The 56,247-nt window shown below is 72.4% G+C and carries 54 protein-coding genes, 2 pseudogenes and 1 riboswitch (2 of these 57 running past the window's edge); of the genes and pseudogenes, 39 read left to right on the top strand and 17 right to left on the bottom strand.

What is annotated here, in order from left to right; all coding sequences use genetic code 11:
• Positions 1–1,494, top strand: partial view of a signal recognition particle protein gene (gene ffh / locus AB0953_RS26005; RefSeq protein ID WP_366861985.1) — the 3' portion only. 72 nt of this gene lie to the left of the window's left edge; 1,494 of the gene's 1,566 nt are visible here — the last part of the coding sequence; the start codon falls outside the window, past its left edge; it ends in the stop codon at positions 1,492–1,494.
• 106 nt (positions 1,495–1,600) lie between these two features.
• The gene (gene ftsH / locus AB0953_RS26000; protein ID WP_366861984.1) at positions 1,601–3,562 is read left to right on the top strand and encodes an ATP-dependent zinc metalloprotease FtsH; all 1,962 of its coding nucleotides are present in this window, start codon (positions 1,601–1,603) and stop codon (positions 3,560–3,562) included.
• Positions 3,563–3,601: 39 nt separating this feature from the next.
• Here ftsH and AB0953_RS25995 read toward each other — a convergent pair whose 3' ends face one another.
• On the bottom strand, positions 3,602–4,279 hold the full coding sequence (locus tag AB0953_RS25995; protein WP_366861983.1) for a methyltransferase type 11: 678 nt from the start codon (positions 4,277–4,279) through the stop codon (positions 3,602–3,604).
• A 131-nt stretch (positions 4,280–4,410) separates the two neighbouring features.
• On the opposite strand from AB0953_RS25995, the gene proS reads away from it, so the two are divergent.
• From proS to AB0953_RS25905, 18 genes and pseudogenes are all read left to right on the top strand, one after another.
• On the top strand, positions 4,411–5,823 hold the full coding sequence (proS, locus tag AB0953_RS25990; protein ID WP_361905641.1) for a proline--tRNA ligase: 1,413 nt from the start codon (positions 4,411–4,413) through the stop codon (positions 5,821–5,823).
• Between the two features lie 212 nt (positions 5,824–6,035).
• The gene (locus tag AB0953_RS25985) at positions 6,036–6,635 is read left to right on the top strand and encodes a hypothetical protein (protein ID WP_366861982.1); all 600 of its coding nucleotides are present in this window, start codon (positions 6,036–6,038) and stop codon (positions 6,633–6,635) included.
• Positions 6,636–6,820: 185 nt separating this feature from the next.
• Positions 6,821–7,261: a 30S ribosomal protein S16 gene (rpsP, locus tag AB0953_RS25980; protein WP_361905637.1), complete on the top strand. Its 441-nt coding sequence runs from the start codon at positions 6,821–6,823 to the stop codon at positions 7,259–7,261.
• Between the two features lie 2 nt (positions 7,262–7,263).
• Positions 7,264–7,503: an RNA-binding protein gene (locus tag AB0953_RS25975; protein ID WP_007266827.1), complete on the top strand. Its 240-nt coding sequence runs from the start codon at positions 7,264–7,266 to the stop codon at positions 7,501–7,503.
• A 79-nt stretch (positions 7,504–7,582) separates the two neighbouring features.
• The gene (gene rimM, locus AB0953_RS25970) at positions 7,583–8,134 is read left to right on the top strand and encodes a ribosome maturation factor RimM (RefSeq protein WP_366861981.1); all 552 of its coding nucleotides are present in this window, start codon (positions 7,583–7,585) and stop codon (positions 8,132–8,134) included.
• A complete protein-coding gene (trmD, locus tag AB0953_RS25965; RefSeq protein WP_366861980.1) occupies positions 8,134–8,955 on the top strand; it encodes a tRNA (guanosine(37)-N1)-methyltransferase TrmD in 822 nt (273 codons plus the stop codon). Before rimM ends, trmD begins: the two co-directional genes overlap by 1 nt.
• A 133-nt stretch (positions 8,956–9,088) precedes the next feature.
• The gene (gene rplS / locus AB0953_RS25960) at positions 9,089–9,439 is read left to right on the top strand and encodes a 50S ribosomal protein L19 (protein WP_361905632.1); all 351 of its coding nucleotides are present in this window, start codon (positions 9,089–9,091) and stop codon (positions 9,437–9,439) included.
• 44 nt (positions 9,440–9,483) lie between these two features.
• Positions 9,484–10,236 (top strand): signal peptidase I, encoded by a 753-nt coding sequence (gene lepB / locus AB0953_RS25955; RefSeq protein WP_366861979.1) that lies wholly within the window; start codon positions 9,484–9,486, stop codon positions 10,234–10,236.
• A 136-nt stretch (positions 10,237–10,372) separates the two neighbouring features.
• Positions 10,373–11,284 (top strand): annotated as a pseudogene (gene lepB / locus AB0953_RS25950) (signal peptidase I); the annotation flags it as partial.
• Positions 11,235–12,131, top strand: a complete 897-nt coding sequence (gene lepB / locus AB0953_RS25945; RefSeq protein WP_366861978.1) for a signal peptidase I — start codon at positions 11,235–11,237, stop codon at positions 12,129–12,131. The pseudogene lepB (AB0953_RS25950) and the gene lepB (AB0953_RS25945), both read left to right, overlap by 50 nt.
• A 42-nt stretch (positions 12,132–12,173) precedes the next feature.
• The gene (gene lepB, locus AB0953_RS25940) at positions 12,174–12,986 is read left to right on the top strand and encodes a signal peptidase I (protein WP_366861976.1); all 813 of its coding nucleotides are present in this window, start codon (positions 12,174–12,176) and stop codon (positions 12,984–12,986) included.
• Positions 12,976–13,482, top strand: a complete 507-nt coding sequence (locus tag AB0953_RS25935; RefSeq protein ID WP_366861975.1) for an NUDIX hydrolase — start codon at positions 12,976–12,978, stop codon at positions 13,480–13,482. The genes lepB (AB0953_RS25940) and AB0953_RS25935 overlap by 11 nt, the downstream gene beginning before the upstream one ends.
• A 55-nt stretch (positions 13,483–13,537) precedes the next feature.
• Positions 13,538–13,846, top strand: coding sequence for a DUF2469 domain-containing protein (locus tag AB0953_RS25930; protein ID WP_014675276.1), 309 nt, complete (start codon positions 13,538–13,540; stop codon positions 13,844–13,846).
• Positions 13,847–13,972: 126 nt separating this feature from the next.
• Positions 13,973–14,344, top strand: coding sequence for a YraN family protein (locus AB0953_RS25925; protein WP_366861974.1), 372 nt, complete (start codon positions 13,973–13,975; stop codon positions 14,342–14,344).
• Positions 14,344–15,978 (top strand): YifB family Mg chelatase-like AAA ATPase, encoded by a 1,635-nt coding sequence (locus tag AB0953_RS25920; protein ID WP_366861973.1) that lies wholly within the window; start codon positions 14,344–14,346, stop codon positions 15,976–15,978. Before AB0953_RS25925 ends, AB0953_RS25920 begins: the two co-directional genes overlap by 1 nt.
• 86 nt (positions 15,979–16,064) lie before the next feature.
• Positions 16,065–17,246, top strand: a complete 1,182-nt coding sequence (gene dprA / locus AB0953_RS25915) for a DNA-processing protein DprA (protein ID WP_366861972.1) — start codon at positions 16,065–16,067, stop codon at positions 17,244–17,246.
• 209 nt (positions 17,247–17,455) lie between these two features.
• Positions 17,456–18,292: an RNA polymerase sigma factor WhiG gene (gene whiG, locus AB0953_RS25910; RefSeq protein WP_366861971.1), complete on the top strand. Its 837-nt coding sequence runs from the start codon at positions 17,456–17,458 to the stop codon at positions 18,290–18,292.
• Positions 18,293–18,344: 52 nt separating this feature from the next.
• Positions 18,345–18,902: a helix-turn-helix domain-containing protein gene (locus AB0953_RS25905; RefSeq protein ID WP_366862022.1), complete on the top strand. Its 558-nt coding sequence runs from the start codon at positions 18,345–18,347 to the stop codon at positions 18,900–18,902.
• Between the two features lie 88 nt (positions 18,903–18,990).
• On the opposite strand, the pseudogene AB0953_RS25900 reads toward AB0953_RS25905, so the two are convergent.
• Positions 18,991–19,416 (bottom strand): annotated as a pseudogene (locus AB0953_RS25900) (M23 family metallopeptidase); the annotation flags it as partial.
• 250 nt (positions 19,417–19,666) lie between these two features.
• Here AB0953_RS25900 and rpsB point away from each other — a divergent pair.
• The 9 genes from rpsB (at position 19,667) to AB0953_RS25855 (ending at position 29,646) form a co-directional block, all read left to right on the top strand.
• Positions 19,667–20,503 carry a 30S ribosomal protein S2 gene (gene rpsB / locus AB0953_RS25895; RefSeq protein ID WP_366861970.1) on the top strand — a complete coding sequence of 279 codons (837 nt, stop codon included), beginning with the start codon at positions 19,667–19,669 and terminating at the stop codon, positions 20,501–20,503.
• A gap of 137 nt (positions 20,504–20,640) precedes the next feature.
• A complete protein-coding gene (gene tsf / locus AB0953_RS25890) occupies positions 20,641–21,477 on the top strand; it encodes a translation elongation factor Ts (protein WP_366861969.1) in 837 nt (278 codons plus the stop codon).
• A 162-nt stretch (positions 21,478–21,639) separates the two neighbouring features.
• Positions 21,640–22,419, top strand: a complete 780-nt coding sequence (gene pyrH, locus AB0953_RS25885; RefSeq protein ID WP_361905611.1) for a UMP kinase — start codon at positions 21,640–21,642, stop codon at positions 22,417–22,419.
• Positions 22,420–22,504: 85 nt separating this feature from the next.
• Positions 22,505–23,062: a ribosome recycling factor gene (frr, locus tag AB0953_RS25880; RefSeq protein WP_366861968.1), complete on the top strand. Its 558-nt coding sequence runs from the start codon at positions 22,505–22,507 to the stop codon at positions 23,060–23,062.
• Positions 23,062–24,138, top strand: coding sequence for a phosphatidate cytidylyltransferase (locus tag AB0953_RS25875; protein ID WP_366861966.1), 1,077 nt, complete (start codon positions 23,062–23,064; stop codon positions 24,136–24,138). Before frr ends, AB0953_RS25875 begins: the two co-directional genes overlap by 1 nt.
• A 179-nt stretch (positions 24,139–24,317) precedes the next feature.
• A complete protein-coding gene (rlmN, locus tag AB0953_RS25870) occupies positions 24,318–25,433 on the top strand; it encodes a 23S rRNA (adenine(2503)-C(2))-methyltransferase RlmN (protein ID WP_362175701.1) in 1,116 nt (371 codons plus the stop codon).
• 130 nt (positions 25,434–25,563) lie between these two features.
• A riboswitch (TPP riboswitch) is annotated at positions 25,564–25,673 on the top strand.
• Positions 25,674–25,757: 84 nt separating this feature from the next.
• Positions 25,758–26,858: a thiamine ABC transporter substrate-binding protein gene (locus AB0953_RS25865; protein WP_366861964.1), complete on the top strand. Its 1,101-nt coding sequence runs from the start codon at positions 25,758–25,760 to the stop codon at positions 26,856–26,858.
• Between the two features lie 122 nt (positions 26,859–26,980).
• Positions 26,981–28,597, top strand: coding sequence for an iron ABC transporter permease (locus tag AB0953_RS25860; protein ID WP_366861963.1), 1,617 nt, complete (start codon positions 26,981–26,983; stop codon positions 28,595–28,597).
• Complete coding sequence (locus tag AB0953_RS25855) at positions 28,597–29,646, top strand: ABC transporter ATP-binding protein (protein WP_366861962.1); 1,050 nt, start codon at positions 28,597–28,599, stop codon at positions 29,644–29,646. Before AB0953_RS25860 ends, AB0953_RS25855 begins: the two co-directional genes overlap by 1 nt.
• Here the strand turns inward: AB0953_RS25855 and AB0953_RS25850 are convergent.
• The 6 genes from AB0953_RS25850 to AB0953_RS25825 all read right to left on the bottom strand — a co-directional run bounded on the left by AB0953_RS25850 (position 29,600) and on the right by AB0953_RS25825 (position 35,610).
• Entirely contained in the window at positions 29,600–30,535 is a 936-nt protein-coding gene (locus tag AB0953_RS25850; RefSeq protein ID WP_366861961.1) for a DMT family transporter, read from the bottom strand. The genes AB0953_RS25855 and AB0953_RS25850 overlap by 47 nt on opposite strands.
• A gap of 66 nt (positions 30,536–30,601) precedes the next feature.
• Entirely contained in the window at positions 30,602–31,513 is a 912-nt protein-coding gene (locus tag AB0953_RS25845; protein WP_366861960.1) for a hypothetical protein, read from the bottom strand.
• 179 nt (positions 31,514–31,692) lie between these two features.
• Positions 31,693–32,772 (bottom strand): hypothetical protein, encoded by a 1,080-nt coding sequence (locus tag AB0953_RS25840; protein WP_366861959.1) that lies wholly within the window; start codon positions 32,770–32,772, stop codon positions 31,693–31,695.
• The gene (locus AB0953_RS25835) at positions 32,754–33,542 is read right to left on the bottom strand and encodes an ATP-binding cassette domain-containing protein (protein WP_366861958.1); all 789 of its coding nucleotides are present in this window, start codon (positions 33,540–33,542) and stop codon (positions 32,754–32,756) included. Before AB0953_RS25835 ends, AB0953_RS25840 begins: the two co-directional genes overlap by 19 nt.
• 199 nt (positions 33,543–33,741) lie before the next feature.
• Positions 33,742–35,103: an aspartate aminotransferase family protein gene (locus AB0953_RS25830; RefSeq protein WP_366861957.1), complete on the bottom strand. Its 1,362-nt coding sequence runs from the start codon at positions 35,101–35,103 to the stop codon at positions 33,742–33,744.
• A gap of 3 nt (positions 35,104–35,106) precedes the next feature.
• Positions 35,107–35,610: an Lrp/AsnC family transcriptional regulator gene (locus AB0953_RS25825; protein WP_366861956.1), complete on the bottom strand. Its 504-nt coding sequence runs from the start codon at positions 35,608–35,610 to the stop codon at positions 35,107–35,109.
• A gap of 169 nt (positions 35,611–35,779) precedes the next feature.
• Here AB0953_RS25825 and AB0953_RS25820 point away from each other — a divergent pair, with 169 nt between their 5' ends.
• On the top strand, positions 35,780–37,219 hold the full coding sequence (locus tag AB0953_RS25820) for a gamma-aminobutyraldehyde dehydrogenase (RefSeq protein WP_366861955.1): 1,440 nt from the start codon (positions 35,780–35,782) through the stop codon (positions 37,217–37,219).
• A 105-nt stretch (positions 37,220–37,324) separates the two neighbouring features.
• Positions 37,325–38,503, top strand: a complete 1,179-nt coding sequence (locus AB0953_RS25815) for a spermidine/putrescine ABC transporter substrate-binding protein (RefSeq protein WP_366861954.1) — start codon at positions 37,325–37,327, stop codon at positions 38,501–38,503.
• A 21-nt stretch (positions 38,504–38,524) separates the two neighbouring features.
• On the opposite strand, the gene AB0953_RS25810 is transcribed toward AB0953_RS25815, so the two are convergent.
• The 5 genes from AB0953_RS25810 to AB0953_RS25790 all read right to left on the bottom strand — a co-directional run bounded on the left by AB0953_RS25810 (position 38,525) and on the right by AB0953_RS25790 (position 43,641).
• Entirely contained in the window at positions 38,525–39,832 is a 1,308-nt protein-coding gene (locus AB0953_RS25810; protein WP_366861953.1) for a serine hydrolase domain-containing protein, read from the bottom strand.
• A gap of 148 nt (positions 39,833–39,980) precedes the next feature.
• Complete coding sequence (locus tag AB0953_RS25805; protein ID WP_366861952.1) at positions 39,981–40,709, bottom strand: response regulator transcription factor; 729 nt, start codon at positions 40,707–40,709, stop codon at positions 39,981–39,983.
• Positions 40,706–41,908, bottom strand: a complete 1,203-nt coding sequence (locus AB0953_RS25800) for a histidine kinase (RefSeq protein WP_366861951.1) — start codon at positions 41,906–41,908, stop codon at positions 40,706–40,708. The genes AB0953_RS25805 and AB0953_RS25800 overlap by 4 nt, the downstream gene beginning before the upstream one ends.
• A complete protein-coding gene (locus AB0953_RS25795; RefSeq protein WP_366861950.1) occupies positions 41,905–42,594 on the bottom strand; it encodes a glycerophosphodiester phosphodiesterase in 690 nt (229 codons plus the stop codon). Before AB0953_RS25795 ends, AB0953_RS25800 begins: the two co-directional genes overlap by 4 nt.
• Positions 42,595–42,615: 21 nt before the next feature.
• Positions 42,616–43,641, bottom strand: coding sequence for an adenosine deaminase (locus AB0953_RS25790; RefSeq protein WP_366861949.1), 1,026 nt, complete (start codon positions 43,639–43,641; stop codon positions 42,616–42,618).
• 111 nt (positions 43,642–43,752) lie between these two features.
• Between AB0953_RS25790 and AB0953_RS25785 the strand changes: the two genes are divergently transcribed.
• Positions 43,753–44,439 (top strand): DUF4190 domain-containing protein, encoded by a 687-nt coding sequence (locus AB0953_RS25785; RefSeq protein WP_366861948.1) that lies wholly within the window; start codon positions 43,753–43,755, stop codon positions 44,437–44,439.
• A 79-nt stretch (positions 44,440–44,518) separates the two neighbouring features.
• Here the strand turns inward: AB0953_RS25785 and AB0953_RS25780 are convergent, their stop codons facing one another.
• Together AB0953_RS25780 and AB0953_RS25775 are read right to left on the bottom strand one after the other, a co-directional pair.
• Entirely contained in the window at positions 44,519–46,135 is a 1,617-nt protein-coding gene (locus AB0953_RS25780) for a TROVE domain-containing protein (RefSeq protein WP_366861947.1), read from the bottom strand.
• Positions 46,136–46,610: 475 nt separating this feature from the next.
• Positions 46,611–47,159 (bottom strand): NADAR family protein, encoded by a 549-nt coding sequence (locus AB0953_RS25775; RefSeq protein ID WP_366861946.1) that lies wholly within the window; start codon positions 47,157–47,159, stop codon positions 46,611–46,613.
• A 181-nt stretch (positions 47,160–47,340) separates the two neighbouring features.
• Here AB0953_RS25775 and AB0953_RS25770 point away from each other — a divergent pair, with 181 nt between their 5' ends.
• The 7 genes from AB0953_RS25770 to AB0953_RS25740 all read left to right on the top strand — a co-directional run bounded on the left by AB0953_RS25770 (position 47,341) and on the right by AB0953_RS25740 (position 55,107).
• Positions 47,341–48,855: a gamma-aminobutyraldehyde dehydrogenase gene (locus AB0953_RS25770; RefSeq protein ID WP_366861945.1), complete on the top strand. Its 1,515-nt coding sequence runs from the start codon at positions 47,341–47,343 to the stop codon at positions 48,853–48,855.
• Positions 48,856–48,908: 53 nt separating this feature from the next.
• The gene (locus AB0953_RS25765) at positions 48,909–50,156 is read left to right on the top strand and encodes a spermidine/putrescine ABC transporter substrate-binding protein (protein WP_366861944.1); all 1,248 of its coding nucleotides are present in this window, start codon (positions 48,909–48,911) and stop codon (positions 50,154–50,156) included.
• A gap of 69 nt (positions 50,157–50,225) precedes the next feature.
• Entirely contained in the window at positions 50,226–51,377 is a 1,152-nt protein-coding gene (locus AB0953_RS25760) for an ABC transporter ATP-binding protein (protein ID WP_366861943.1), read from the top strand.
• Positions 51,374–52,303 (top strand): ABC transporter permease, encoded by a 930-nt coding sequence (locus AB0953_RS25755; protein WP_366861942.1) that lies wholly within the window; start codon positions 51,374–51,376, stop codon positions 52,301–52,303. Before AB0953_RS25760 ends, AB0953_RS25755 begins: the two co-directional genes overlap by 4 nt.
• A complete protein-coding gene (locus AB0953_RS25750) occupies positions 52,303–53,097 on the top strand; it encodes an ABC transporter permease (RefSeq protein WP_366861941.1) in 795 nt (264 codons plus the stop codon). Before AB0953_RS25755 ends, AB0953_RS25750 begins: the two co-directional genes overlap by 1 nt.
• Before the next feature lie 21 nt (positions 53,098–53,118).
• Positions 53,119–54,537, top strand: coding sequence for an FAD-dependent oxidoreductase (locus AB0953_RS25745; RefSeq protein ID WP_366861940.1), 1,419 nt, complete (start codon positions 53,119–53,121; stop codon positions 54,535–54,537).
• A 102-nt stretch (positions 54,538–54,639) separates the two neighbouring features.
• The gene (locus AB0953_RS25740) at positions 54,640–55,107 is read left to right on the top strand and encodes a hypothetical protein (protein ID WP_366861939.1); all 468 of its coding nucleotides are present in this window, start codon (positions 54,640–54,642) and stop codon (positions 55,105–55,107) included.
• A gap of 24 nt (positions 55,108–55,131) precedes the next feature.
• Here AB0953_RS25740 and AB0953_RS25735 read toward each other — a convergent pair whose 3' ends face one another.
• Both AB0953_RS25735 and gabT read right to left on the bottom strand, forming a co-directional pair.
• Positions 55,132–55,707: a phosphatase PAP2 family protein gene (locus AB0953_RS25735; RefSeq protein WP_366861938.1), complete on the bottom strand. Its 576-nt coding sequence runs from the start codon at positions 55,705–55,707 to the stop codon at positions 55,132–55,134.
• Between the two features lie 358 nt (positions 55,708–56,065).
• Positions 56,066–56,247: the 3' end of a 4-aminobutyrate--2-oxoglutarate transaminase gene (gene gabT, locus AB0953_RS25730; RefSeq protein ID WP_361905532.1), read on the bottom strand. The gene runs 1,153 nt beyond the window's last position; the window shows 182 of its 1,335 coding nt (coding positions 1,154–1,335); its start codon lies beyond the right edge, outside the window; the stop codon is at positions 56,066–56,068.

The raw sequence follows: 56,247 nt of genomic DNA, 5'->3' as shown, positions 1-56,247 counted from the left end.
GCCGACATCGACGCGGCGGCCCGGGAAATCCGTATCGCCCTCCTCGAGGCCGACGTCGCCCTCCCGGTCGTCCGCTCCTTCATCGCGAACGTCAAGGAACGCGCCCGCGGCGCCGAGGTCTCCAGGGCCCTCAACCCGGCCCAGCAGGTCCTGAAGATCGTCAACGAGGAGCTCGTCGGCATCCTCGGCGGCGAGACCCGCCGCCTGCGCTTCGCCAAGACCGCGCCGACCGTGATCATGCTGGCCGGTCTCCAGGGTGCCGGTAAGACCACCCTCGCCGGAAAGCTCGGCTTCTGGCTCAAGGGCCAGGGCCACACCCCCCTGCTCGTCGCCTGCGACCTCCAGCGCCCGAACGCCGTCAACCAGCTCGGCATCGTCGCCGAGCGCGCCGGCGTCGGCTTCTACGGCCCGCAGCCGGGCAACGGCGTCGGCGACCCGGTCCAGGTCGCCAAGGACTCCGTCGAGTACGCGCGCACCAAGCAGCACGACATCGTCATCGTCGACACCGCCGGCCGCCTCGGCATCGACCAGGAGCTGATGCAGCAGGCCGCGGACATCCGCGACGCCGTCAGCCCCGACGAGATCCTCTTCGTCGTCGACGCCATGATCGGCCAGGACGCGGTCAACACCGCCGAGGCCTTCCGCGACGGCGTCGGCTTCGACGGCGTGGTGCTGTCCAAGCTCGACGGCGACGCGCGCGGCGGTGCCGCGCTCTCCATCGCGCACGTCACCGGCAAGCAGATCATGTTCGCCTCGAACGGCGAGAAGCTCGACGACTTCGACGCGTTCCACCCCGACCGCATGGCGGGCCGGATCCTCGACATGGGCGACATGCTCACCCTGATCGAGCAGGCCGAGAAGACCTTCAGCCAGGCCGAGGCCGAGAAGATGGCGGCCAAGCTGGCGAAGGGGCCGAAGGAGTTCACCCTCGACGACTTCCTGTCGCAGATGGAGCAGGTCCGCAAGATGGGCTCCATCAGCAAGCTGCTCGGCATGCTGCCGGGCATGGGCCAGATCAAGGACCAGATCAACAACATCGACGAGCGCGACGTGGACCGCACCGCCGCGATCATCAAGTCGATGACCCCGGCCGAGCGCCAGGACCCCACGATCATCAACGGCTCGCGCCGCGCCCGTATCGCCAAGGGCTCCGGCGTCGAGGTCAGCGCCGTGAAGAGCCTGGTCGAGCGGTTCTTCGACGCCCGCAAGATGATGTCCCGCATGGCCCAGGGCGGCGGCATGCCGGGCATGCCGGGCATCCCGGGGATGGGCGGCGGCCCCGGCCGGCAGAAGAAGCAGGTCAAGCAGGCCAAGGGCAAGCGCAAGAGCGGCAACCCGATGAAGCGCAAGGCGGAGGAGGCGGCCGCCGCGGCCCGCCGCGAGCAGGGCCCGCAGGGCGAGCTGCCCGCCGGCAGCCCGTTCGGCCTGCCGGTCGGCGGCCAGGCCGGCCAGGACTTCGACCTGCCGGACGAGTTCAAGAAGTTCATGAAGTAGTCCGCGCCGTTCGTGCGGGGCCCCGGTCGCTCGATGCGGCCGGGGCCCCGTGCGTACGTCCCCGCGGGCGGCCCCCGTGCAGGAGCCGTGGTCCGGAATATCCCTTATGGTCGGCCAGGAGGACGGCAGTAAGGAGGCCACGGTGCCCAGCCCCACCCCCGCACCGCCCCGCGACCGGGCCGACACCCCCTGGCGCTCCGAGGGCGCACCGCCCACCCCTCCACCGAGGCGGAGGATGCCGGGCGGCTGGCGCGGGCTGATCCTCGCCGCCCTGATCGTCTTCCTGCTGACCAACGTGGTCCTGTCGTTCTTCAACGAGGGCGACGAGCCGACCATCTCGTACACCGAGTTCAGCAAGCAGGTCGGCTCCGGCAACGTCTCGAAGATCTACTCCAAGGGCGACCGGATCCAGGGCCAGCTGAAGGCCGGGCAGCCGCTGCCCGACGGCGACAAGGGCGACTACACCAAGTTCGTCACCCAGCGCCCCGCCTTCGCCGACGACAACCTGTGGGCCGAGCTCACCAAGCAGCACGTGACCGTGACGGCCTCCCCGGTCGTCGCGCAGCGCAGCTTCCTGGCCAACCTGCTGCTCTCCCTCGCCCCGATGCTGCTGCTCATCCTGCTGTGGGTGTTCATCGCCCGCCGGATGGGCTCGGCGCTGGGCGGCGGCCTCGGCGGCCTCGGCCGCAAGGCGCCGCCCAGGCCCGTGGAGCTGGAGGCGGGGGCGAAGCGCACCACCTTCGAGGACGTGGCGGGCATCGACGAGGTGGAGGCGGAGCTCAGCGAGGTCGTCGACTTCCTGAAGAACCCGCAGGAGTACCGCCGGATGGGCGCCCGGATGCCCGGCGGCGTCCTGCTCGCCGGCCTGCCCGGCACCGGCAAGACCCTGCTCGCACGCGCCGTCGCGGGCGAGGCGGGCGTGCCGTTCTTCTCGGCCTCGGCCTCGGAGTTCATCGAGATGATCGTCGGGGTCGGCGCCTCCCGGGTCCGCGAGCTGTTCGCCGAGGCGCGCAAGGTCGCCCCCGCGATCATCTTCATCGACGAGATCGACACCATCGGGCGGGCCCGGGGCGCCGGCGGCGGCCTCGGCGGCCACGACGAGCGCGAACAGACCCTGAACCAGATCCTGACCGAGATGGACGGCTTCTCCGGCTCGGAGGGGGTCGTCGTGATCGCCGCGACCAACCGCGCCGACGTCCTGGACCCTGCGCTGACCCGCCCCGGCCGCTTCGACCGCACGGTGACCGTCTCCCCGCCCGACAAGAGCGGCCGCGAGGCCATCCTGAGGATCCACACCCGCGAGATCCCCCTCGCCGCCGACGTGGACCTCGCGCACGTGGCCGCGACCACCCCCGGCATGACCGGCGCCGAACTCGCCAACCTGGCCAACGAGGCCGCCCTCCTCGCGGTCAAGCGCAAGCGGGACGCGGTCACCCGGGCCGACCTCTCCGAGGCCCTGGAGAAGGTCCAGCTCGGCGCGGAACGGCCGCTGGTCATGCCGCAGGAGGAGCGCCGCCGCACCGCGTACCACGAGAGCGGCCACGCGCTGCTGGGCATGCTCCAGCCGGGCGCCGACCCGGTCCGGAAGATCACCATCGTGCCGCGCGGCCGGGCGCTCGGCGTCACCCTGTCCACCCCGGAGGCGGACCGCTACGCGTACACGGAGCAGTACCTGCGCGGCCGGATCATCGGGGCGCTCGGCGGCATGGCGGCCGAGCACACGGTGTACGACGTGATCACCACGGGCTCCGAGAACGACCTGGAACAGGTCACCAACATCGTCCGCGGCATGGTCGGCCGCTGGGGCATGAGCGACCGGATCGGCCGGCTCACCGCGATCCCGTCGGACGCGCAGAGCCCGTACGGCCTCGTGGCGGCCCCCTCCACCCTCGACGCGGTGGACGTGGAGATGCGGCGGATCGTGGACGAGTGCTACGCCGAGGCGTGCCGGCTGCTGCGCGAACACCGGCCGAAACTCGACGCCCTGGCCGAGGCGCTGCTGGAGCACGAGACCCTCGACGAGGCCGCCGCCTACGCCGCGGCCGACATCCCCCGCACGGCCAAGTGACCGCGGCTGCCCCCGGGGCGGGCCGGCCGGCCCGCCGGGTCAGGGCACGCGGGCGATGACGTAGCGGAAGATGTTCGGCAGCCAGACGGAACCGTCGCTTCGCTCGTAGGGGTGAAGCGCCTCGGCAAGCTCCTTCTCCAGCTGCGCCGGATCCCCGGAGGCGTCGTACAGCCCCGTCGAGACCAGCCCGCGCACCGCGCTGTCCGCGTCCGCGTACCCGAAGGGGCAGAACACCCGTCCGGAGCCGTCGGGCAGCAGCCCGGCGCCCGCGACCAGCGCGTCCAGGTCGTGCGGCGCGGGCCCGCCGCCGTGCACCGCGGGCACCGTGCACCGCTCGGGCGGCCCCCAGTCGGCCAGCACCACCGCACCGCCCCGCCGCACGGCCGGCAGGGCCGCGTCCAGGGCCGCCGCGGACGACGCGAAGCCCAGCAGCACGTCGTAGGGGCGGGGGCCGCCCGGCGGGGCCGCCGCCACCTCCAGCAGCCGCTCGCGCGCCAGCGCACGCCGGGCGGGCTCCGCCTCGACCCCGGTGGCGGCGGCGCCCCGCCCGGCGGCCAGCAGCAGGGCCAGCCCGGCGCCGCAGTCCAGGCAGAGCAGCCGGTCGCCGGGACCGACCTCCAGCCGGTCGAAGACCGCTTCGTACAGCGGTACCAGCATCCGTTCCTGGATCTCCGCCCAGTCCCGGGCGACGAGCGTGGCCGTCGGCATCGGTGTCATCGAAAGAGCGCTCCTGATTCCGTGTCGCCCCCTTGCCCCCGTTGCCAGAGAACTCCCCATTCGCCCCGGCGTCCAGAGGACTGCGCCACCCGATTCACGCATCCAGCGCCCGGCGCCGTACCATTCGCGCCATGGCAAAGGCTCCCGTTCTCACCCCCCAGGCGGAGGATTTCCCCCGCTGGTACCAGGATCTGATCAACAAGGCCGAGCTGGCCGACAACGGCCCGGTGCGCGGCACCATGGTCATCCGGCCGTACGGCTACGGGCTGTGGGAGCGGATGCAGCAGGAGATGGACGCGCGCATCAAGGAAGCGGGCGCCCAGAACGCGTACTTCCCGATGTTCATCCCGCAGGCCTACCTCACCAAGGAGGCCGAGCACGTCGAGGGCTTCGCCCCCGAGCTGGCGGTCGTCACGCACGGCGGCGGCAAGCAGCTCGAGGAGCCGGTCGTGGTCCGGCCGACCTCCGAGACGATCATCAACGACTACTTCTCCAAGTGGGTCCAGAGCTACCGCGACCTGCCCCTGCTGATCAACCAGTGGGCCAACGTGGTCCGCTGGGAGATGCGTCCGCGCGTCTTCCTCCGTACGAGCGAGTTCCTGTGGCAGGAGGGGCACACCGCCCACGCCACCTACGAGGACGCCCGCGACTACGCCGCCCGGATCCACCGCGACGTCTACGGCGACTTCATGGTCAACGTGCTCGGCATCGACGTGGTGCTCGGCCGCAAGACCCCCAAGGAGCGCTTCGCGGGCGCCATCAACACCCTCACCCTCGAGGGCATGATGGGCGACGGCAAGGCCCTTCAGATGGGCACGAGCCACGAGCTCGGCCAGAACTTCGCCAAGGCGTTCAACACCCAGTACCTGTCCAAGGACAGCAAGCAGGAGTTCGTCTGGCAGACGTCCTGGGGCGTGTCGACCCGCATGGTCGGCGGTCTGATCATGTCCCACGGCGACGACAACGGCCTGCGGGTGCCGCCGCGGCTGGCGCACGTCCAGGTCGTCGTCATGGCGATCAAGGGCGACGAGGCCGTGGCCAAGGTCCGCGAGCTCGGCGACCGCCTGAAGGCCGCGGGCATCCGCGTCCACGTGGACGACCGGGTCGACATCCCGTTCGGCCGCCGGGCCGTGGACTGGGAGCTCAAGGGCGTACCGGTCCGCATCGAGATCGGCCCCCGCGACCTGGAGGCCGGCACGGCGATGCTCGCCCGCCGGATCCCGGGCGGCAAGGAGCCGGTGCAGATCGACGCGCTCGCCGACCTGCTGCCCAAGGTGCTCGACGAGGACCAGGCGCAGCTGCTGCGCGAGTCCCGCGAGCGCCGCGAGGCCCGTACCAGCGACGTCTCCACCCTGGAGGAGGCGGCCGAGGCCGCGATCGCCGGCGGCTGGGCCCGGATCCCGTGGGCCGACCTCGGCCCGGAGGGCGAGGCCAAGCTGGGCGAGCAGGCCGTCACCGTGCGCTGCCTGATCGCCGAGGACGGGTCGGTGCCGGAGTCGGACGACGCGCCCGGTACCCTCGCCATCGTCGCGCGCTCGTACTGACCGCCACCGCTTGACCCCACCTCAGCCCCGGCGCGCGGCCCGAGCCGCGCGCCGGGGCTGAGGTGTGCCGGTCGTCATTACGTACCGACTCCTCCTGGGATCGGCGCATGGGTCCTCGTCGGGATGCATCAGGCTGAACTGACGGGTACGTGCAAAAAATTTGGAATGGCCCGGAATCGGAACACCGGGGCACCCCGGCTCGTTGTCACGACGTGAGCACGACACCACCTGTTCTCGCCGCAGAGCTGGCGCAGGCGTGGGCCGACATTCAGCGGTACCACCCCGAGCTGCCCGATCTTGCCGCGCCCGAGTCCCTGATCGGAGAGTCCTCGTCCGCCTGCGGCGCCGAGCTCTCCTTCGAGCGACTGCTGCACGAGGCAGTCCACGGCATCGCCGCCGCCCGCGGAGTGCGCGACACCTCCCGGGCCGGCCGCTACCACAACCGCAGATTCCTCGCGATCGCCGAGGAGATGGGGCTGGACCACTCCGACGAGCCGCACGCCAGCAGCGGCTTCTCCCTGGTCACGCTCAACGCGGAGGCGAAGAAGCGCTACCGGCCCACCATGGAGCGGCTCCAGCGCGCGCTGAAGGCGCACACGGCCGCCACCCAGGCGGACACCAAGCGCACCTTCCGCGGGCCGGCGGCGCGCCACGGCTCCTCCGGCGGCGGTGTCCGCGTCAAGGCGGTCTGCGACTGCGGGCGCAACGTGCGGGTCGTGCCGTCCGTGCTGGCGCAGGCGCCGATCGTCTGCGGCGGCTGCATGAAGCCCTTCCGCATCCCCGAAGTGGCGGTGGCCGCGGCCGCCTCCTGAGCAGGGGCAGGACCGGCCCCCGCGCGGAGGGGCGCCGGGCATATGGCACAATGGCAAGCTGTACTCGACAGTCGCACAGGACCCCTCTCTCCTCCGGCTGACGCGTCCATCGGGCACCCGAGTACCGCAACCCCACGTGGCATCTCAAGTGCCCCACCACGTCAAGTTCAGGAGACACCACTCCAGTGGCAGTCAAGATCAAGCTCAAGCGCCTCGGCAAGATCCGCTCTCCGCACTACCGCATCGTCGTCGCCGACGCCCGCACCCGCCGGGACGGCCGCGCGATCGAGGAGATCGGCATCTACCAGCCGACGTACAACCCCTCGCGCATCGAGGTCAACGCCGAGCGTGCGCAGTACTGGCTCTCGGTCGGCGCCCAGCCCACCGACGCCGTTCTCGCCATCCTGAAGCTCACCGGCGACTGGCAGAAGCACAAGGGCCTGCCGGCCCCGGCGCCGCTGCTGCAGCCGGCCACGAAGGAAGACAAGCGTCGTTCCTTCGAGGAGTTCGCCAAGGCCCTCGAGGGCATCGGCGAGGGCAAGGGCGAGGCCATCACGCAGAAGGCGAAGAAGGCCGACAAGAAGGCGGACGAGGCTGAGGCCGCCGCCGAGTCGACCGAGGCCTGAGCATGCTCGAGGAGGCTCTTGAGCACCTCGTAAAGGGCATTGTGGACAACCCCGACGACGTGCAGGTCGCCTCGCGCAACCTGCGGCGCGGGCAGGTGCTCGAGGTCCGGGTCCACCCGGACGACCTCGGGAAGGTGATCGGCCGCAACGGCCGCACCGCACGTGCCCTGCGCACCGTCGTGGGCGCCATCGGCGGCCGCGGCATCCGCGTCGACCTCGTCGACGTGGACCAGGTCCGCTGAGCAGTTGAATCACCGGCACGGGCCGGGGAGGGCATACGTGCCCGCCCCGGCCCGTCGTCGTCTGAACAGGAGAGAAGCAGTGCAGCTGGTAGTCGCGCGGATCGGCCGCGCCCACGGGATCAAGGGTGAGGTCACCGTCGAGGTGCGGACGGACGAGCCGGAGCTGCGGCTCGCGCCCGGCTCCGTCCTGCAGACCGAACCGACCGCGGCGGGCCCCCTGACCATCGAGGCGGGCCGGGTGCACAGCGGCCGCCTCCTGCTCCGGTTCGAGGGCGTCAGGGACCGCAATGCCGCCGAGGCGCTGCGCAACACCCTCCTGATCGCCGAGGTGGACCCTGACGAGCTGCCGGAGGAGGAGGACGAGTTCTACGACCACCAGCTCATCGACCTGGACGTGGTGCTGGAGGACGGCACGGAGGTCGGCCGGATCACCGAGATCTCCCACCTGCCCTCGCAGGACCTGTTCATCGTCGAGCGGCCGGACGGCACCGAGGTGATGGTCCCCTTCGTCGAGGAGATCGTCGCCGAGATCGACCTGGAGGAGCAGCGCTGCGTCATCACGCCGCCGCCCGGGCTGATCGACGACCGCGCCGAGATCGCCTCCTCGCGCGACACCGGGGAAGAAGCCTGATGCGGCTCGACGTCGTCACGATCTTCCCCGAGTACCTGGAGCCCCTGAACGTCTCCCTCGTCGGCAAGGCGCGGGCCCGCGGACAGCTCGACGTCCACGTCCACGACCTGCGGGACTGGACCTACGACCGGCACAACACCGTCGACGACACCCCGTACGGCGGCGGCCCCGGCATGGTCATGAAGACCGAGCCGTGGGGCGAGGCCCTCGACCAGGCGCTCGCCGACGGGTACGAGTCCGGCGCGCACGGCCCGGTCATGGTCGTCCCCACGCCCAGCGGCCGCCCCTTCACCCAGGAGCTGGCCGTCGAGCTCTCCGAGCGGCCCTGGCTGATCTTCACGCCCGCCCGCTACGAGGGCATCGACCGCCGCGTGATGGACGAGTACGCCACGCGGATGCCGGTGTACGAGGTCTCCATCGGCGACTACGTCCTCGCGGGCGGCGAGGCCGCCGTCCTGGTGGTCACCGAGGCCGTCGCCCGGCTGCTGCCCGGCGTGCTCGGCAATGCCGAGTCGCACCGCGACGACTCCTTCGCGCCCGGCGAGATGGCGAACCTGCTCGAAGGGCCCGTCTACACCAAGCCCCCCACCTGGCGCGGCCGGGGCATCCCCGAGGTGCTGCTCAGCGGCCACCACGGGAAGATCGCCCGCTGGCGCCGGGACGAGGCCTTCCGCCGCACCGCGCAGAACCGGCCCGACCTGATCGAGCGCTGCGAGGCGTCCGCCTTCGACAAGAAGGACCGCGAGCTGCTGAGCATCCTGGGCTGGCGGCCGACCGCCGACGGTCGATTTTGGCGCAGGCCCGAGGCCGTGGAAGAATGAGCGGCTGCTGTGTGCTCGCGTACGCCCCTGCCACAGGGGGACCGTCGTCCGCCGAGTGACCCGGCTGAAGAATTCTCTACGAAAACCCGCAACGGCGACCTGTGGCGTCGTGCGAAGAAAGCAGACGAAGAACATGTCTCACCTGCTCGACAGCGTCAACGCCGCCACGCTGCGCTCCGACGTCCCGGACTTCCGCCCGGGTGACACGATCAACGTGCACGTCCGCGTCATCGAGGGCAACCGCTCCCGTATCCAGCAGTTCAAGGGCGTCGTCATCCGCCGCCAGGGCTCTGGTGTCTCCGAGACCTTCACCGTTCGCAAGGTCTCCTTCAGCGTCGGCGTGGAGCGCACCTTCCCGGTGAACTCCCCGATCTTCGAGAAGATCGAGCTCGTCACCCGCGGTGACGTCCGTCGCGCCAAGCTGTACTACCTCCGTGAGCTCCGCGGCAAGGCCGCGAAGATCAAGGAGAAGCGCGACCGCTGATCTCCTCTCCGGATCCCGGGGACGGCCGGATAGGCTCGCCCCCGATGGACACCGAAGCAGAGCTCACACAGCGCGGCCACTCCTCCCCCGACCCGGGGGAGGGGCGGCCGCGTTCTGCGTGGGGGCGCGGTTCCGGTCCGGGAGGCCTGCTCCGGGGCGGGCGGCTGTCGGGATGGCGGCGGGCCGGGGTGCTCGGCGCGCTCTGCACGGTCTTCCTGCTGCTGCTCAGCCATTTCGTGGTCCAGCCCTTCCTGATCCCCAGCCGGTCGATGCAGCCGACGCTCCAGGTCGGGGACCGGGTGCTGGTCAACAAACTGGCGTACCGTTTCGGCGCACAGCCGAAGCGAGGGGACGTGGTGGTCTTCGACGGCACCGGCTCCTTCGTGCGCGAGCAGGCCGGGGCCGGACCGCTCGCCGGCCTGGTGCGCGGCGCGGGCTCCGCGCTCGGGATCGGCGAGCCGTCCGAGACCGATTTCGTCAAGAGGGTCGTCGGCGTGGGCGGCGACGACGTCGTCTGCTGCGACGCCGACGGACGGATCAAGGTCAACGGAGTGCCCGTGGCGGAGCCGTACCTGTACCCCGGGGACACGCCCTCGCGCGTGCCGTTCCGGATCGTCGTGCCGCTCGGCACGCTGTGGGTGATGGGCGACCACCGCTCGCAGTCCCGCGACTCCCGGGACCACCTGGGCGAGCCCGGTGGAGGGATGGTGCCCGTGGACAAGGTGATCGGCCGGGCCGACTGGATCGGCTGGCCCCCCGCCCGCTGGGGCGCCGCGGATGCGGGCGGCCATGGGTAGCCGGGGGCGGCCGCGCCGCGAACGCGGCCCGGAGCCCGAGCCGGAGCCGCAGCGGCCCGCACCGTCGCAGGGGTCCGCCGAGCCGGGGCGGCCCGCCGCGCCGCCCGAGCCGGGCGGCCGGGCCGAGCGGCGCCGGCTGGCCCGCAAGGTCCGCAGGCGCAGGCGCACCCGCCGGGCCGGCGAGGTGCCGCTGCTGGTGGTGGCGGCCCTGTGCATCGCCCTGCTCCTGAAGACCTTCCTGGTGCAGGCGTTCTTCATCCCGTCCGGCTCCATGGAGCAGACCATCCGGATCGGCGACCGGGTGCTCGTGGACAAGCTGACCCCGTGGTTCGGCTCGAAGGTCGAGCGCGGCGACGTCGTCGTCTTCAAGGACCCCGGCGGCTGGCTCCGCGGCGAGGCCGCGCGCCCGCCGCAGGACCCGGTCGGCGTCAAGCAGGTCAAGCAGACGCTGACCTTCATCGGCCTGCTGCCCTCGGCCGACGAGCAGGACCTGATCAAGCGGGTTATCGGGGTCGGCGGCGACACCGTCGCGTGCTGCGACGCCACCGGCCGGGTCACCGTCAACGGCACGCCGCTCGACGAGCCGTACGTCAATCCCGGCAACTCCCCCTCCGACATCCGGTTCGAGGTGCGCGTGCCGCCCGGACGGCTGTTCGTCATGGGCGACCACCGCGCGAATTCGGCCGATTCCCGGTTCCACCTCGACGAGGCCTTCCAGGGCACGATCTCGGAGGAGGGCGTTGTGGGGCGGGCCGTGGTCATCGCCTGGCCGTTCGGCCACTGGCGCGAACTGGAGCAGCCCGCGACCTTCCGCTCGGTGCCCGATCAGCAGCGCAGCCGGCGACGCGGCCGCCGGGGGCGCCGCCCGGGCGTGCCCGTCGCATAGTGTGTCCTCGGTCTCCCGAGCCCTAGGGAACTCCCGCTCGTTAAGGGAGGGGAGGACCCGTGTCCGTGTCGGCGCGGGCGGCAATTCCGAGTGAGGAGTGGATGTGGGGGACGTGGCGGTAGGCGCGCGGTCCGGACGCGACGAAGGCGAGGAGCGGCCGGAGGGCGCCGAGCGCGATGCCGAGCGCGATGCCCGCGAGAGCGGCGACGGCGCGGAGGACGGCGCCGAGGCGCGTCCGCACCGGTCGTTCTGGAAGGAGCTCCCGCTCCTGGTCGGTATCGCCCTGCTGCTCGCCCTGCTGATCAAGACCTTCCTGGTCCAGGCTTTCTCGATCCCGTCCGACTCGATGCAGAACACCCTGCAGCGCGGTGACCGGGTGCTCGTGGACAAGCTGACCCCCTGGTTCGGCTCGGAGCCCGAGCGCGGCGAGGTCGTGGTCTTCCACGACCCGGCGAGCTGGCTGGCCGGCGAGCCCACCCCGGAGCCCAACTTCGCGCAGCAGATCCTCAGCAAGATCGGCCTGATGCCGTCCGCGGACGAGAAGGACCTGATCAAGCGGACCATCGCCATCGGCGGGGACACGGTCGAGTGCAAGAAGGGCGGCCCGGTCGTCGTCAACGGCAAGGAGCTCGACGAGCCGTACATCTTCCCCGGGAACACCCCCTGCGACGACGCCCCGTTCGGCCCGATCACCGTGCCCAAGGGCAAGATCTGGGTGATGGGCGACCACCGCCAGAACTCCCAGGACTCCCGCTACCACATGCAGGACTCCACCCAGGGCTTCGTGCCGGTCGACAAGGTCGTCGGACGGGCCGTGGTGGTGGCCTGGCCGGTCACCCGCTGGGCGACCCTGCCCGTCCCGGACACCTTCGACCAGCCCGGCATCGGCGACCAGGCCGCGGCGAAGGCCATCGGGGCCGGTCCGGCCGCGCTCGGGCTCGCCGGCGCGGTTCCGGTCCTCCTGTGGCGCCGCCGCAGGGGGCTGACCAGCGGGACTACCGGCAGGTAGGGTGCCGCCCAGGTCGTCGATCCCGGATGTGGGGGCGCTGCAATGGGCGGAACGCAGACAAGCGGGGCGCAAGCAACGCAGGCAATACGCGGTGGAAAGGACGGCCGCGGCGGTATCGGCAACGTGTTGTCGGGCATCGCCGTGGCCGTCGGCTTCGTGCTCTTCCTGGGCGGCTTCGTCTGGGGGGCGCTGGTCTACCAGCCGTACACGGTGCCGACGGACTCGATGATGCCGACCGTGCGGCCCGGCGACCGGGTGCTCGCCCAGCGGATCGACGGCGGCCAGGTGCGGCGCGGCGACGTCGTCGTCTTCACCGATGCCGCGTGGAGCGACTCCCCCATGGTCAAGCGGGTCGTCGGCATCGGCGGCGACACCGTGAAGTGCTGCGGCCCGGGCGGCCGGCTCACCGTGAACGGCCAGGAGCTCGACGAGCCCTACGTCGACCCCGACAAGGGCCGGCCCGACCCCGTCACGGGCATCGCGGCCCCCTCCGACACCCCGTTCGAGGTGACGGTGCCCGAGGGCAACCTCTTCCTGCTCGGCGACCGGCGCGCCGCCTCGCTGGACTCCCGGGCGCACCTCCAGGAGGCCGGCCAGGGCACCGTTCCCCGTTCGGCGGTCCGCGCCCGGGTGGACGCCGTCGCCTGGCCGTCCATGACCATGCCGGCGAGGCCGCGGACGTACGCCGCCCTGCCCGGCGGGATTTCCCAGCCGGGACCGCTGAAGCTCCAGCTGGCTGCCGTGGGCGCCGGGGCGGCGCTGGTGGTGCTGGGGGCCGCGTACGGGCCGCTCGCGCGCATGCTGGGCGGCGGCCGCAGGCGCGGGCGGGCGCAGGAGCGGGCCGGTGTCCGCTGAGCCCGCCGCCGGGGGCGGCCCGCGACAGGTGTCCCGGGTGATCCTGTTGGACCCCGAGGACCGGATCCTGCTGCTGCACGGCTTCGAACCGGACGACCCGGAGGTCGACTGGTGGTTCACCCCGGGCGGCGGCCTGGAGGGCGGCGAGAGCCGCGAGGAGGCCGCCCTGCGCGAGCTCGCCGAGGAGACCGGGATCACCGAGGTCGAGCTCGGGCCGGTGCTGTGGCAGCGGTACTGCTCCTTCCCGTTCGACGGACGGCGCTGGGAGCAGGACGAGTGGTACTACCTGGCCCGGACGGCCCGGACCCGCTTCGAGATGGGCGGCCTCACGGAGCTGGAGCGGCGCAGCGTCGCCGGGGCCCGGTGGTGGACCGTGGCGGAGCTCCTCGCCTCCCGGGAAACGGTGTATCCGAAGCGGCTCGCGGCGTTGCTGCGTACGCTGCTCGACGACGGTCCTCCGGGCGCGCCGGTGGTCCTGGCGCCGGAAATCGTCTAGGGGTGCCCCGGCCTGGCGCACAATAGGGGGACGCACGGCTGAAGGGGAACATGCCATGAGCGCCGAGGACCTCGAGAAGTACGAGACCGAGATGGAGCTGAAGCTCTATCGGGAGTACCGCGACGTCGTCGGGCTGTTCAAGTACGTGATCGAGACGGAACGCCGCTTCTACCTCACCAACGACTACGAGATGCAGGTGCACTCGGTCCAGGGGGAGGTGTTCTTCGAGGTCACCATGGCCGACGCCTGGGTCTGGGACATGTACCGGCCGGCCCGCTTCGTCAAGCAGGTGCGGGTGCTGACCTTCAAGGACGTGAACATCGAGGAGCTCAACAAGAGCGACCTCGAACTGCCGGGCGGCTGATCCCGCAGGCCGGAGCCCCGGTCTCACCCTTGGGGGTGAGCGCGTCGTCCACAACGGCCTGACTTTCCACCAAGATCCACTCGCCGGACCCGCCCCCGGGATCGTCGGGGGCGGAGGTGGTGCCCGATGGACGCGAAGGGCGTGGCACGGCAGGCACTGGGGCGGTACGGCGAGGAGCTCGCGGTACGGCGGCTGACCGAGGCGGGAATGACCGTCATCGCGCGGAACTGGCGGTGTCGCAGCGGGGAGATCGACATCGTCGCGCGGGACGGGGACGCCCTCGTCGTGTGCGAGGTCAAGACGCGGCGCGCGGGGGATTTCGAACATCCCATGGCCGCCGTGCGGGCGGGCAAGGCCGAGCGGCTGCGCCGGCTCGCCGGGCGCTGGCTCGCCGACCACGGCGGACCGCCGCCGGGCGGCGTCCGGATCGACCTCGTCGGGGTCCTGCTGCCGCGGCGCGGTGCGCCGGTCGTGGAGCACGTCCGGGGGGTGGCGTGATGGGCTTCGCACGGGCCTGCTCGGTCGCCCTGGTGGGCGTCGAGGGCGTGGTGGTGGAGGTCCAGGCCGACCTCGAACCGGGGGTGGCGGCCTTCACCCTCGTGGGGCTGCCCGACAAGACCCTGGTGGAGAGCCGGGACCGGGTCCGGGCCGCCGTGGTGAACTCGGGCGCCGCCTGGCCGCAGAAGAAGCTCACCGTCGGGCTCAGCCCGGCCTCCGTGCCCAAATCCGGCGCCGGCTTCGACCTGGCCGTGGCGGCCGCCGTGCTGGGCGCCGCCGAGGCGGTCGACCCCGCCGTCATCGCCGATCTGGTGCTCATCGGGGAACTGGGGCTGGACGGCCGGGTGCGGCCGGTGCCGGGCATCCTGCCGGCCGTCCTCGCCGCGGCGGAGGCGGGCCACCGCCACGTGGTGGTGCCCGAGCCCTGCGCCGCCGAGGCCGCCCTCGTCCCGGACGTCGCGGTGCTGGGGGTGCGGACCCTGCGGCAGCTGATCGCCGTCCTGACCGACGGGGAGGTCCCCGAGGAGGAGCCGCCGGAGCGGGCCGGACCGCCGGGCGCGGGCCCGGCCGGCCTGCTGGTCCCGGGCGCGGGGCTGGGCACCGGGATCGCGCGGGGCCGGGCGGGGGCGGGAGTCGAGGCGGACCTGCCCGACCTCGCCGACGTCGCCGGGCAGCATGCCGCCCGCCGGGCCCTGGAGGTCGCCGCCTCCGGGGGCCACCACCTCTTCCTCAGCGGACCCCCCGGCGCCGGCAAGACCATGCTGGCCGAGCGGATCCCCGGCATCCTGCCGCCGCTCAGCAGGCAGGAGTCCCTGGAGGTCACCGCCGTGCACTCGGTCGCGGGCATCCTGCCGCCCGGTGACCCGCTGGTGACGCGGGCCCCGTACTGCGCGCCCCACCACTCGGCGACCATGCAGTCCCTGGTCGGCGGCGGGGCGGGGGTGCCCCGGGCGGGTGCGGTCTCGCTCGCCCACCGCGGCGTGCTCTTCCTCGACGAGGCCGCCGAGTTCAGCGCCAAGGCGCTCGACGCCCTGCGCCAGCCCCTCGAATCGGGGCGGGTCGTCATCGCCCGGGCCGCCGGGGTGGTGCAACTGCCCGCCCGGTTCCTCATGGTCCTCGCGGCGAACCCCTGCCCCTGCGGGCGGCACACCGGGCACGACGCCGGCTGCGAATGCCCGCCCTCGGTGGTCCGGCGCTACCAGGCGCGGCTGTCCGGGCCGCTGCTGGACCGGGTCGACCTGCGGGTGGAGGTCGAGCCGGTCAGCCGCTCCGACCTGCTCGGGGGCCGCGGCCGCGGCGAGGCCACCGCGGCGGTCGCCGACCGGGTCCGCGAGGCCAGGGAGCGCGCCGCGGCCCGCCTGGAGGGGACCCCGTGGCGGGTCAACGCAGAGGTGCCCGGGCACGAGCTGCGCACCCGCTGGCCCGCCGCGCCGGGGGCGATGGCCCAGGCCGAGCGGGAGCTGGAGCGGGGCCTGCTCACGGCCCGCGGCCTGGACCGGGTGCTGCGGGTCGCCTGGACCGTGGCCGACCTGCGGGGCAACGACCGGCCCGACGCGCTGGACGCGGCCGTCGCCCTGGAACTGCGCACCGGCATCGCCCGCGGCGCTCTCCTCACCCCGGGATCCGGGTCATGAGCGCCCCGCCGTGGCCGCCTGCCGACGGGGAACCGGGATCCGGACCGCGGGCGGAACCGGGCCCGGGCCGGTCCGCCGGGGGAGCGGTGTCCGGGACGGAGGACCGCGAGGACGAGGTGCGGGCCCGGGTGGCGCTGGCCGGGGTGATCGAGCCCGGGGACGAGCACGGAGGCCGGTGGCTGCGCGAGCACGGCGCCGCCGGCCTGATGCGGCTGCTGACCGGCCCCGATCCCGAGCCGGCGGAGCTCACCGGCGTCGGCCCGCAGCGGCTCGCCGGGTACCGGGCGCGGGCCGCGCTCGCCGACCCGGGGCGCCGGCTGGCCGAGGCCGCCGCGGCGGGCTGCCGGTTCGTCTGCCCCGGCTCGCCCCAGTGGCCCACCCAGCTCGACGACCTGGGCGACGCCCGGCCCGTCGGCCTGTGGGTGCGGGGCCGGCCCGACCTGCGCACCTGGGCCCTGCGCTCGGTGGCCCTGGTCGGCGCCCGCGCCTGCACCCCCTACGGCGCGCACATGGCCCACACCCTGGCCGCGGGACTCGCCGAGCGCGGCTGGGTCGTGGTGTCGGGCGCCGCGTACGGGGTCGACGCGGCCGCCCACCGCGGGGCCCTCGGCGCCGGCGGTGCCACGGCCGCGGTACTGGCCTGCGGGGTGGACGTCGCCTATCCCCGCGGGCACGCCGGGCTGCTCGGGGCCATCGCCGCCCAGGGGCTGGTGCTGGGCGAGCTGCCGGTGGGCAGCCATCCCACCCCCAGCCGCTTCGTCCTGCGCAACCGCGTCATCGCCGCCCTCACCCGCGGGACCGTCGTGGTCGAGGCCGCCTACCGCAGCGGCTCCCTGGTCACGGCCCGGTGGGCCCGTCAGCTGGGCCGCTTCACCATGGGCGTGCCCGGGCCCGCCACCAGCGGCCTGTCGGCCGGGGTGCACGAGCTGCTGCGGGCCGAGGCGGTGCTCGTCACGGATGCCGACGAGGTGGTCGAGCTGGTCGGCGGCATGGGTGAGCTGGCTCCCGCGCGGCGCGGTCCGGTCGTCGCCCGGGACCTGCTGGACCCGGACACCGCCCGGGTGCTCGAAGCCCTCCCCGCCGGCCGCCCCGTACAGCCGGGGGAGGTGGCCCTCGCCGCGGGCACCGGCACCGATGAAGTCATCGGCAGACTGTACGAACTTCACTCTCTGGGGTTCGTCGAACGGCTGGGCGACGGCTGGCGGTTGGTCCCGCGAACACGTGAAGGAGGCACTCAAACCGGTGGCCCCCGGCGAGGCGGTCGTTGACCAGGGGCGTTCCGGTGAAAGAGTGAAGGCGATGAATGACGCGGTCTTCCCGCCGGCAGCCGCCGGGACCGAGCGCCAGGCGCCGGTCCCGGGTCGCCCGTGCGAGTCGGGGCGCCGCCGGGGCCTCATACGATCCCGTACTCTTCGCGCACCGCAACACTCTCGTCACGCTACGCTCCCAAGGAATCCGGCTCCGGCAAAGGCGAAGCATGCCCCAGCACACCTCAGGGTCCGACCGCGCTGCTGTGCCCCCCGCTGCCCGCGGCAGTGTGCGGTCCACCGCGCCCTCGTCCCTGGAGGCGCTGTGGCGCGCGTACAAGGAGACGGGGGACGAGCGGCTGCGGGAGCAGTTGATCCTGCACTACTCGCCGCTGGTGAAGTACGTGGCGGGCCGGGTCAGCGTGGGCCTGCCGCCCAACGTGGAGCAGGCCGACTTCGTCTCCTCCGGGGTCTTCGGCCTGATCGACGCCATCGAGAAGTTCGACCTCGACCGCTCCATCAAGTTCGAGACGTACGCCATCACCCGCATCCGCGGCGCGATGATCGACGAACTGCGGGCGCTGGACTGGATCCCGCGCTCCGTGCGCCAGAAGGCGCGCGCCGTGGAACGGGCCTACGCCACCTTGGAGGCGCAGCTGCGCCGCACCCCCACCGAGCACGAGGTGGCCGGTGAGATGGGGATCGCGGTGGAGGAACTGCACACGGTCTTCAGCCAGTTGTCCCTGGCGAACGTCGTCGCCCTGGAGGAGCTGCTGCACGTCGGCGGCGAGGGCGGCGACCGCCTCTCCCTGATGGACACCCTGGAGGACACCGCCGCGGACGACCCGGTGGAGGTGGCCGAGGACCGCGAACTGCGCCGCCTGCTGGCCCGGGCCATCAACACGCTGCCCGAACGCGAGAAGACCGTGGTGACGCTCTACTACTACGAGGGCCTCACGCTCGCCGAGATCGGCAACGTGCTGGGCGTCACCGAGAGCCGGGTCAGCCAGATCCACACCAAGTCCGTGCTCCAACTGCGGGCCAAGCTGGCGGATGTCGGCCGCTGAGCCGCCGGTCGCTCCGTACAGTGGGAGCGTGCCCAGGATTCGAGCGGCCTCCGTGGCCGAGCACCGGTCGATGCAGCGCGGCGCCCTGTTGGACGCCGCCCGCACCCTGCTGTCCGAAGGCGGGACGGAAGCCCTGACCTTCCCCGCCCTGGCGGAGCGGACCGGGCTCGCCCGGTCCTCCGTGTACGAGTACTTCCGCTCCCGCGCGGCCGTGGTCGAAGAGCTCTGCGCGGTGGACTTCCCCGTGTGGGCCGCCGAGATCGAGGCGGCCATGGAGCAGGCGCCGACGCCCGAGGCGAAGATCGAGGCCTACGTGCGCAGCCAGCTGGGCCTGGTCGGGGACCGGCGGCACCGGGCGGTGGTCGCGATCTCGGCCAGCGAGCTGGACGCCGGTGCGCGGGAGAAGATCCGCGCGGCGCACGGCGGACTGGTCGCCATGATCGTCGAGGCGCTCGGGGCCCTGGGCCAGGAGCAGCCGAAACTGGCCGCGATGCTGCTGCAGGGCGTGGTCGACGCGGCGGTGCGGCGCATCGAGCTCGGCGCGGCCGAGGATCCGGCCGTGGTGACCGAGACGGCCGTGGCGATGGCCCTGCGCGGCGTCCGGGGCTGATCCCCGCCTCCGCCCGCCCGGCGGGCCCCGCTGCGGACGGCAGCAGGCGGGGCGTGGGCCGGGGGAGCAGGGCGAGGGGGTTGCGGTAGGCCTCGCCGGCCAGCAGGCCCCAGTGCAGGCAGGGCTCACGGCAGTGCGTGCCCTCCGTCAGCACCGCCACCACCTGGCCCGCGGCGACCTCCTCGCCCTCCCCGACCAGCGGCCTGACCGGCTCGTAGGTGGTGCGCAGGCCGCCCGGCAGGGTGAGGGAGAGCACCCCGCGGCCGGCGACGGGCCCGGCGAAGTGCACCCGGCCGGGCCCTACCGCCCGCACCGGCGCCCCCACCGGCGCGGCCAGGTCCACTCCCCGGTGCCCGGCTGCGTACGGACCCGGCGGCGGGTCCCACCAGCGGGCCACCACCAGCGGCGGGGCCAGCGGCCGGCCGCCCGCGGCCGCCGCCGGGTCCGGGGCGGAAGGCGCGGCGGCCCGGGCCGGAACCACCGCCAGCAGCAGGATGAGCAGCAGCGTCGTCATGACCGCAGCGTCCCGCACCCCTCGCGCAGGGCGACCGCGCCTGTGGACGGCCGGCCCGCTGTGGACAACGGCGTCACCTGGCATACCGCCCGGTCCCGTACACTTCTTACGGCGATCCGGGTCACCGGGTCGACTTCGCACGCCCCAGCACCGGCCGATCCGGCCGCGCGGCAGCGTCTCTCGGTCCCCTTCCCGGGGGCAGGGCGCGATGGGACGTCAGGACCAAACCGAGAAAACCAAGGAGATGGCCATGGCCGTCGTAACGATGCGGGAGCTGCTGGAGAGCGGCGTCCACTTCGGTCACCAGACCCGTCGCTGGAACCCGAAGATGAAGCGCTTCATCTTCACCGAGCGCAACGGCATCTACATCATCGACCTGCTCCAGTCGCTGTCGTACATCGACCGCGCCTACGAGTTCGTCAAGGAGACCGTCGCGCACGGCGGCTCCATCATGTTCGTCGGTACGAAGAAGCAGGCCCAGGAGGCCATCGCCGAGCAGGCGACGCGCGTCGGCATGCCGTACGTCAACCAGCGCTGGCTGGGTGGCATGCTCACCAACTTCTCCACCGTCTACAAGCGCCTGCAGCGCCTGAAGGAGCTCGAGGCGATCGACTTCGAGGACGTCGCGTCCTCGGGTCTCACCAAGAAGGAGCTCCTGGTCCTCTCCCGCGAGAAGGCCAAGCTGGAGAAGACCCTCGGTGGTATCCGCGAGATGTCGAAGGTTCCCAGCGCCGTCTGGATCGTCGACACCAAGAAGGAGCACATCGCCGTCGGTGAGGCGCGCAAGCTGCACATCCCGGTCGTCGCGATCCTCGACACCAACTGCGACCCCGACGAGGTCGACTACAAGATCCCGGGCAACGACGACGCGATCCGCTCCGTCACCCTGCTCACCCGCGTGATCGCCGACGCCGTCGCCGAGGGCCTCATCGCCCGCTCCGGCGCTGCGACCGGCGACTCGAAGCCGGGCGACAAGGCCGCCGGCGAGCCGCTCGCCGAGTGGGAGCGCGACCTGCTCGAGGGTGAGAAGAAGGCCGACGAGCCGGCCGCCGCCGAGGCCCCGGCCGCGGACGCCGAGCAGGCCTGACCCACTGGGGGCGCCCGGCGTTCACGCGCCGGGCACTCGCAGCACGGACGATGACGGCGGGGGAGCCGCGCCCACGGGCGCGTTTCCTCCGCCGTTCACCCGTAGATCTACGACTTCGAGAGAGAAGCAAAAGACTCATGGCGAACTACACCGCCGCTGACGTCAAGAAGCTCCGCGAGCTCACCGGCGCCGGCATGCTGGACTGCAAGAACGCGCTCGTCGAGGCCGACGGCGATGTCGAGAAGGCCCAGGAGGCCCTCCGCATCAAGGGTCAGAAGGGTGTCGCCAAGCGCGAGGGCCGTTCTGCCGAGAACGGTGCCGTCGTCTCCCTCATCGCCGACGACAACACCTCCGGTGTCATCGTCGAGCTGAAGTGCGAGACGGACTTCGTCGCCAAGGGCGACAAGTTCCTGGCCGTCGCCAACCAGCTGGCCGCCCACGTCGCCGCCACCTCCCCGGCCGACATCGAGGCCCTGCTCGCCTCCGAGATCGAGCCCGGCAAGACCGTCACCGCCTTCGTCGACGAGGCCAACGCCAACCTCGGCGAGAAGATCGTCCTGGACCGCTTCGCGCAGTTCTCCGACGGCTACGTGACCGCGTACATGCACCGCACGATGCCCGACCTGCCGTTCCAGATCGGCGTCCTGGTCGAGCTCGACAAGGAGAACGCCGAGGTCGCCCGCGGCGTCGCGCAGCACATCGCCGCGTTCGCCCCGCAGTGGCTGTCCGCCGAGGACGTCCCGGCCGAGAAGGTCGAGTCCGAGCGCCGCATCGCCGAAGAGGTCACCCGCGCGGAGGGCAAGCCCGAGGCTGCCATCGCCAAGATCGTCGAGGGTCGCGTCAACGGCTTCTTCAAGGAGGCCACCCTCCTCGGCCAGCCGTACGCGCTGGACAACAAGAAGTCCGTCCAGAAGGTTCTGGACGAGGCCGGTGTCACCCTGAAGCGCTTCGCGCGCATCAAGGTCGGCATCTGAGTCCGTCGGTACACGACGGACACCGGACCCCGGTAGGGTCTGAAGCAGTCGTCCGCGTCCGCGCGGAGCGACCGCAGATCTGACGAGGAGGCCATTGCCGTAGAGGGAACCGCGAGGACCCACCGGCAATGGCCTTCTTCGTATGCGCACGAGGAGATCTCCATGAATCAGGGCGTGGACCCCCACACCGCTTCCGACGACAAGAGCGACCACGGGAAGAAGGGCCGCCGCTTCATGCTGAAGCTGTCGGGCGAAGCCTTCTCCGGTGGTGGAGGACTGGGCGTCGACCCCGACGTCGTGCATGCCATCGCGCGTGAAATCGGCGCCGTGGTCCGGGACGGCGCGGAGATCGCCGTCGTGATCGGCGGCGGCAACTTCTTCCGCGGCGCCGAGCTCCAGCAGCGCGGCATGGACCGCGCCCGTTCCGACTACATGGGCATGCTCGGCACCGTCATGAACTGCCTCGCCCTCCAGGACTTCCTGGAGAAGGAGGGCATCGACTCCCGTGTCCAGACGGCGATCACCATGGGCCAGGTCGCCGAGCCGTACATCCCGCTGCGCGCCGTACGGCACCTGGAGAAGGGCCGCGTCGTCATCTTCGGCGCCGGTATGGGCATGCCCTACTTCTCCACCGACACCACGGCGGCCCAGCGCGCCCTGGAGATCGACGCCGAGGCCCTCCTCATGGGCAAGAACGGCGTCGACGGGGTCTACGACTCCGACCCGAAGAAGAACCCCGACGCTGTGAAGTTCGACGCGCTGGAGTACGGCGAGGTGCTCTCCCGCGACCTCAAGGTCGCCGACGCCACCGCCATCACGCTGTGCCGCGACAACAAGCTGCCGATCCTGGTGTTCGAACTGCTCGCCGAGGGCAATATCGCCCGCGCCGTCAAGGGTGAGAAGATCGGCACGCTGGTGAGCGACCAGGGAACCCGGGCCTGAGCGGTCCGCAGCCGGACCGGGCCCTGCGGGGCCCGGCTCGCACCGCCCGCCTGAACCATCCATTCAAGACATGCAGGAGCACGTGGTGATCGAAGAAATCCTCCTCGAGGCCGAGGAGAAGATGGAGAAGGCCGTCGTCGTCGCCAAGGAAGACTTCGCCGCGATCCGCACGGGCCGTGCGCACCCGGCGATGTTCAACAAGATCATGGCGGACTACTACGGCGCCATCACCCCCATCAACCAGCTCGCGTCCTTCTCGGTGCCCGAGCCCCGCATGGCCGTGGTGACCCCGTTCGACAAGAGCGCCCTGCGCAACATCGAGCAGGCCATCCGCGACTCCGACCTGGGCGTCAACCCGAGCAACGACGGCAACATCATCCGTGTGGTGTTCCCCGAGCTGACCGAGGAGCGCCGCCGCGACTACATCAAGGTCGCGCGCGCCAAGGCCGAGGACTCCAAGGTCTCCATCCGCTCCGTCCGCCGCAAGGCCAAGGACGCCCTCGACAAGCTCGTCAAGGACAAGGAGACGGGCGAGGACGAGGTGCGCCGCGCCGAGAAGGAGCTCGACGACACCACCGCGAAGTACGTCGCGCAGGTGGACGAGCTGCTCAAGCACAAGGAAGCCGAGCTCCTCGAGGTCTGATGAACGACTCTCCCTGGGCCACGGAGCCGGTTCCGGCGGGTCCCGCATACGATGCGCTGGTGGGACCGCACACTCGGCCCATGCCCATCGTGCCCGATGCCGCCGGCCGTGACTTCGACGACCGGGAAGCACGCGATCGGGGGGCTGCCGCTGACGGCGGCCCCCCGTTCCGCGCCGAGATGCCGCCGCAGGAGCCCATGCCCAGCCCCCCGCCCCCGCCTTCGCAGGCACCGCAGGACGCCTCGCCCCCGCCGCAGAAGAAGCGGGCCGGGCGCGACCTGCGTGCCGCCATAGGGGTCGGCGTCGGCCTCGGTGCGGTGATCTTCGCCTCGCTTTTCATCGTCAAGGCGGTCTTCGTCGGCGTCATCGTCGTCGCGGTCGTCGTGGGCCTGTGGGAGCTCACCTCCCGGCTCCAGGAGAAGAAGGGCATCAGGGCGCCGCTCGTCCCGCTGGCGATCGGCGGCGCCGCCATGGTCATCGCCGGATACGTCCGCGGGGCCGAGGGCGCCTGGGTGGCCATGGCCCTGACCGCGCTGGCGGTCCTGGTCTGGCGGATGACCGAACCTCCCGAGGACTACCTCAAGGACGTGACGGCCGGCGTCTTCGCGGCGTTCTACGTGCCCTTCCTGGCCACCTTCGTCGCGATGCTGCTCACCGCGGACGACGGCCCCCAGCGCGTGGTCACCTTCCTGCTGCTGACCGTGGTCAGCGACACGGGGGCCTACGCGGTGGGCTGGCGCTTCGGCAAGCACAAGCTCGCCCCGCGCATCAGCCCCGGCAAGACCCGTGAGGGGCTCCTCGGCGCGGTCGCCTTCGCGATGGGCGCCGGCGCGCTGTGCATGGAGTTCCTGGTCGACGGCGGCGCCTGGTGGCAGGGCCTGCTGCTCGGCCTCGCGGTCGCCGTCAGCGCCACCCTCGGCGACCTCGGCGAGTCGATGATCAAGCGGGACCTGGGCATCAAGGACATGGGCACGCTGCTGCCCGGCCACGGCGGGATCATGGATCGGCTGGACTCCTTGCTGCCGACCGCCCCCGTGGTGTGGCTGCTGCTGGCGCTCTTCGTCGGCACCGGCTGAGGGCACCGGCTGGGCCGACCGGGTTATCCTGAAGGGCGCACCACCACCTGTGGTGCGCCCTTCACCCCGTGATTGCGGGGATGCATCTCGTGTGAGGTCTCCGGCGCGGACGCGCCACCGCCATCACCTCCGCCCGTTCGGAGGTCGTCGGACCTCGTCGCCCTGAGGAAGGACCGATCATGGCACCCCGCCCCGCTCCGGGAGAGCTCACCTTCGTCGCGCCCAAGGGGGCGAAGAAGCCGCCCCGGCACCTGGCCGACCTCACGCCCGCGGAGCGCCGCGAGGCGGTCGCCGCGATCGGCGAGAAGCCGTTCCGGGCCAAGCAGCTCTCGCAGCACTACTTCGCGCGCTACGCGCACGACCCGGCCGAGTGGACGGACATCCCGGCCGGCTCCCGCGAGAAGCTCCAGCAGGAGCTGCTGCCGGACCTGATGTCGGTCGTGCGGCACATCTCGTGCGACGACGACACCACCCGCAAGACCCTGTGGAAGCTGCACGACGGCACGCTCGTCGAGTCCGTGCTGATGCGCTACCCCGACCGGGTCACCATGTGCATCTCCTCGCAGGCCGGCTGCGGCATGAACTGCCCGTTCTGCGCCACCGGCCAGGCAGGCCTGGACCGCAACCTGTCCACCGCCGAGATCGTGCACCAGATCGTGGACGGCATGCGCGCCCTGCGCGACGGTGAGGTCCCCGGCGGCCCGGCCCGCCTGTCCAACATCGTCTTCATGGGCATGGGCGAGCCGCTGGCCAACTACAACCGCGTCGTCGGCGCCATCCGCCGGCTGACCGACCCCGAGCCCGACGGCCTCGGCCTGTCGCAGCGCGGGATCACGGTCTCCACCGTCGGCCTGGTCCCTGCCATCCACCGCTTCGCCGACGAGGGCTTCAAGTGCCGCCTCGCCGTCTCGCTGCACGCCCCGGACGACGAGCTGCGCGACACCCTGGTCCCGGTCAACACCCGCTGGAAGGTCCGCGAGGTCCTCGACGCGGCCTGGGAGTACGCCGAGAAGTCCGGCCGCCGGGTCTCCATCGAGTACGCCCTGATCCGCGACATCAACGACCAGGCCTGGCGGGGCGACCTCCTCGGCCGGCTCCTCAAGGGCAAGCGCGTCCACGTCAACCTGATCCCGCTGAACCCGACGCCGGGCTCGAAGTGGACCGCCTCGCGCCCCGAGGACGAGCGCGCCTTCGTCGAGGCCATCGCCCGCCACGGGGTGCCGGTGACGGTGCGCGACACCCGCGGCCAGGAGATCGACGGCGCCTGCGGCCAGCTCGCCGCCTCGGAGCGCTGACGCGCACGCCGCCCCGGCGCCCGCGCTCCGCAGGCCGACCGGTGCCGGCGCGCTGACCTGCGCAGTTGCCTGCGGTACCGTCGGGAGGCCGGGTGCGGCCACGGGGTACTCTGTGGCCGTACCCATTTGCATATTCCGACAGGGGAGCGCCACAGCGCTGAGAGTGCGGTCACCGTCCACCGCAGACCCTCTGAACCTCGCCCCGGTCATTCGGGGTAGGAAGTTCGGTCATCACTCAAGCTGTTGCGCCCTGCCCGGCGTCCGCTCCTGACAGCGCCGGGCAGGGCCGCGTCTTCTCCTGGTCATCCCAGGAGGAATCCACCAGTGAGCACCACCAGGAAGATCGCGGGCGCCGTGCTCGCGACCGCGTTCGGCGTGGCCACGCTCAGCGCCTGCGGCGGCGACGGCAAGGACAAGCCGGCCGCCGGCGGGAGCGAGTCGCCGAAGCAGAAGACGATCACGCTCGTCTCCCACGACTCCTTCAACGTGACCGACACGGTCCTGAAGGAGTTCGAGCAGCAGAGCGGCTACACCGTGAAGGTCCTCAAGTCCGGGGACGCGGGCGCCGCCCTCAACCAGGAGATCCTCACCAAGGGCTCGCCGCGCGGCGACGTGTTCTTCGGGGTGGACAACACCCTGCTCTCGCGCGCCCTCGACAACGGCATCTTCACGCCGTACGAGGCCAAGGGCCTGGACGGGGTCAAGCCCGAGTACGTCCTCGACAAGCAGCACCGGGTCACCCCGGTCGACTCCGGCGACATCTGCGTCAACTACGACAAGGCGTACTTCGCCGACAAGAAGCTGGCCCCGCCGCAGACCCTGGACGACCTGGTCAAGCCCGAGTACAAGGACCTGCTCGTCACCGAGAACGCGGCGACCTCCTCGCCGGGCCTCGGCTTCCTGCTGGCCAGCGTCGGCAAGTACGGCGAGGACGGGTGGAAGGACTACTGGAGCAAGCTGAAGGCCAACGGGGTCGAGGTCGTCGACGGCTGGGAGCAGGCCTACAACGAGCGCTTCTCCGGCTCCGCGGGCGGCAAGAAGGCCAAGGGAGACCGCCCGCTGGTCGTCTCCTACGCCTCCAGCCCGCCGGTCGAGGTGCTCTACGGCGAGCCGCAGCCGGCCGAGGCGCCCACGGGCGTGTCCACCGGCACCTGCTTCCGCCAGGTCGAGTTCGCCGGCCTGCTCAAGGGCGCGAAGAACGAGGAGGGCGGCAAGGCGCTGATCGACTTCCTGATCGGCAAGAAGTTCCAGGAGGACATGCCGCTCCAGATGTTCGTGAACCCGGTGGTCAAGGACGCGAAGCTGCCGGAGCTGTTCACGAAGCACGGCGTGGTCATCGACAAGCCCCAGAACGTGGCTCCCGAGACCATTGCCAAGAACCGTGAGCAGTGGGTCAAGACGTGGTCCTCGATCGTCGTGAAGTAGGCCACGAAGCCGCAGGGGCGGCCGCGGACGCAGCCGCACGCCGCCCCCGCGCAGGCCGCCTCCGCGCAGGCGCCGCCGCGCCGCGCGAGGGCGCACGCGGTACGGCCGTCAGGCTCGCCCTGATGGCCGTACCGCTGGCCTTCTTCGGGCTGTTCTTCGCCTATCCCGTCGCCGCGATCGTCGGCCGGGGCGTGCGGACCGACGCCGGCTGGCAGCTCGGCCGCATCGGCGAGGTGCTGTCCCGCCCGGACATCGCCGGCGTCCTGTGGTTCACCGCCTGGCAGGCGCTCGCGTCGACCGTGCTGACGCTGCTGGTCGCACTGCCCGGCGCGTACGTCTTCGCGCGGTTCGACTTCCCCGGCAAGCAGCTGCTGCGGGCCGTGGTCACCGTTCCGTTCGTGCTGCCGACCGTGGTCGTCGGGACCGCGTTCCTGGCGCTGGTCGGGCGGGGCGGGCTGCTCCAGGAGCTGTGGGGCGTCCGGCTGGACACCACCGTGTGGGCGATCCTGCTCGCGCACGTCTTCTTCAACTACGCCGTCGTCGTCCGCACCGTCGGCGGGCTGTGGGCCCAGCTCGACCCGCGGCAGGAGGAGGCCGCCCGGGTGCTGGGCGCCGGGCGCTTCGCCGCGTGGCGGCGGGTCACGCTGCCCGCTCTGGCTCCGGCGGTGGCGGCCGCCGCCCTGATGGTGTTCCTGTTCACCTTCACCTCCTTCGGCGTCGTGCAGATCCTCGGCGGGCCCTCGTACGCCACGCTCGAGGTCGAGGTCTACCGGCAGACCGCACAGCTGCTGGACCTGCCCACGGCCGCCGTCCTGACGATGGTGCAGTTCGCCGCCGTCCTGCTGATCCTCGCCGTCCACGCCCGGACCGTGCGCCGGCGCGAGACGGCCCTGCGGCTCGTGGACCCCGCCCGGACCGCGCACCGGCCGCGCGGCGCGGGGCAGTGGGCGCTGCTGGGCGGGGTGCTGCTCGGGGTGGCGCTGCTGATTGTGCTGCCCCTCGGCGTCCTGGTGGAGCGGTCCCTCGACGCGCCGGGCGGGTACGGGTTCGGCTTCTACCGGGCGCTGCAGAGCGCGGGCGCCGGCGGCGGAACGTTCCTCGTCCCGCCGCTGGAGGCGGTCTGGAACTCCCTGCAGTACGCGCTGGCCGCCACCGCCATCGCCGTGCTGGTCGGCGGCCTCGCCGCGGCCGCCCTGACCCGGCGCGGGGGCCGGTTCGTCCGCGGCTTCGACGCGCTGCTGATGCTTCCGCTCGGGGTCTCCGCCGTGACGGTCGGCTTCGGATTCCTGATCACCCTGGACGAGCCGCCGCTGGACCTGCGGACCTCGTGGATCCTGGTGCCGCTGGCGCAGGCGCTGGTCGGCGTGCCCTTCGTGGTGCGCACCATGCTGCCGGTGCTGCGGGCCGTGGACGCGCGGCTGCGGGAGGCCGCCGCCGTGCTCGGCGCGTCCCCGCTGCGGGCCTGGCGGGAGGTGGACCTGCCGCTGGTGCGGCGGGCCCTGCTGATCGCTGCCGGGTTCGCCTTCGCCGTCTCGCTCGGGGAGTTCGGCGCGACCGTCTTCATCGCACGGCCGGACCGGCCGACGCTGCCGGTGGCCGTGGCCCGGCTGCTCGGGCGGGCCGGCGGGCTGAACTACGGGCAGGCGATGGCCCTGAGCACGATTCTGATGCTGGTGTGCGCGGCGTCCCTGCTGGTGCTGGAGCGGCTGCGCCCCGACAAGACCTCGGGAGAGTTCTGATGACGTTGCTCGAACTGGCCGGCGTGTCGGTCCGCTTCGGAGAGCGCACCGTCGTCGACTCCGTGGACCTCCGGGTCGCCGAGCACGAGACCGTGTGCGTGCTCGGTCCGAGCGGCAGCGGCAAGTCCACGCTCCTGCGGGTCGTCGCCGGGCTCCAGGCGGTGTCGTCGGGGCGGGTCCTGCTGGGCGGGGCGGACCAGGCCAGGGTGCCCGTGCACCGGCGGGGGGTCGGCCTGATGTTCCAGGACCACCAGCTCTTCCCGCACCGGGACGTCGCCGGGAACGTCGCCTTCGGCCTGCGCATGCGCGGCTGGGCCGACGGGCGCGGCCGGGCGGCGCGCGCCGCCGCGTACACCGCACGCGTCGCGGAGCTGCTGGAGCTGGTCGGGCTGCCCGGCGCCCAGCGCCGCTCGGTGTCCTCCCTGTCGGGCGGCGAGCAGCAGCGGGTCGCCCTGGCCAGGGCGCTGGCCCCGTCACCGCGGCTGCTGATGCTGGACGAACCGCTGGGACAGCTGGACCGGGGCCTGCGCGAGCGACTCGTGGTGGAGCTGCGCGAGCTGTTCTCCCGGCTGGGCACCACCGTGCTGGCCGTCACCCACGACCAGGGCGAGGCGTTCGCCCTGGCCGACCGGGTGGTGGTGATGCGCGAGGGCCGCATCGCGCAGGCCGGGACGCCGCTGGAGGTCTGGCAGCGGCCCGCCTCGGAGTTCGTGGCGCGCTTCCTCGGCTTCGAGAACGTGGCCCCGGCCACCGTTGCGGGCGGCGCCGCGGAGACCGCCTGGGGCAGGGTCCCCGTGCCCGACGGCTCGCCCGAGGGCGAGCAGCAGGTCCTCATCCGCCCGGCGGGAGTCCGCCTCGGCACGGACGGCCTGCCCTGCGAGGTGCTCTCGCGGACCTTCCGCGGCACGCACGTCGCGCTGCTGCTGCGCCCGCCGCGGGGCCCCGCCCTGGAGGCCGAGTGCGACCTGGCCGCAGCCCCGTCCCCGGGGGACCGGGTCGGCGTCACCTTCGCCCCGTCCGAGGTGGTCGTCCTCCCGTCGCCGGCCTAGCGGGCCGGGGCCGGTCCCGCCCGCTGCCGCGTAGCGCCCCCAGGTACACCCCGGCCAGGACGAGCGGGGTGCCCAGCAGCAGCGAGGCGGTCAGCGGCTCGGCGTCCAGCCGGGCCGAGGCCACGATCGCCACCACCGGGACCACGACGAACGCGTACGCGGCCCGGGCCGCGCCCCAGTGCTGGATCACCAGCAGGTAGCAGACGAAGACGAGCACCGAGCCCGCGACGACCAGGTACAGCAGTGCCCACCAGGTGGCGGCGCGCCCGGGCAGCACCCAGCGTTCCCCCGCCGCGGCCGACGCGGCGAACAGGGCCGCGGCGCCGGCGCCCATCCCGACCGCGTTCATGGTCACCGGGTGCACCTTCGGGATCCGCTGCGCCAGCACGGCCCCCTCGGCGAACGACACCACGCTCCCGAGCAGCGCCGCGAAGGACGGCAGCGGCACCGACGCCTGCAGCGGTGCCCGGGAGATCACCGCGACCCCCGCCACGGCGCACAGGGTGCCCGCGGTGGCCGACGCCCGCAGGCGCTCCTGCCGCTGGAGCACGGCGAGAAGCAGGGTGACGAGCGGGACCAGCGCGAGCAGCGTCTGCCCCAGGCCCGCATGGATCTCCACGAGCGCGTAGTACGTCAGGGCGAAGGTGACGCCGAAGTTGAGCAGCCCGTACGCCACGGCGCCGGCGAGGGCCCGGCCGCGCGGCAGCGGCAGGCGCAGGGCGGCCGTGACGCCGGCCAGGAGCACCGCCGCCGCCCCGAACCGCAGGGCGGCGCCCCACAGCGGGTCGAGTTCGCGCAGGCAGAACCGGACCCCGACCGCATTGCCGCCCGCGAGCACGGCCCCCGCGGCGAAAGCCGCCGGCGCCACCCGGTCGGGACGCTGGTCCATCCCCTCACGGTAGGGCGCAGCCCGACGGCGCGCCGTCCGGCACCGGGCAGCGCCCGGTTGCCGTGGCTAGCGGGCTTCGGCCGGCTCCGGCTCCGTTGCCCCGGCAGGGGCTTCGGCACCGTCGTGGTTGCCGTACCAGGCGACGGCCACCGCGCCGGCCACCGCGAGGACGAAGCCGACGGCGGCCAGCCAGGCCAGCCCCGGCCGGGACGCATCGCCCAGCCAGAGCACGCCGATCGCGCCGGGCAGGACCGTCTCGCCGACCACCAGCGCGGCCGTGGCGCCGTTGACCGAGCCGATCTGGAGGGCGACGGTGTGCAGGTACATGCCGCCGACCCCGGCCAGCACGATGGCGTACAGGGCGGGGTCGCCGAGCAGGGAGGCGACGTCGAACGGGTCGATGCCGTTCAGGATCCGCACGCCGACGCCGAGCGCGCCGAAGGCCAGGCCCGAGAGCAGGCCTGCGAGGATCGCCGCCCGCGCGCCCAGCAGCCGTACCGCGACCGTGCCGCCGCCGATGATCAGCACGGTCACGCCGAACAGCCACCAGTGCGTGGACATCGGGGCGTGGTGGCCGCCCTCGTGCCCGGCGGCCGTCGCCAGCAGCACCAGCGCCGCGCACACCACGCCGATGGAGATCCACTCCTTGCGGGTCAGCCGGATGCCGAGCATCCGCACACTGAGGACCGCCGTGATCACCAGGTTGGCGCTGATGACCGTCTGGGACAGGAAGAGGGGCAGCAGCCGGGCGGCGAGCGCGCCCAAGCCGAAGCCCGCGAAGTCCAGGACGGTGCCGAGGATGAACTCCCAGGTCATCGCCGCCTTGGCGGTGGACGACAGGTTGGGTCCGCCGTGCGCCGTCACCCCGGCCTCGGCGGGGGTCGTACGGGCCGCCCGGCGCGAGCCGACGGCTTGCAGGACGGATCCCGTGCCGTAGCAGATGGACGCCGCTATCGCGGTCAGCAGGCCTATGAGCACCGAGCGCTCCGTTCACGTCTGGCAGGTTTTGCGGTACCTCTGCCAGACGTGAGAACGGGCCCGGAAGTTGCCTCGCGCCCCCAGCCCCTTGCGGCGAGCGCCGCCGGGCGCCGGCGGGGTGCTCGTCGAGGGAGCCGGAGACGGCGTCGTCGTGGAGGGGCCGCGGCAGCGGTGCCGCGTCAGCGGGTCAGCACCAGCGACGTCAGCTGCGCCACACCCCAGCTGACCGGTACGCACAGGGCGAGCAGCGCGCCGGCCCGCAGGCCGGCGGACGTGCGCAGGACGCCGTCGGGGGTGCCGAGGGCGAGCAGGGCCGTGCGGGTGCCGGAGCGGGTCTGGCGGACCTCCGCGGCGCGGACCAGCAGCGCGGCGGCGGCGCAGGCGCCGACCAGGGCGGCGGCCGGAGCGGTCAGCGGGCCCAGCGGGCCGCCGGAGCCGAGGGCGCTCCGGCCGGGCAGGGCCGCGAAGGTCAGGGCCGCCGCGCCGACCGCGCACAGCACGCCGAAGGGCCGGCCCAGCCGGGCCGCGTCCTCCTGCAGGGCCCGCCCGGCCAGCAGCCGCAGCGCGCCGGGGCGGACGGCCTGGACCACGGCCCCGCAGGCATGGGTGAGGCCGGGGCCGGCGAGGGCGAGTCCGGCGGTGGTCAGGGCCCAGCCGGCCGGGACCCCTGCGCCGCCGCGGCCGGCCCATGCCTGTACGGCGAGCCCGCAGGCGGTCAGGGCGATGCCCCAGGGCAGCCCCGTCTGCGGGGCGGGCGGGGTGTGCGGGCGCAGCGCGAGGGCCGTGGCGGCCGCGGCGCTCAGCGGGACCAGGGCCAGCAGGGTGAGGGCGGCGGCGACGGGCAGCGGCCGGTCGGCGTGCAGCAGCCGGGCCCCGGCGCCGTCGAAGGGAAGTCCGGCGAGGTCGCCGCGCAGGTGGAGGAAGGCGGCCAGGGCCAGGGCGCTGCCCAGGGCGCAGGGGATGGCGGTGGAGACGGCGGCGACGAGGGCGAGGCGTGCGGGTCCCAGTCCGACGGCGTCCATCCCGGCGCGGGGGCGGCACGCCGGGTCGGTCCGGGCGACGGCGACGGCGAACTGGACGGCGGCTGCGAGCGGGACCAGGGCCCACAGCAGCCGAGGGAACGATCCGGCAGGCCGGGCGGTGGCGTCGGCCAGGACGTGGAGCAGCAGGAAGGCGGCGCCGGAGCAGGCGGCGGCGACCAGCAGCCGGCGCAGCTGGACGAGCGGGCGGGAGCCGCGGGCTAGGCGGAGAGCGAGCACGCGGCCTGCTCCTCCGGGGTGTCGTCGGGACCGGCGGCCACGGTCGCGGCCGCTCCGGCGGGACGGCCGTCGAGGAGGTCGAAGCAGCGGTCGGCGACGGCGGCGGTGCCCTCCTCGTGGGTGGCCAGCACCACGGTGATCCCGTGCGAGCGGGCCGCGGTGGTGAGGGTGCGCAGCAGCAGGGAGCGCTCGGCGCGGTGCAGCGGTGCCGTGGGCTCGTCGGCGAAGATCACCGCCGGCTCGTTGACCAGGGCGCGGGCCAGGGCGACGCGCTGGGCCTCGGCGCGGGTGAGTGCGCGGGGGCGCCGGCGGGCGAGGCCGCCGATGTCGAGGCGGTCCAGCCACGCGCGGGCGGCGTGCTTGGCGGTGCGGTGCGAGGCGCCCGCAACGAGCAGGGGCAGGGCCGCGTTCTCCCACGCGGTGAGTTCCGGAACCAGCGCCGGCTCGGGGCCGATCCAGCCGAACCGGTCGCGGCGCAGCCGCCGGCGGTCGGGGGCTCCCATGGTGTGGACGGGGATGCTGTTGAACCAGATCTCGCCCTCGGTGGGGACGAGCCGGCCGGACAGGCAGTCCAGCAGGGTGGTCTTGCCGCTGCCGCGGGGTCCGGTCACGGCGAGGATCTCGCCCTGGCGGACGGCGATCGAGACGCCGACGAGGCCGGGTGAACCTCCGCCGGACTTCGCCCGGGGGGACTCCCCGTGGGAGTAGTGAACGGACCGGGCCCACAGGACGTCATTGTCCGGTGGGGCGTTGTCCGGTGGAGCCACCATGGCGTACACCTCCGTTCGGGGGAACGAAGCGGAGCCGGTTCGGTCACCGGCGCCCGCACTGAGATGTAAAGAGATGAAGGTCCCGGACCGTGACAGCACACGGCCCGGACCTCCCCGTTCTCACTCGAACGGGGGATCCGGGCCGTGTCATCGGGCCTATTTACAGCCTGGCCTGCCGGCCTGGCCCTGCGGCTTCGTCCTACAGCTTGGTCCACGCCTCGGTGAGCACCGAGCGCAGGATGCCTTCGATCTCGTCGAAGGTGCCCTGGTCGGCGGTCAGCGGCGGGGCCAGCTGGATGACCGGGTCGCCGCGGTCGTCGGCACGGCAGTACAGGCCGTTGTCGAAGAGCGCCTTGGACAGGAAGCCGTAGAGCACGCGCTCGGTCTCCTCGTCCGTGAAGGACTCCTTGGTGACCTTGTCCTTGACGAGCTCGATGCCGTAGAAGTAGCCGTTGCCGCGGACGTCGCCGACGATCGGCAGGTCGTGCAGCTTCTGCAGCGTCTTCAGGAAGGCGGACTCGTTGTCCAGCACGTGCTGGTTGAGGCCTTCCTTGTCGAAGATGTCGAGGTTGGCGATGGCCACCGCGGAGGACACGGGGTGGCCGCCGAAGGTGTAGCCGTGCAGGAAGGTGTTGGCGCCCTTGTAGAAGGGCTCGGCGATGCGGTCCGAGACGATGCAGGCACCGATCGGGGAGTAGCCCGAGGTCATGCCCTTGGCGCAGGTGATCATGTCCGGGACGTAGCCGAACTTGTCACAGGCGAACATCGTGCCGAGGCGGCCGAAGGCGCAGATGGTCTCGTCGGAGACGAGCAGCACGTCGTACTCGTCGCAGATCTCGCGGACCCGCTGGAAGTACCCGGGCGGCGGCGGGAAGCAGCCTCCGGCGTTCTGCACCGGCTCCAGGAAGACGGCGGCGACGGTGTCGGCGCCCTCGAAGAGGATCTGCTGCTCGATCTGGTCGGCGCACCAGCGGCCGAAGGCCTCCGGGTCGTCGCCGTGGATCGGGGCGCGGTAGATGTTGGTGTTGGGCACCTTGTGCGCGCCCGGGACCAGCGGCTCGAAGGGGGCCTTCAGGGCCGGCAGGCCGGTGATGGACAGGGCGCCCTGCGGGGTGCCGTGGTAGGCGACCGCGCGGGAGATGACCTTGTACTTCGTGGGCTTGCCCTGCAGCTTGTAGTACTGCTTGGCGAGCTTCCACGCGGTCTCGACGGCCTCGCCGCCACCCGTGGTGAAGAAGACCTTGTTCAGGTCGCCGGGCGCGTAGTCGGCGAGGCGCTCGGCGAGTTCCACGGCCTTGGGGTGCGCGTACGACCACACGGGGAAGAACGCGAGCTCCTGGGCCTGCTTGTAGGCGACCTCGGCGAGCTCCTTGCGGCCGTGACCGGCGTTGACCACGAACAGTCCGGCGAGACCGTCGAGGTAGCGCTTGCCCTTGTCGTCGAAGATGTACGTGCCCTCACCGCGGACGATGGTCGGCACGGGGGAGTTCTCGTACGACGACATGCGGGTGAAGTGCATCCACAGGTGGTCATACGCGGTTTTGGACAGGTCTTGGCTCACGGGCTATCGAGTTCCCCACATGTAGGTCTGCTTCTTCAGCTTCAGGTAAACGAAGCTTTCGGTTGATCGCACGCCGGGGAGCGCGCGGATCCTCTTGTTGATCGTCTCCAGCAAGTGGTCGTCGTCCTCGCAGACGATCTCGACGATCAGGTCGAACGAGCCCGCGGTCATCACCACGTACTCGCACTCGGCCATCTGGGTCAGTGCCTCGGCCACCGGATCGACGTCGCCCTCGACGTTGATGCCGACCATGGCCTGTCGCCGAAGACCGACGGTGAGGGGGTCGGTGACGGCGACGATCTGCATGACGCCCTGGTCGAGCAGCTTCTGCACGCGCTGGCGCACGGCCGCCTCCGACAGGCCCACGGCCTTGCCGATGGCGGCGTAAGGACGGCGTCCGTCCTCCTGCAGTTGCTCGATGATCGCCAGGGACACAGCATCGACCGAAGGGGACGGTTGTCTGTTCCGGGAATCTGCGCTTCGACTGACCACGGCATCACTGTGCACGAGGAGTCGTCTGTTCCGCAAGACGGAATCGATGAAATCCGTCGTTTGCTGACTCTGATCTTGCTGATTTCGTAGTTCGCGGCATGTGGCCCTGTCGAAAGCGTCCGCCCACGGGCTAGGCTTGGGTTTCGTCTCAATCGTTGGACCTGTGATCAGGAGTGTGGCTGTAGTGACCACCGAACTGCGTCGTCTGCGCAACTACATCGGCGGAGAGTTCAAGGACGCCGCCGACGGGCGCACCACCGAGGTGGTCAACCCCGCCACCGGCGAGGTGTACGCCACCGCCCCGCTCTCCGGCCAGGCCGATGTGGACGCCGCCATGGCCGCGGCCGCCGCCGCCTTCCCCGGCTGGCGCGACACCACGCCCTCCGAGCGCCAGAAGGCCCTGCTCAAGATCGCCGACGCCTTCGAGGCGCGCGCGGACGAGCTCGTGGCCGCCGAGTCGGAGAACACCGGCAAGCCGCTGGGCCTGACGGCCAGCGAGGAGCTGCCGCCGATGGTGGACCAGATCCGCTTCTTCGCGGGTGCGGCCCGCCTGCTCGAGGGCCGCTCGGCCGGCGAGTACATGGATGGGATGACCTCGATCATCCGCCGTGAGCCCGTGGGCGTATGTGCCCAGGTCGCGCCGTGGAACTACCCGATGATGATGGCCGTGTGGAAGTTCGCCCCGGCCATCGCCGCGGGCAACACCGTGGTGCTCAAGCCCTCGGACACCACCCCGGCCTCCACGGTCCTGATGGCCGAGATCATCGACTCCATCCTGCCCAAGGGCGTCTTCAACGTCGTCTGCGGCGACCGCGAGACCGGCAAGGCCATGGTCGAGCACTCCACCCCGGCGATGGCCTCCATCACCGGCTCGGTGCGCGCGGGCATGCAGGTCGCCGAGAGCGCCTCGAAGGACGTCAAGCGCGTCCACCTGGAGCTCGGCGGCAAGGCCCCGGTCGTCGTCTTCGAGGACGCCGACATCGCCAAGGCCGTCGAGGACATCGCCGTCGCCGGCTACTTCAACGCCGGCCAGGACTGTACCGCCGCGACCCGCGTGCTCGTGCACGAGTCCATCCACGACGAGTTCGTCTCCGCCCTCGCCAAGGCCGCCGCCGACACCAAGACGGGCCAGCCGGACGACGAGGACGTGCTCTACGGCCCGCTGAACAACCCCAACCAGCTGAAGCAGGTCGCCGGCTTCATCGAGCGCCTCCCCGCCCACGCCAAGGTCGAGGCGGGCGGCCACCGCGTCGGCGACAAGGGCTACTTCTACGCGCCGACCGTCGTCTCCGGCCTCAAGCAGGACGACGAGATCATCCAGAACGAGGTCTTCGGCCCGGTCATCACCGTCCAGTCCTTCGCCGACGAGGCCCAGGCCCTGGAGTACGCGAACGGCGTCGAGTACGCCCTCGCCTCCTCCGTGTGGACCAAGGACCACGCCCGCGCGATGCGCATGTCCAAGCACCTCGACTTCGGCTGCGTGTGGATCAACACCCACATCCCGCTCGTCGCCGAGATGCCCCACGGCGGTTTCAAGAAGTCCGGCTACGGCAAGGACCTCTCCGCCTACGGCTTCGAGGACTACACCCGCATCAAGCACGTGATGACCTCGCTCGACGGCTGACCTGCCGCCACGGCAGTCGGATCGATCACCGCAGGGCCCTGAGGGGGCGGGCAGTAGACAATGTGTCTATTGCCCGCCCTCTTCACGTTCCTTGAGGCTTTCCCCATGCCTGAACCCGCCTTCTCCCGCCGCGCGACGCTGCGCGGCCTCGGTGCCGCCGGCCTGCTCGCGGCCCTCACCGGCTGCGGCGTGCCCGCCGCCTACGTCCCCGAGGACCGGCGAGGAGGCCCGGACCGCTCCGACCGGGAACGGACCGTCAACTTCTCCAACTGGCCGCTCTACATCGACACCGACGACAAGGACGAGGAGCGCCGCCCGACCCTCGAGGCCTTCACCGAGCGGACCGGCGTCGAGGTCCGCTACAGCGAGGAGATCAACGACAACGACGAGTTCTTCGGCAAGGTCAGCCCGGCGCTGATGAACCACCAGGACACCGGCCACGACCTCGTGGTGGTCAGCGACTGGATGGCCGCCCGCTTCGTCCACCTGGGCTGGGCCCAGACGATGGACCGCTCCCGGCAGCCCAACGTGGCCGCGCACCTCGATCCGCAGCTGCGCGCCCCCGCCTTCGACCGGGGCCGGCTGCACACCGTCCCCTGGCAGTCGGGCATCACCGGCATCGCCTACAACCGCAGGGCCCTGGGCCGGGAGATCAAGTCCGTCCGGGACCTGTGGCACCCGGACCTGGCGGGCAAGGTCACCCTCTTCTCCGGCCTGGACGAGTCCTTCGCCCTGCTGATGCAGGGCGACGGCGTGGACGTCACCCGGTGGACCGAGTCCGACTTCCACCGCATGTGCGACCAGGTCGAGCGCATGGTGAAGAAGAAGCACATACGCCGCTTCACCGGCAACGACTACACCTCCGACCTCGGCAAGGGCGACGTCCTGGCCTGCCAGGCCTACTCCGGCGACGCCATCCAGCTCAAGGCCGACAACCCCGACATCGAGTTCGTCGTCCCCGAGGAGGGCGCCGAGCTGTGGGCGGAGAGCATGCTCGTGCCCAACCTGGCCCGGCACAAGGCCCACGCCGAGGCGCTGATCGACCACTACTACGCGCCGGAGGTGGCCGCCGAGCTCGCCGCCGCCGTCAACTACGTCTGCCCCGTTCCCGCCGCCCGCGAGGTGCTCGCCCGCTCGGACGACAAGGAGACCGCCGCGCTGGCCGAGAACCCCCTGATCTTCCCGGACGAGCAGATGCGTGCCCGCCTGGCCGTGGCCCGCGACATCTCCTCGGCCGAACGCCGCTCGCTCGCCGCCCGCTGGAACGCCATCGTCGGACTCTGACGGCGCCGGCCGGACGGCCGGCTACTTCGCGAAGGCCGCCGCCACGATGCCGTACGCCACCTTGTTCATCTCCTTGCCCTTGGCATCCGTGGAGTTGACCGAGTAGACGAGGGTCCGCGACAGGTCCCGGGTCGCGCCTATCGCGGTGGTGTACCCGTGCCGGGCACCGGTCTTGCCCCACACCTCCGTGCCGTCCGGGAGCACGATCCGGGACATCCCCGCGGTCAGCGCGGCGTCCTCGCCGGTGGTGAAGTCCTTCACCGGCGGGACCGTGAACATCTCCTCCAACTGGGCCTTCGGCACGACCTTCCCGCCGAACAGGGCCACCGTGAACCGCTCCAGGTCCGCCGTGGTCGAGATGATGTCCCCGGCCGCCCAGCGCCCGGAGCTGTTCCACTCCGACACGTCGCGCAGCTCCCGCGAGCCGTCCGGCCGCGGCACCGCCTGGTAGCCGTGGTTGTAGGGGCCCTGGATCCGGGTCCCGGCCGGCCCCGGGAAGGAGGTCTGGCGCAGCCCCAGCGGCCGCAGGATCCGCTGCGCCACCGCCTCCTCGTACGACGTGCCCGTCACCTTCTCCACCAGCACGCCCAGCAGCGTGTAGTCGATGTTCAGGTAGTGCTGGGCCGCGCCCGGCCGGAACTCCGGCCCCTTGGCCAGCGCGCCCGCGATCTGCACCCGCGGGTCGACCACGTCGAAACGGTGCTGCCACTCCGCCTCGAAGTCGTCGCCCGGCCCGTCCGGGGCCTGGATCCCGCTCGTGTAGTTCAGCAGCTGCCGCACCGCGATCGGCTCGAAGGCGTCGGGGAACAGGCCCGGCAGGTACTGCTGCACCGGCCGGTCCAGATCGATCCGGCCCTCGGCGGCCAGCTGGAGCACGACGGCCGAGGTGAACGTCTTCGTCACCGAGCCGGCCCGGAACCGGCCCTGCTCCAGGGCCGGCCGGCCGCTGCGGACGTCCGCGACACCGGAGCTGCCCCGCCAGCTGCCGCTCGTGCCGCCCACCCGGACCAGTGCGGCCGTGGCGTCCTTGTGATCGGGCCCCAGCCCCGCGATGGCCCGCTGCAGCGCCGCCGCATGCGGCGGGGTGGAGAAGACCGGGCCCGCGGCCCCGCCCGCATCCGGCCCCGCGACCGCCGCCGCGGCCGCCCCGCGGGCGGGCGCGGGAGCGGCGTGCGCCACCGCCGGACCGGCCGCGATCCCGAGCACGAGCGCCGTCGCGATCAGCGTCGTACGCCCCGATGCCTTTCCGCCCCTCGCGCCCCTCGCGGCCTTCGCAGCCTTCGCGGCCTGCGTGGTGCCCGTGGCCTGCGTGTTGTCCGTGGCCTTCATGGTGTTCCCCCTGTGGGTCCTCCGGGCCGCCCCCTGCGGCCCGGACGACTCCATGCTGCGGCTCCCCGGGCCCTGCGCGGATCACCCCGCAGAGGGGTCTTCAGCAGTACGACAACTCACCGGCGCGAGGGAGTGCCCCCGCCCCTCCTCACCCCCGCGAGGGAGGGACCGCAGAGCCACCCGCCTCCCCGGCCGCGATCAGACCCGTCTCGTACGCGCAGATCACCGCCTGGATCCGGTCGCGCAGCCCCAGCTTCGCCAGCACATGGCCCACATGGGTCTTCACCGTGTGCTCGCTCACCACCATGGCCAGGGCGATCTCCGCGTTCGACAGCCCCCGTCCCAGGTGCAGCAGGGTCTCCCGCTCCCGCGCGGTCAGCACCTCCAGCCGCTCCCCGCACACCGCCCCCGGCCCGCCGCCGGCCGCGCCCGCCCCGACCGCCGAACGGGCCGCCGTGACCGCCGTGTACTCCTCGATCAGCCGCCGCGCCACCGACGGCGCCAGCAGCGACTCGCCCGCCGCCACCACCCGTACCGCGTGCACCAGGTCGTCCCGCCGCACGTCCTTCAGCAGGAACCCGCTCGCCCCCGCGTGCAGCGCCTCGTACACGTACTCGTCCGAGTCGAACGTCGTCAGCATCACCGTCCGGCACGCGCTCTCCGCCGCGATCGACCGGCACGCCTCGATCCCGTCCAGCACCGGCATCCGGATGTCCAGCAGCGCCACGTCCGGCCGCAGTTCGCGCACCGCGGCCACCGCCGCGGCACCGTCCCCGACCTCCGCGACGACCTCGATGTCGTCCTGCACGTCCAGGATCAGGGCGAAGCCGCTGCGCACCAGCTCCTGGTCGTCGGCCACCACCACACGGATCGTCACACCCCCACCTCCAGCGGCGAGGTTACAAGCGTCACCGCAACGCGGAACCCGCTCCCGTCCGCCCGGGGTCCGCAGGCCGCCGTCCCGCCGTGCACCGCCGCCCGCTCCCGGATCCCGATGAGCCCGTGCCCGCCCGCCGTTCCGCCCGTCCCCGGCGCCGTCCCGCTGCCGCCCGCACCCGGCCCGCGCCCGTCGTCGTCCACCGTCACCGCGAGGGTCCGCTCCCCGTACTCCAGCCGCACCGACACCGACCGCGCCCCCGCGTGCCTGACCACGTTCGTCAGGGCCTCCTGCACCACGCGGTGCACGGTCGCCTCCAGCGCCTGCGGCAGCGCCCGCAGCGTGCCCGTCCGCTCGTAGGAGACCTCCAGCCCGCTGCCGCGGACCCGCTCCAGCAGCGCCGGCAGGTCGTCGATCCCGGGCTGCGGCGCGCGCGGCGCCGGCGCCTCCTGCGTGCGCAGCACCCCCAGCATGGTCCGCAGCTGCGCCATCGCGTCCCGCCCCGTCTCGGCGATGGCGTCGAAGGCCGCCTCCGCCCGCTCCGGGGCCCGGCGCACCGCCACCGGCCCGGCCTCCGCCTGCACGATCATGATGCTGACCGCGTGCGAGAGGACGTCGTGCATCTCCCGTGCGATGCGGGCCCGTTCGCGGGCCGCGGCCTGCTCCGCCTCGATCCGGTTGGCCCGTTCCAGTTCGGCGGCCCGGGCCTCCACGGCCCGCGTGTAGGCCTGGCGGGTGTACTGCAGGCGCCCCAGCGCGTACGCCGCCGCCGAGACGAAGAGCGTGAACAGCAGCTCCCGCGCCGTCCCCGTGTTCCACCCCACCGACAGCGCGACCGCCACGGCCACCAGCAGCCCCACGGCGAGCCGGACCCGGGCCGTGCACTGCACCGCCACCGTGTAGAAGGAGATGAGGCCGGCGTACGGCAGCGGCTGGCCGGGCCCGTCCACGGCCACGTGGTACACGCCCCCCGCGGCCAGGACCGCGATCAGCACCGCCACCGGCGCCTGCCGCCGCCACACCAGCGGCACCACCCCGAGCGCGGTCATCGCGTACGAGCCCCAGTCGGCCGGCGGCAGATCGGCCGCCCGGGGCACCACGAAGGGGATGGAGACGGCCAGTTGGACCAGCAGCGTCAGCCCGAGGTCCTGCCGGCGCGGATCGGCGCGCCGGATCCGCTCGCCGAGGGCGCGTATCACCGCCCGAGCCCGGCCCGTACGGCGGCCAGCGCGTCGAGCCGGTTGGTGGTGACGGCGTCCACCCCGGCCCGGATCACCCTGCGCATCGACCACCTCGTGTCGGCGGTCCAGGCGGACACCAGCAGCCCGTCGCGGTGCAGGGCGTCCACCAGCTCCGGACTCACCAGCCCGAAGCGGTAGTTGAGCCAGGTGGGCCGCACCGCGTCGATCAGGACCCGGCGCGGCGGCGACAGCGTCGTCCACGTCAGCGCGATCTCCGCGTCCGGGTCGGCGGCCCGCACCTCCAGCATGGTGTCGGGGCCCGCGCAGTAGGAGGTGCGCTCTCGGGCACCGCACTCGCGGACCTGCCCGACGACCTTCCGCACCGCCTCGTACGTCGCCCCCGGCAGGTCGATCATCACCCGGCCGTCCCCGGCCGCCGTCAGCGCCTCGCGCAGCGTGGGGATCCCGCCGTCCGTCAACTCCTTCAGCTGCGGGGCCGTGACGGCGTCCAGCCGCACGTCATGGCCCCACAGCCGGTCCAGCGTCTCGTCGTGCAGGAGCACCGGCTCCCCGTCGCGGGTCAGCCGTACGTCGATCTCGACCGCGTCCGCCCCGCGGGCGAAGGCGGAGCGGAGGGAGGGCAGCGTGTTCTCGCGGAAGCGGTAGGGATCGCCGCGGTGGCCGATGGCCGTCAGGGTGCGCATGGCACCCATTGTCGGGCGGTGTCAGCGCGCCAGCCACGCAGCCGTGTACGTGTCGATCTCCTCGGCGAGCCGCGCCTTGCCGGCCGGGTCCAGGAAGGAGGCCTCGACCGCGTTCTTCGCCAGCGCCGCGAGACCGCGCTCGTCGAGCTCGAGGAGCCGGGCCGCCACCGCGTACTCGTTGTTGAGGTCGGTGCCGAACATCGGCGGGTCGTCGCTGTTGATGGTGACGAGCACGCCGGCCTGCACCATCTCCTTGACCGGGTGCCGGTCGAGGTCGGTCACGGCACGGGTGGCGATGTTGGAGGTCGGGCAGACCTCCAGGGCGATGCGGTGCTCGGCCAGGTACGCCAGCAGCTCCGGGTCCCGGACGGAGCTGGTGCCGTGGCCGATGCGCTCGGCGCCGAGGTGGCGGATGGCGTCCCAGACGGTCTCCGGCCCGGTGGTCTCGCCGGCGTGCGGCACGCTGTGCAGGCCCGCGGCCCGGGCTGCGTCGAAGTACGGCTTGAACTGCGGGCGCGGCACGCCGATCTCGGGGCCGCCGAGGCCGAAGGAGACCAGGCCCTCCGGGCGCAGGTCGACGGCCAGGCGGGCGGTCTCGGCGGCGGACTCCAGGCCGGCCTCGCCGGGGATGTCGAAGCACCAGCGCAGGATGACGCCGAGTTCGGACTCGGCGGCCTTGCGGGCGTCCTCGATGGCCTCCATGAAGGCCTTCTCGTCGATGCCGCGGCGCGTGGAGGAGTACGGGGTGATGGTCAACTCGGCGTAGCGGATGTTCTGCCGGGCCATGTCGCGGGCGACTTCGAAGGTCAGGGTGCGTACGTCGTCGGGGGTGCGCACCAGGTCCACCACGGACAGGTAGACCTCGATGAAGTGCGCGAAGTCCGTGAAGGTGAAGTAGTCGGCGAGCGCCTCGGGGTCGGTGGGCACCTTCGAGTCCGGGTGGCGCGCGGCCAGTTCGGCCACGATGCGGGGGGAGGCCGAGCCGACGTGGTGGACGTGGAGTTCCGCCTTGGGCAGCCCCGCGATGAAGGAGGTCAGGTCGGTCATGAGGTGCCTTTCGGAAGAACACGGGTGCGGACGGGACGGTCCTCATCGTAGGCAGCCCCGGGGAGTGTCCGCGGAAGCACATAGCATGGCCGTACGAGAGGGGGGCGACGCATGACCGACCAGAGCCCCGAGCCGGGCAACCCGTGGGCGCCGCCGGAGCGGCCGGCGGGTGGTTTCGGGGGACCGCAGGGCGCGCGAGGGGTACCGGGCCCGCCGTCCGTGCACGACCAGCCCACGATCGCGGGGATGCCGGGGGCCGACATACCGGCGGCGGCCGTGCCGCAGCCGTCACCCGGGCCGCAGCCCGGGGCCGTCCCGCAGCAGCCGGCGCCCGCCTCCGCCCCCGCGCCGCTGCCTCCCGCCTACGGGTACCCGGCCCAGCCGGCCCCGGGCGCGTACGCCTACCCGGCGCCGGCCCCCGTGTCCGCCCCGCCCGCGTACGGTTACCCGGGCTACCCCGGCTACGGCGGCTACCCGTACGGGGCGCAGCCGCGCAACGGCTTCGGGGTCACCGCGCTCGTCCTCGGCATCATCGCCGTCGTGGGCTGCTTCACCAGCTTCCTCGCCGTCGCCCTCGGCATCGCGGCGGTCGTCTTCGGCGTGCTCGGCCGCGGCAAGGCCCGGCGCGGCGAGGCCACCAACGGCGGGATGGCGCTGGGCGGCATCATCCTGGGCGCGGTCGGCATCGTGCTGGGCGCCGCCCTCCTGGCGATCGGCATCATCGGCATCCTGGACCGGGACGGCGACGTCCGCCACGACAGCCCGCATTCGGACACCCGCATGCGCGAGCGCGTCTGACCGCAGGACCGCAGCAGGCGACGGCGCAGGGCCGGCCCCGGGCACGTACCGCCCGGAGCCGGCCCTGCGCCGTTTCCTTCTACGCGTCCGTACGGGGCGCAGCCGCCCACGGCCAGTCGGCGTTGCTGCCGCCCTCGATCAGCGTCACCATCCGGAAGGCCGCGTCGGTGAGCCCGCCGAAGGTATGCCGGTTGCCCGAACCGGACGGCGCGTGGCCCACCCGGTGGCCGGCCAGGTTCCAGGTGTAGACCGGCACCTCCTCGGGCACCAGGGCCGTCGGGTCGTACCCGTGGCGGTACGTGGCCTGCTCGTCGGTGACGATCAGGACGCGGTCGTGCTCCTCGTAGTGCTTGCGGACCGCCTCCGCGGTGTAGGTGCCGCCGAGATCCCCGAACCGCTCCAGCACCTTCAGGACGGACTCGCCCCTCGTGTAGGGGACCTGCTTGCTGTCCGTGCCGAACTGCACCAGGTCCGCCTGCTCTGCCCGCAGGGCCAGCGCCGCGCCGAAGACGGCCGCCGCGTCGGCCCGGTTGAGCTGCGAGCGGTCCGACAGCGGGGACCACATCGACCCGGAGCGGTCGACCAGGACCAGGGTGCGGCCCGGCAGCGCGGGCACGTTGCCCAGCGAGTGGCCGAGCGCCTGCTCCAGGGGGTACGCCCAGCGCAGCGAGGGCGCGTGCCGGTAGGCGGCCAGGTAGCGGAAGGGGAACTGCCGGGACCGGGCCACGGCGGCCGGGTCGCTGATCCGCTCGGCGACCCGGGCGGCCACGGCGTCCGAGACGCCCGCCTGGTCGAAGTTGCGCAGGTTGCGCAGCAGCGCCATCGGGCCCATGGACGGGATGACGGCCTCCCAGGCGGCCGCGTCCATCGGCCCCTGAAGCCACCCGGCCAGCGCCTCCCAGGTCATGCCGGCGGCGGCCAGCCGCTCGGCGCCGTCGGCCGCGGTGACCCGTGCCCGGCGCTCCTCGACCGGCAGGGCCATGAGCGCCTCGTGGGCGGCCAGGATGCGGTTGCCGGCCGGGACCTCCGCGGTCTCCGGGCGGTGCCGTCGGTCCAGGGCGTAGCGGAACAGCTCGCCCTGCCAGGGCTTGGCCGGGTCGGGGGAGGCGTGCACGAGGTTGAGGACGTCGCCGAAGCGGAAGCCCTTGGACGCCGTGTCGTACTTCAGCAGGGAGGCGCCCGAGTAGAGTCGGCGCACCGCGTCGGCCACGCCCCGCTTGACCGGCTTGGGGATGTTCCGCCCGTGCACGGCCGTCCAGTAGGCCAGCAGCTCGCCCGGCTCGTCCGCGCGCTGCAGGACGGAGTCGACGACCTGCCGGTTCGAGGGGCCCGCGGTGGCTCCGGCGTCGAGCCGGGCCTTGACGTACTCGGCGGCGCCGACCAGGGAGGCGGTCCGCATGCTGCCCTCGCCGCGCAGCCAGCCGAGCAGGCCGGCGGTCCACTCGGGGTCCTCGACGGCGAGCCGGCGCACCAGCGCGGCGAAGCGGTCGTCCCGGGCGCCGGGGGCCTCGTACGCAGTGCGCTGGCCGACGAAGTTCGCCACGGCCAGCAGGAACAGCTCCGAGCGGGCGTCGCGGACGAAGCCCGGGCTGCCGTGGTGGTTCCGGGCCCGCCGACCCGTGGAGCGCACGGGCGAGGCGGGCGCGGCGGCCGCGGACCGCGCGGCCGCGGAGCGCCGGAGGTTGAAGCGGACCATGATGGAATCCCCCCGAATCCATGGAAAACGGTATGGTCAAGAACAAAAGGGGGAGGTGTGGCGTGGGGGATGCCCGAGATCGGAGTCGGAGACGGCGCGCATAGCCAGACGAGCTTCCGAGCTGCTCCACCAGCCGTGGCCGGGCGGGATTCGAACCCGCGACCTTCTGGTCCGGAAGGAGCCGTCGCCCGCGCACCGGGCATCCCGCACGCGGGCCTCCCGAGATCAAGGTGGCGGCGGCCTGGGATTCTTTGGGAAAGAAGGAGCCGCAGCCTGCGCACCGGGAGGTGCGACGGCGGTGTCCAGAGTTCGAGGCGGCGAAACCACGTGGTGCTCTACCGACTGAGCTACACCGGCCCGAAGCCGGTGACGGGACTCGAACCCGCGGCCTCCCCATGAAGAGTGGAAGTAGGTCTCGCCTGCGCACCTGGACGGGTCCCACCGTAGGCGGGGCCGCCCGGCCCCCGCCACGCATTTACCCGGTCCGCAGCCGCTCGCGGGCCTCCATCAGGGCGAACCCGAGCAGGTTCAGGCCCCGCCAGCGGCCCGGGTCCAGCACCCGGTCGTCGTCGGCGGCGAGGCCGATGCCCCAGATGCGGTCCAAGGGGCTCGCCTCCACCAGGACCCGCTCCCCGGTGCCCAGCAGGTACCCGCGCAGCTCGGGCGTCGAGCCGAACTTGTGCACGCTGCCCTCCACGACCAGGCCGAACCGCTCCCGCTCCCAGACGGCCTGGTCGAACCCGCGCACCAGCCGCCCGGCCTTCTTGGCCTCGGCCGGCGTCGCGGCCGCGAGGACCGTCCGCTCGGCCTCGGGGTCCTCGAAGAGCCGGGCCTTGCCCGCCATCATCCAGTGTTCGGCGGTGTCGTACCGGACCTCACCCACGGTGAAGGGAGACGGCCACCACTGGCTCAAGCAGCTCGGCCCGAGGGTCCCGTCCGTACGCGGCCGGTGTCCCCAGAAGGGCAGGAACTTCACCCGGTCACCACGGCTGACCTGCTCGATCAACTTGTCGATCTTCTCCATGCACGGGAGTCTGGCAGTCTCCACGGACACTTCGTACGGGATTTGGGGCGCGTCTCGACACATGGTCGACCGATTCCGTCGCGTAATCAAAAGGCAACAACGGAATCACTTGGCGGTGGAGGGGACCTCTGCCAGGATCGGCACTCAATTCGAGCTGAAGCCACGAGAGCGTGAGAGCGTGATGGGTATTCGCTTCCAGGTCAGGGAACGCTTCGCCGACGGCGCGCAGTACATCGACGGCCGGCTCAGGCCCGGTACCTCCGGACGGTCGCACACCATCGTCGACCCCGCCACCGGGAAGGAGGTGCTCACCTACGAGCTCGCCTCCACCGCCGACGTGGACGACGCCGTCGCCGCCGCCGCCCGCGCCTTCCCCGCCTGGGCCGCGGCCACCCCCGGCGAGCGCTCCGACGCGCTGCACCGGCTGGCGTCCGTACTGGCCGCGCAGGCGGAGGACTTCGCGTACGCCGAGTCGCTCCAGTGCGGCAAGCCGATCAGGCTGACCACCGAGTTCGACGTGCCGGGGACGATCGACAACACCGCCTTCTTCGCGGGCGCCGCCCGCCACCTCCAGGGCCAGGCCGCCGCCGAGTACTCCGCGGACCACACCTCCTACGTGCGCCGCGAACCCCTCGGCGTCATCGGCTCCATCGCCCCCTGGAACTACCCGCTGCAGATGGCCGCCTGGAAGATCCTCCCGGCCGTCGCCGCCGGCAACACCATCGTCCTCAAGCCCGCCGAGCTCACCCCGCTGACCTCCCTCATGTTCGCCCAGGCGGCCAAGGAGGCGGGCATCCCCGACGGCGTGATCAACATCGTCACCGGCGCCGGCCGCGACGCCGGCGAGCACCTCGTCGGCCACCCGGAGGTGGTGATGACCTCCTTCACCGGGTCCACCGCCGTCGGCCGGCGCGTCGCCGAGATCGCCACCGCCACCGTCAAGCGGCTCCACCTGGAACTCGGCGGCAAGGCGCCCTTCCTCGTCTTCGACGACGCCGATCCGGAGGCCGCCGCGCAGGGCGCCGTCGCCGCCGCCCTGATCAACACCGGCCAGGACTGCACCGCCGCCACCCGCGCCTACGTCCAGCGCCCCCTGTACGAGGCCTTCACCGCCCGCGTCGCCGAGCTGATGGCCGGCGTCCGCCTGGGCGACCCCTTCGAGCCGACCACCGACCTCGGACCGCTGGTCTCCCACGCCCAGCGCGACCGCGTCGCCGGCTTCGTCGAGCGCGCCCGCGCCCACGCCACCGTCGTCACCGGCGGCGAGGTCCCCGGCGGCGCGCTGGCCGCGGGCGCCTACTACCGGCCCACCCTCATCGCGGACGCGGCCCAGGACAGCGAGGTCGTGCAGGCCGAGATCTTCGGGCCGGTCCTCGTGGTCCTGCCCTTCGACACCGACGACGAGGGCATCGCCCTCGCCAACGACACCCCGTACGGGCTCGCCGCCTCCGCCTGGAGCCGCGACGTCTACCGGGCGAACCGCGCCACCCGCGAGCTCAAGGCGGGCTGCGTCTGGGTCAACGACCACATTCCGATCATCAGCGAGATGCCCCACGGCGGCTACAAGGCGAGCGGCTTCGGAAAGGACATGAGCGCCTACTCCTTCGAGGAGTACACGCAGGTCAAGCACGTCATGTATGACAACACGGCGGTGGCCGCCAAGGACTGGCACCGCACGATCTTCGGGGACCGATAGCAGCAGCAGGGCCGTTCGACCAGCGGCCCGCCCATCCCGAAAGGGCACAGCCCATGGAGCAGTTCGAGCCCGAACGCCTCTCGGCGGCGCAGGCCGCCGCGATGCGCCGCAGCCTCATCGAAGGGCGCGGCGCCCTCACCCGCCGCTCCCTGCTGCGCGCCTCCGGCGTCGGCGCGCTCACCCTCGGCGGCCTCGCCGCCCTGTCCGGTTGCGGCATCCCGCCCGCCAAGCGGGAGGGCACGGCGGCGGCCTCCGAGGACCACTCGGCACAGGAGAAGGAGATCAACTTCTCCAACTGGACCGAGTACATGGACACCAGCGACGACGAGAAGACCCACCCGACGCTGGAGGAGTTCACCCAACGGACCGGCATCAAGGTCAAGTACACCGAGGACATCAACGACAACGTCGAGTTCTTCGGCAAGATCCGCCCGCAGCTCGCGGCCGGCCAGGACACCGGCCGCGACCTCATCGTCGTCACCGACTGGCTCGCCGCCCGCATCATCCGCCTGGGCTGGGCGCAGAAGCTGGACCCCTCCCACCTGCCCCACGCCTACGCCAACCTGATCCCGCAGTACCGCAGCCCCGACTGGGACCCCGGGCGCGCCTACAGCTACCCCTGGACGGGCATCGACACGGTCATCGCGTACAACGCCAAGGCCACCGGCGGCAAGAAGGTCGACTCCGTCACCCAGCTGCTCGACGACCCCTCCCTCAAGGGCCGCGTCGGCTTCCTCACCGAGATGCGCGACACCGTCGGGATGACCCTGCTCGACCAGGGCAAGGACCCGGCCACCTTCACCACCGCGGACTTCGACGCGGCCATCGGGCGCCTCCAGAAGGGCGTGGACACCAAGCAGATCCGCCGCTTCACGGGCAACGACTACACCTCGGACCTCGACAAGGGCGACATCGCGGCCTGCCTCGCCTGGGCGGGCGACATCATCCAGCTCCAGGCCGGCAACCCGGACATCAAGTACGCGATCCCGGCGCCGGGCTACATCACCTCCAGCGACAACCTGATCGTCCCGGCGCACGCCCGGCACAAGGCGAACGCCGAGAAGCTCATCGACTTCTACTACGAGCCGCCCGTCGCGGCGCAGCTGGCGGCCTTCATCAGCTACGTGTGCCCCGTCGCGGGCGTCAAGAAGGACCTTGAGAAAATCGATCCTGCGCTCGCGGACAACCCCTTGATCATCCCGGACGAGGAGATGGCCGCCAAGGCCCACGCCTTCCGCTTGCTCACCAGCGAGGAAGAGACCGCGTACGAGGAGAGGTTCGCCAAGCTCATCGGAGCCTGACGGACCGCCGTAGCGGCACCCGCACCCCGCACCCCTCCCCGACGACACCACCACCGAAGGCCCAGGCCCATGACTGACAAGACCGCGGGCGGCGACGTCCGCCTCGCCGGTATCAGCAAGCACTACGGCACGTTCACCGCCGTGCACCCGTTGGACCTCACCATCCCCCAGGGCTCCTTCTTCGCCCTGCTCGGCGCCTCGGGCTGCGGCAAGACCACCACCCTGCGCATGATCGCGGGCCTGGAGGAGCCCTCCACCGGCACGGTCCACCTCGGCGAGCGCGACGTCACCCAGCTGCCGCCGTACAAGCGCCCCGTGAACACGGTCTTCCAGAGCTACGCCCTCTTCCCGCACCTGAGCATCTACGAGAACGTGGCCTTCGGCCTGCGCCGCCGCGGCATCAAGTCCGTCAAGAAGCAGGTCGAGGAGATGCTCGAACTCGTCGAGCTCGGCCAGTTCTCCCAGCGCAAGCCGCACCAGCTCTCCGGCGGCCAGCAGCAGCGCGTCGCCGTCGCCCGCGCGCTCATCAACCACCCCCAGGTGCTCCTGCTCGACGAGCCGCTCGGCGCCCTCGACCTCAAGCTGCGCCGCCAGATGCAGCTGGAGCTCAAGCGGATCCAGACGGAGGTCGGCATCACCTTCGTGCACGTCACGCACGACCAGGAGGAGGCCATGACCATGGCCGACACCGTCGCCGTGATGAACGGCGGCCGCGTCGAGCAGATGGGCGCGCCCGCCGAGCTGTACGAGAACCCCCGCACCACCTTCGTCGCCAACTTCCTCGGCACCTCGAACCTCATCGAGGCCGAGGTCCTGGAGGCCGGCGGCAGCGAGGTCACCGTCAGCTCGGCCGGCACCCGGCTCCGGCTGCCCGCGGCCCGATGTTCCACCACCCCCAAGGCGGGCGGAAAGCTGCTGGTCGGGGTGCGCCCGGAGAAGATCTCCCTGGTGCCCGCCGCCGAGCGGGACACCGTCGCGGCCGGCCGCAACACCGTCACCGGCAAGATCGCCGACTCCTCCTTCATCGGCGTCTCCACCCAGTTCGTCATCGACAGCCCCGTCTGCCCCGAGCTCGAGGTGTACGTCCAGAACATCGAGCGCGACCACCGCCTGACCCCCGGCGCCGAGGTCGTCCTGCACTGGAACCCGGAGCACACCTTCGGCCTGGACGCCGCCCAGGCCATCGACGCCGGCATCGAGACGGTCGAGGAGGGCGCATGACCGCGACCGCGGCCCCGCCCGAGGCCCCCGCGCCCGCCGAACCCCCGGTCCACCGGCCCGCGCTGCGCAAGCGGCTGATCCCGTACTGGCTCCTGCTGCCCGGCATCCTGTGGCTGCTGGTCTTCTTCGTGCTGCCGATGCTCTACCAGGCCTCAACCTCGGTGCAGACCGGCTCCCTCGAAAAGGGCTTCGAGGTCACCTGGCACTTCGCGACCTACTGGGACGCCTTCACCGAGTACCTCCCGCAGTTCCTGCGCTCCCTGGCGTACGCCGGCACCGCGACCGTGCTGTGCCTGCTGCTCGGGTACCCGCTGGCCTACCTGATCGCCTTCCGGGCGGGCCGCTGGCGCAACCTGCTGCTGGTGCTGGTCATCGCCCCGTTCTTCACCAGCTTCCTGATCCGCACCCTGGCCTGGAAGACGATCCTGGCCGACGGCGGCCCCGTCGTCGCCGTCCTCAACAAGATCGGCTTCCTGGACGTGACGGCCTGGCTCGGCGTCACCCAGGGAGACCGGGTCCTGGCCACGCCGCTCGCGGTGGTCTGCGGCCTGACGTACAACTTCCTCCCCTTCATGATCCTTCCGCTCTACACCTCGCTGGAGCGCATCGACACCCGCCTGCACGAGGCGGCCGGGGACCTGTACGCCCGCCCCGCCACCACCTTCCGCAAGGTCACCTTCCCGCTGTCCATGCCGGGCGTGGTCTCCGGGACCCTGCTCACCTTCATCCCGGCGAGCGGCGACTACGTCAACGCCGAGCTGCTCGGCTCGACGGACACCCGGATGATCGGCAACGTCATCCAGTCGCAGTACCTGCGGATCCTCGACTACCCGACGGCCGCCGCGCTGTCGTTCATCCTCATGGCCGTCGTCCTGGTCATGGTCACGATCTACATCCGCCGCGCGGGAACGGAGGACCTGGTCTGATGAAGTGGCTCCGCCGCAACCTCGTCGTCGTCCTCGGCCTGCTGACGCTCGCGTACATGATCCTGCCGAACGTCATCGTGACCGTCTTCTCCTTCAACAACCCCTCCGGGCGCTTCAACTACGCCTGGCAGGAGTTCTCGCTCGACGCCTGGAAGGACCCCTGCGGGGTGGCCGACCTGTGCGGCTCCCTGTCCCTGTCGCTGCAGATCGCCCTGTGGGCCACCCTCTGCGCCACCGCGCTGGGCACGGCCATCGCCTTCGCCCTGGTCCGCTACCGGTTCCGGGCGCGCGGCGCGGTCAACTCGCTGATCTTCCTGCCGATGGCCATGCCGGAGATCGTGATGGCGGCCTCGCTGCTCGCCCTGTTCCTCAACATGGGCGTCGAGCTGGGCTTCTGGACGATCCTCATCGCCCACATCATGTTCTGCCTCAGCTTCGTCGTCGCCGCCGTCAAGGCGCGCGTGCTCTCGATGGACCCGCGGCTGGAGGAGGCCGCCCGCGACCTCTACGCGGGCCCCGCGCAGACCTTCCTGCGGGTCACCCTGCCGATCGCGGCGCCGGGCATCGCGGCGGGCGCGCTGCTGTCCTTCGCGCTCTCCTTCGACGACTTCATCATCACCAACTTCAACTCGGGCAACACCGTCACCTTCCCCATGTTCGTGTGGGGATCGGCCCAGCGCGGTACGCCCGTGCAGATCAACGTCATCGGCACGGCGATGTTCGTCATCGCGGTGCTGGTGGTCCTCGCCGGCCAGATCGTCGGCAACCGCCGCAAGAACGCACAGCCCAAGTAACTCTGTAGGGAGTTGGAAGACATGGCCCCAGTCGCCATGCGAAGCGTTGCGAAATCCCTTTCCGAAGCACTGCCGGTCTCGTACTGGCTGGACGACCCCGGCCGCCCCGACCCGCAGCCGGCCCTGACCTCCGACGAGGCCTGCGACCTGCTGGTCATCGGCGGAGGCTACAGCGGGCTGTGGACCGCGCTCATCGCCAAGGAGCGCGACCCCGCCCGGGACGTCGTCCTCATCGAGTCGAAGGAGGCGGGCTGGGCCGCCTCCGGCCGCAACGGCGGCTTCTGCGCCGCCTCCCTCACCCACGGCTTCGCCAACGGCCTGGCCCGCTGGCCCGGCGAGCTCGCCAAGCTGGAGGAGCTCGGCGCCCGCAACCTCGACGCGATCGAGGCGGCCGTCGCCCGCTACGGCATCGACTGCGACTTCGAGCGCACCGGCGAGATCGACGTGGCCACCGAACCGCACCAGGTCGAGGAGCTGCGCGAACTGCACGAGGAGGCCGAGAAGCTGGGCCTCGCCGGGGGGATGCGCTGGCTGGACCGCGACGAGCTGCGCGCCGAGGTCGACTCGCCCACGTTCCTCGCCGGCCTGTGGGACACCGACGGCGTGGCCATGCTCAACCCGGCCAAGCTGGCCTGGGGCCTGAAGCGGGCCTGCCTCGGCCTCGGGGTGCGGATCTACGAGAACACCCGGGGCCTGTCGCTGGCCTCCTCGGGCGCGGGGATGGCCGTACGCACCCCCTACGGGCGGATCTTCGCCCGACGGGTCGCCCTCGGAACCAACATCTTCCCGTCCCTGGTCAAGCGGATCCGCCCCTTCACCGTCCCCGTCTACGACTACGCGCTGATGACGGAGCCGCTGGACGACGAGCAGCTGAAGGCCATCGGCTGGCGGGGCCGACAGGGCATGGGAGACAGCGCCAACCAGTTCCACTACTTCCGCATCACCCCCGAGAACCGGATCCTGTGGGGCGGCTACGACGCCGTCTACCCCTACAAGGGCCGCCTCGACTCCGAGTACGACCACCGCCCCGAGACCTACCTCAAGCTCGCCCAGCACTTCTTCACCGCGTTCCCGCAGCTGGAGGGCATCAACTTCAGCCACGCCTGGGGCGGCGCCATCGACACCTGCTCGCGCTTCTCCGCCTTCTTCGGCACCGCCCACTCCGGCCGGGTGGCGTACGCCGCCGGGTACACCGGGCTCGGGGTCGGCGCCACCCGCTTCGGCGCCGACGTGATGCTCGACCTCCTGGACGGAGCGCGCACCGAGCGGACGGAGCTCGAGATGGTGAGGTCCCGGCCCATGCCGTTCCCGCCCGAGCCGTTCGCCTGGACCGGCATCACCCTCACCAAGTGGTCGCTGGCCCGCGCCGACGCCCGCGGCGGCCGCCGCAACCTGTGGCTGAAGACGCTGGACAAGTTCGGCCTCGGCTTCGACAGCTGAGCCGCTTCGCCGCCACGGAGTACGCAAACCCGCGTCATCGCCGCGCCCGGCCCCGCTCTCTCCCGGTGAGCACCCTCACCTACAGGGAACGGAGGCCGGGCGATGCAGGGCTCGGAGATCAGGACCGCGGTGGAATGGCTCGCTTCGGCGGCGCCGGATCCCCACGCCTGCCGCTGGGCGTGGGAGCGCAACCCCCTGGGGGTCGCCCTGCTCCCGGCCGGGCGGCACTGGGACGTGCTGATCCTGCCCGGGGAGCCGGGCCGGGCGGCACTGGACGTCCTGAAGCTGATGCCAGCCCGGCCGGGGCCGGTGCTCGCCGACTCCGGCGACACCCGGCTGGGCTTCTTCGTCCCCGCGGGCACGGCCGCGCACTGGATCGGCACCGGCGTACGGGGCGCGGGGCGCGGGAGCTGGATCGTGGTCCCGTACCCCGGCCGGGCGGGGGGCAGGGTCCACTGGCTGGTGGTTCCGGACGGGCACGGCACCCTCACCGATCCGGCGGTGCTGGAGCTCGCGCTGCACGAGGCGGTGGCCTCCCTGGTGCAGGAGAAGGCGGCGCGGAGGCCCTGACGGGGGAGGTGCGGCCCCCGGCGCTCACCGGCCGGGTGCAGGACCCCCTGCGCTGCGCCGGCCGCCCCGGCCCACCGCCCCTGCGACCGTGCGGAGCAGCGGAACGCACAGCAGCAGGCTGGCCATGACGTCCAGCGGCCAGTGCCAGCCGCGCAGGACCAGGCCGCAGGCCGTCGCCGCCGTCAGGGCGAGTGCGACGGCCACCGGCCACGGGCGGCGGGTGTACGGGCGCAGCAGCAGGGCCGCGCCGACGTACGCGACGGCCGCGGTGGCGGTGTGGCCCGAGGGGAAGTAGCCGGCGGCCCACGGCTCCAGCGGGCCCGGGCGGGCGGTCCACTCCTTGAGCGGGACCACGAAGGCCGGGACCAGGGCCATGGCCACGGCCGCGGCGAGGGCGCCGGGGCGGTTGCCGCGCCGGGCGGCGTAGAGGGCGGCCAGTGCCAGGACCGGGACGGCGACCTCCACGTTGCCCAGGTCGCTGAGGCGCTCGGTGGCCGCGTCGGGCACGGCGCGCACCAGGGCGCGGCTGAGGCGCTCGTCCGGGGCGAGCAGCGGGCCCGAGACCAGGACCTGCCAGGTCGTCAGGGCGAGCCCCAGCAAGGGGAGGAGGAAGAAGAGCAGGAGGGCAGTGGCCGGCCGTCCCGGAACAGGGGGGATGGTTCCGGGACGGCCGCCCGGATCGGGTTGCCGTGCGCCCCGGGGGGTTTGGGGCGTCCGGCCGTCCGATCGGTGAGGAGAGTGCGCGAACGCAGGCCCGGTGCGGCGCTGGGGAAGCCCGGTACCGGTGTCGCCCCCGGTTTCCCGGGAGCGGGGTGTCTCACTCATCTGCAGAAACCGTACGGCAGCGAAAGGGGGACCGACAGCAGGAACGCGGTCCTGCCATCGGCCCCCCACATCTTCTTCACAGCGCCCGCCCGTTACCACCGGTAGCGGCCGGGACGCGCGTTCGGACGCTCGCTCAGATGCCCGCGAACGCGGCCTCGATGATGTCCAGGCCCTCGTTCAGCAGGTCCTCGCCGATGACGATCGGCGGGAGGAAGCGGAGCACGTTGCCGTAGGTGCCGCAGGTGAGGACGATCAGGCCCTCGGCGTGGCAGGCCTTGGCCAGCGCGCCGGCCGCCTCCGGGTTCGGGGTCTTGG

It is taken from the genome of Streptomyces sp. NPDC046866, assembly GCF_040704625.1.
In the GTDB taxonomy this organism is placed as follows: Bacteria; Actinomycetota; Actinomycetes; order Streptomycetales; family Streptomycetaceae; genus Streptomyces.
Note: the sequence above shows the minus strand (reverse complement) of the source record. Positions and strands in the feature narration are given on the sequence as shown.

Bases quoted from the DNA above. Each gene is read 5' to 3' on its own strand.
- rpsB (WP_366861970.1), top strand. From the start codon at position 19,667: ATGGCCGTCGTAACGATGCGGGAGCTGCTGGAGAGCGGCGTCCACTTC.
- AB0953_RS25815 (WP_366861954.1), top strand. From the start codon at position 37,325: ATGCCTGAACCCGCCTTCTCCCGCCGCGCGACGCTGCGCGGCCTCGGT.
- AB0953_RS25860 (WP_366861963.1), top strand. From the start codon at position 26,981: ATGGCCGTACCGCTGGCCTTCTTCGGGCTGTTCTTCGCCTATCCCGTC.
- AB0953_RS25770 (WP_366861945.1), top strand. From the start codon at position 47,341: ATGGGTATTCGCTTCCAGGTCAGGGAACGCTTCGCCGACGGCGCGCAG.
- AB0953_RS25795 (WP_366861950.1), bottom strand. From the start codon at position 42,594: ATGCGCACCCTGACGGCCATCGGCCACCGCGGCGATCCCTACCGCTTC.
- AB0953_RS25790 (WP_366861949.1), bottom strand. From the start codon at position 43,641: ATGACCGACCTGACCTCCTTCATCGCGGGGCTGCCCAAGGCGGAACTC.
- AB0953_RS25755 (WP_366861942.1), top strand. From the start codon at position 51,374: ATGACCGCGACCGCGGCCCCGCCCGAGGCCCCCGCGCCCGCCGAACCC.
- AB0953_RS25785 (WP_366861948.1), top strand. From the start codon at position 43,753: ATGACCGACCAGAGCCCCGAGCCGGGCAACCCGTGGGCGCCGCCGGAG.
- AB0953_RS25975 (WP_007266827.1), top strand. From the start codon at position 7,264: ATGCTCGAGGAGGCTCTTGAGCACCTCGTAAAGGGCATTGTGGACAAC.
- lepB (WP_366861979.1), top strand. From the start codon at position 9,484: ATGGACACCGAAGCAGAGCTCACACAGCGCGGCCACTCCTCCCCCGAC.
- AB0953_RS25995 (WP_366861983.1), bottom strand. From the start codon at position 4,279: ATGACACCGATGCCGACGGCCACGCTCGTCGCCCGGGACTGGGCGGAG.
- rlmN (WP_362175701.1), top strand. From the start codon at position 24,318: ATGGCACCCCGCCCCGCTCCGGGAGAGCTCACCTTCGTCGCGCCCAAG.
- rplS (WP_361905632.1), top strand. From the start codon at position 9,089: ATGTCTCACCTGCTCGACAGCGTCAACGCCGCCACGCTGCGCTCCGAC.
- trmD (WP_366861980.1), top strand. From the start codon at position 8,134: ATGCGGCTCGACGTCGTCACGATCTTCCCCGAGTACCTGGAGCCCCTG.
- AB0953_RS25875 (WP_366861966.1), top strand. From the start codon at position 23,062: ATGAACGACTCTCCCTGGGCCACGGAGCCGGTTCCGGCGGGTCCCGCA.
- pyrH (WP_361905611.1), top strand. From the start codon at position 21,640: ATGAATCAGGGCGTGGACCCCCACACCGCTTCCGACGACAAGAGCGAC.
- proS (WP_361905641.1), top strand. From the start codon at position 4,411: ATGGCAAAGGCTCCCGTTCTCACCCCCCAGGCGGAGGATTTCCCCCGC.
- AB0953_RS25750 (WP_366861941.1), top strand. From the start codon at position 52,303: ATGAAGTGGCTCCGCCGCAACCTCGTCGTCGTCCTCGGCCTGCTGACG.
- tsf (WP_366861969.1), top strand. From the start codon at position 20,641: ATGGCGAACTACACCGCCGCTGACGTCAAGAAGCTCCGCGAGCTCACC.
- lepB (WP_366861976.1), top strand. From the start codon at position 12,174: ATGGGCGGAACGCAGACAAGCGGGGCGCAAGCAACGCAGGCAATACGC.
- AB0953_RS25745 (WP_366861940.1), top strand. From the start codon at position 53,119: ATGGCCCCAGTCGCCATGCGAAGCGTTGCGAAATCCCTTTCCGAAGCA.
- AB0953_RS25775 (WP_366861946.1), bottom strand. From the start codon at position 47,159: ATGGAGAAGATCGACAAGTTGATCGAGCAGGTCAGCCGTGGTGACCGG.
- AB0953_RS25760 (WP_366861943.1), top strand. From the start codon at position 50,226: ATGACTGACAAGACCGCGGGCGGCGACGTCCGCCTCGCCGGTATCAGC.
- whiG (WP_366861971.1), top strand. From the start codon at position 17,456: ATGCCCCAGCACACCTCAGGGTCCGACCGCGCTGCTGTGCCCCCCGCT.
- AB0953_RS25850 (WP_366861961.1), bottom strand. From the start codon at position 30,535: ATGGACCAGCGTCCCGACCGGGTGGCGCCGGCGGCTTTCGCCGCGGGG.
- ftsH (WP_366861984.1), top strand. From the start codon at position 1,601: ATGGTCGGCCAGGAGGACGGCAGTAAGGAGGCCACGGTGCCCAGCCCC.
- AB0953_RS25855 (WP_366861962.1), top strand. From the start codon at position 28,597: ATGACGTTGCTCGAACTGGCCGGCGTGTCGGTCCGCTTCGGAGAGCGC.
- AB0953_RS25810 (WP_366861953.1), bottom strand. From the start codon at position 39,832: ATGAAGGCCACGGACAACACGCAGGCCACGGGCACCACGCAGGCCGCG.
- AB0953_RS25930 (WP_014675276.1), top strand. From the start codon at position 13,538: ATGAGCGCCGAGGACCTCGAGAAGTACGAGACCGAGATGGAGCTGAAG.
- AB0953_RS25765 (WP_366861944.1), top strand. From the start codon at position 48,909: ATGGAGCAGTTCGAGCCCGAACGCCTCTCGGCGGCGCAGGCCGCCGCG.
- AB0953_RS25740 (WP_366861939.1), top strand. From the start codon at position 54,640: ATGCAGGGCTCGGAGATCAGGACCGCGGTGGAATGGCTCGCTTCGGCG.
- AB0953_RS25925 (WP_366861974.1), top strand. From the start codon at position 13,973: ATGGACGCGAAGGGCGTGGCACGGCAGGCACTGGGGCGGTACGGCGAG.
- AB0953_RS25920 (WP_366861973.1), top strand. From the start codon at position 14,344: ATGGGCTTCGCACGGGCCTGCTCGGTCGCCCTGGTGGGCGTCGAGGGC.
- AB0953_RS25780 (WP_366861947.1), bottom strand. From the start codon at position 46,135: ATGGTCCGCTTCAACCTCCGGCGCTCCGCGGCCGCGCGGTCCGCGGCC.
- AB0953_RS25835 (WP_366861958.1), bottom strand. From the start codon at position 33,542: ATGGTGGCTCCACCGGACAACGCCCCACCGGACAATGACGTCCTGTGG.